The 57671-nt window shown below is 32.4% G+C and carries 54 protein-coding genes (2 of these 54 cut by a window edge); 45 read left to right on the top strand and 9 right to left on the bottom strand.

Going from position 1 to position 57671, the window contains the following annotated elements; genetic code table 11:
* On the top strand, positions 1 to 2814 hold the 3' portion of the coding sequence (locus tag HM981_RS15740) for a M1 family aminopeptidase (protein ID WP_179339761.1). The gene continues 768 nt to the left of window position 1, outside the view; the window shows 2814 of its 3582 coding nt (coding positions 769–3582); its start codon lies off the left edge, out of view; the stop codon is at positions 2812 to 2814.
* A 98-nt stretch (positions 2815 to 2912) separates the two neighbouring features.
* Here the strand turns inward: HM981_RS15740 and metK are convergent, their stop codons facing one another.
* The gene (metK, locus tag HM981_RS15735) at positions 2913 to 4202 is read right to left on the bottom strand and encodes a methionine adenosyltransferase (RefSeq protein ID WP_179339760.1); all 1290 of its coding nucleotides are present in this window, start codon (positions 4200 to 4202) and stop codon (positions 2913 to 2915) included.
* A 290-nt stretch (positions 4203 to 4492) separates the two neighbouring features.
* Here metK and HM981_RS15730 point away from each other — a divergent pair, with 290 nt between their 5' ends.
* The 10 genes from HM981_RS15730 (at position 4493) to HM981_RS15685 (ending at position 14158) form a co-directional block, all read left to right on the top strand.
* Positions 4493 to 4915: an RrF2 family transcriptional regulator gene (locus HM981_RS15730; RefSeq protein ID WP_179339759.1), complete on the top strand. Its 423-nt coding sequence runs from the start codon at positions 4493 to 4495 to the stop codon at positions 4913 to 4915.
* 111 nt (positions 4916 to 5026) lie between these two features.
* On the top strand, positions 5027 to 5647 hold the full coding sequence (locus HM981_RS15725) for a phosphoadenosine phosphosulfate reductase domain-containing protein (protein WP_179339758.1): 621 nt from the start codon (positions 5027 to 5029) through the stop codon (positions 5645 to 5647).
* Between the two features lie 9 nt (positions 5648 to 5656).
* Positions 5657 to 7750, top strand: coding sequence for a HEPN domain-containing protein (locus tag HM981_RS15720; RefSeq protein WP_179339757.1), 2094 nt, complete (start codon positions 5657 to 5659; stop codon positions 7748 to 7750).
* A 5-nt stretch (positions 7751 to 7755) separates the two neighbouring features.
* A complete protein-coding gene (gene cobA / locus HM981_RS15715) occupies positions 7756 to 8535 on the top strand; it encodes a uroporphyrinogen-III C-methyltransferase (protein WP_179339756.1) in 780 nt (259 codons plus the stop codon).
* A gap of 2 nt (positions 8536 to 8537) precedes the next feature.
* A complete protein-coding gene (locus HM981_RS15710; protein ID WP_179339755.1) occupies positions 8538 to 9116 on the top strand; it encodes a precorrin-2 dehydrogenase/sirohydrochlorin ferrochelatase family protein in 579 nt (192 codons plus the stop codon).
* Between the two features lie 3 nt (positions 9117 to 9119).
* On the top strand, positions 9120 to 10169 hold the full coding sequence (locus tag HM981_RS15705) for an NAD(P)/FAD-dependent oxidoreductase (protein ID WP_179339754.1): 1050 nt from the start codon (positions 9120 to 9122) through the stop codon (positions 10167 to 10169).
* A 469-nt stretch (positions 10170 to 10638) separates the two neighbouring features.
* A complete protein-coding gene (gene epsC / locus HM981_RS15700) occupies positions 10639 to 11376 on the top strand; it encodes a serine O-acetyltransferase EpsC (RefSeq protein ID WP_179339753.1) in 738 nt (245 codons plus the stop codon).
* A 4-nt stretch (positions 11377 to 11380) separates the two neighbouring features.
* A complete protein-coding gene (gene cysM / locus HM981_RS15695) occupies positions 11381 to 12265 on the top strand; it encodes a cysteine synthase CysM (protein ID WP_179339752.1) in 885 nt (294 codons plus the stop codon).
* 58 nt (positions 12266 to 12323) lie between these two features.
* The gene (locus HM981_RS15690; protein WP_179339751.1) at positions 12324 to 13418 is read left to right on the top strand and encodes an acyloxyacyl hydrolase; all 1095 of its coding nucleotides are present in this window, start codon (positions 12324 to 12326) and stop codon (positions 13416 to 13418) included.
* Positions 13415 to 14158, top strand: a complete 744-nt coding sequence (locus HM981_RS15685) for a head GIN domain-containing protein (RefSeq protein ID WP_179339750.1) — start codon at positions 13415 to 13417, stop codon at positions 14156 to 14158. The genes HM981_RS15690 and HM981_RS15685 overlap by 4 nt, the downstream gene beginning before the upstream one ends.
* 208 nt (positions 14159 to 14366) lie before the next feature.
* Here HM981_RS15685 and gldA read toward each other — a convergent pair whose 3' ends face one another.
* Positions 14367 to 15260: a gliding motility-associated ABC transporter ATP-binding subunit GldA gene (gene gldA, locus HM981_RS15680; RefSeq protein ID WP_179339749.1), complete on the bottom strand. Its 894-nt coding sequence runs from the start codon at positions 15258 to 15260 to the stop codon at positions 14367 to 14369.
* A gap of 317 nt (positions 15261 to 15577) precedes the next feature.
* Here gldA and HM981_RS15675 point away from each other — a divergent pair, with 317 nt between their 5' ends.
* The 14 genes from HM981_RS15675 (at position 15578) to rlmN (ending at position 31739) form a co-directional block, all read left to right on the top strand.
* Complete coding sequence (locus tag HM981_RS15675; RefSeq protein ID WP_179339836.1) at positions 15578 to 16405, top strand: prephenate dehydratase; 828 nt, start codon at positions 15578 to 15580, stop codon at positions 16403 to 16405.
* Positions 16402 to 17544 carry a pyridoxal phosphate-dependent aminotransferase gene (locus HM981_RS15670; protein WP_179339748.1) on the top strand — a complete coding sequence of 381 codons (1143 nt, stop codon included), beginning with the start codon at positions 16402 to 16404 and terminating at the stop codon, positions 17542 to 17544. The genes HM981_RS15675 and HM981_RS15670 overlap by 4 nt, the downstream gene beginning before the upstream one ends.
* Positions 17545 to 17549: 5 nt before the next feature.
* Positions 17550 to 18401, top strand: coding sequence for a prephenate dehydrogenase (locus tag HM981_RS15665; RefSeq protein ID WP_179339747.1), 852 nt, complete (start codon positions 17550 to 17552; stop codon positions 18399 to 18401).
* A gap of 18 nt (positions 18402 to 18419) precedes the next feature.
* Complete coding sequence (locus tag HM981_RS15660; protein WP_179339746.1) at positions 18420 to 19502, top strand: bifunctional 3-deoxy-7-phosphoheptulonate synthase/chorismate mutase type II; 1083 nt, start codon at positions 18420 to 18422, stop codon at positions 19500 to 19502.
* 146 nt (positions 19503 to 19648) lie between these two features.
* Complete coding sequence (locus HM981_RS15655) at positions 19649 to 20281, top strand: carboxypeptidase-like regulatory domain-containing protein (protein ID WP_179339745.1); 633 nt, start codon at positions 19649 to 19651, stop codon at positions 20279 to 20281.
* Positions 20282 to 20412: 131 nt separating this feature from the next.
* A complete protein-coding gene (locus HM981_RS15650) occupies positions 20413 to 22059 on the top strand; it encodes a hypothetical protein (protein WP_179339744.1) in 1647 nt (548 codons plus the stop codon).
* A gap of 87 nt (positions 22060 to 22146) precedes the next feature.
* Positions 22147 to 23100, top strand: coding sequence for a ribosome small subunit-dependent GTPase A (rsgA, locus tag HM981_RS15645; protein WP_179339835.1), 954 nt, complete (start codon positions 22147 to 22149; stop codon positions 23098 to 23100).
* A gap of 25 nt (positions 23101 to 23125) precedes the next feature.
* Positions 23126 to 23578: a D-aminoacyl-tRNA deacylase gene (gene dtd, locus HM981_RS15640; RefSeq protein ID WP_179339743.1), complete on the top strand. Its 453-nt coding sequence runs from the start codon at positions 23126 to 23128 to the stop codon at positions 23576 to 23578.
* A gap of 237 nt (positions 23579 to 23815) precedes the next feature.
* The gene (locus HM981_RS15635) at positions 23816 to 25735 is read left to right on the top strand and encodes a DUF3857 domain-containing protein (protein ID WP_179339742.1); all 1920 of its coding nucleotides are present in this window, start codon (positions 23816 to 23818) and stop codon (positions 25733 to 25735) included.
* A 22-nt stretch (positions 25736 to 25757) separates the two neighbouring features.
* Positions 25758 to 27773, top strand: coding sequence for a DUF3857 domain-containing protein (locus tag HM981_RS15630; protein ID WP_179339741.1), 2016 nt, complete (start codon positions 25758 to 25760; stop codon positions 27771 to 27773).
* Positions 27774 to 27775: 2 nt separating this feature from the next.
* The gene (locus HM981_RS15625) at positions 27776 to 28102 is read left to right on the top strand and encodes a nucleotide pyrophosphohydrolase (RefSeq protein WP_179339740.1); all 327 of its coding nucleotides are present in this window, start codon (positions 27776 to 27778) and stop codon (positions 28100 to 28102) included.
* Positions 28103 to 28135: 33 nt separating this feature from the next.
* Complete coding sequence (locus HM981_RS15620) at positions 28136 to 29362, top strand: 3-phosphoshikimate 1-carboxyvinyltransferase (RefSeq protein ID WP_179339739.1); 1227 nt, start codon at positions 28136 to 28138, stop codon at positions 29360 to 29362.
* A 197-nt stretch (positions 29363 to 29559) separates the two neighbouring features.
* Positions 29560 to 30609, top strand: coding sequence for a tRNA preQ1(34) S-adenosylmethionine ribosyltransferase-isomerase QueA (queA, locus tag HM981_RS15615; RefSeq protein WP_179339738.1), 1050 nt, complete (start codon positions 29560 to 29562; stop codon positions 30607 to 30609).
* Between the two features lie 89 nt (positions 30610 to 30698).
* The gene (gene rlmN, locus HM981_RS15610; RefSeq protein WP_179339737.1) at positions 30699 to 31739 is read left to right on the top strand and encodes a 23S rRNA (adenine(2503)-C(2))-methyltransferase RlmN; all 1041 of its coding nucleotides are present in this window, start codon (positions 30699 to 30701) and stop codon (positions 31737 to 31739) included.
* Positions 31740 to 31816: 77 nt separating this feature from the next.
* Here rlmN and HM981_RS15605 read toward each other — a convergent pair whose 3' ends face one another.
* On the bottom strand, positions 31817 to 33130 hold the full coding sequence (locus HM981_RS15605) for a T9SS type A sorting domain-containing protein (RefSeq protein ID WP_179339736.1): 1314 nt from the start codon (positions 33128 to 33130) through the stop codon (positions 31817 to 31819).
* Positions 33131 to 33734: 604 nt separating this feature from the next.
* Positions 33735 to 34550, bottom strand: a complete 816-nt coding sequence (locus HM981_RS15600; protein WP_179339735.1) for a T9SS type A sorting domain-containing protein — start codon at positions 34548 to 34550, stop codon at positions 33735 to 33737.
* Positions 34551 to 34763: 213 nt separating this feature from the next.
* Between HM981_RS15600 and HM981_RS15595 the strand changes: the two genes are divergently transcribed.
* The 6 genes from HM981_RS15595 (at position 34764) to HM981_RS15570 (ending at position 41228) form a co-directional block, all read left to right on the top strand.
* Complete coding sequence (locus HM981_RS15595) at positions 34764 to 34925, top strand: hypothetical protein (protein WP_179339734.1); 162 nt, start codon at positions 34764 to 34766, stop codon at positions 34923 to 34925.
* Complete coding sequence (locus HM981_RS15590; protein ID WP_179339733.1) at positions 34912 to 37512, top strand: alkaline phosphatase family protein; 2601 nt, start codon at positions 34912 to 34914, stop codon at positions 37510 to 37512. Before HM981_RS15595 ends, HM981_RS15590 begins: the two co-directional genes overlap by 14 nt.
* A 65-nt stretch (positions 37513 to 37577) precedes the next feature.
* A complete protein-coding gene (locus HM981_RS15585; protein ID WP_179339732.1) occupies positions 37578 to 38555 on the top strand; it encodes a polyprenyl synthetase family protein in 978 nt (325 codons plus the stop codon).
* A 134-nt stretch (positions 38556 to 38689) separates the two neighbouring features.
* Complete coding sequence (locus tag HM981_RS15580; RefSeq protein ID WP_179339731.1) at positions 38690 to 39253, top strand: RNA polymerase sigma factor; 564 nt, start codon at positions 38690 to 38692, stop codon at positions 39251 to 39253.
* Complete coding sequence (locus HM981_RS15575) at positions 39240 to 40034, top strand: hypothetical protein (protein ID WP_179339730.1); 795 nt, start codon at positions 39240 to 39242, stop codon at positions 40032 to 40034. The genes HM981_RS15580 and HM981_RS15575 overlap by 14 nt, the downstream gene beginning before the upstream one ends.
* Before the next feature lie 96 nt (positions 40035 to 40130).
* Complete coding sequence (locus HM981_RS15570) at positions 40131 to 41228, top strand: hypothetical protein (protein ID WP_179339729.1); 1098 nt, start codon at positions 40131 to 40133, stop codon at positions 41226 to 41228.
* A 94-nt stretch (positions 41229 to 41322) separates the two neighbouring features.
* On the opposite strand, the gene HM981_RS15565 is transcribed toward HM981_RS15570, so the two are convergent.
* On the bottom strand, positions 41323 to 42432 hold the full coding sequence (locus tag HM981_RS15565) for a DUF748 domain-containing protein (protein ID WP_179339728.1): 1110 nt from the start codon (positions 42430 to 42432) through the stop codon (positions 41323 to 41325).
* Between the two features lie 124 nt (positions 42433 to 42556).
* On the opposite strand from HM981_RS15565, the gene dnaG reads away from it, so the two are divergent.
* Entirely contained in the window at positions 42557 to 44548 is a 1992-nt protein-coding gene (dnaG, locus tag HM981_RS15560; protein WP_179339727.1) for a DNA primase, read from the top strand.
* Here the strand turns inward: dnaG and HM981_RS15555 are convergent.
* Positions 44545 to 45177, bottom strand: coding sequence for a response regulator (locus tag HM981_RS15555; RefSeq protein WP_179339726.1), 633 nt, complete (start codon positions 45175 to 45177; stop codon positions 44545 to 44547). The genes dnaG and HM981_RS15555 overlap by 4 nt on opposite strands.
* Before the next feature lie 136 nt (positions 45178 to 45313).
* Complete coding sequence (gene nadE / locus HM981_RS15550) at positions 45314 to 46102, bottom strand: NAD(+) synthase (protein ID WP_179339725.1); 789 nt, start codon at positions 46100 to 46102, stop codon at positions 45314 to 45316.
* 84 nt (positions 46103 to 46186) lie between these two features.
* Here nadE and gldB point away from each other — a divergent pair, with 84 nt between their 5' ends.
* Together gldB and gldC are read left to right on the top strand one after the other, a co-directional pair.
* Positions 46187 to 47149 (top strand): gliding motility lipoprotein GldB, encoded by a 963-nt coding sequence (gldB, locus tag HM981_RS15545; protein ID WP_179339724.1) that lies wholly within the window; start codon positions 46187 to 46189, stop codon positions 47147 to 47149.
* Positions 47149 to 47484: a gliding motility protein GldC gene (gene gldC, locus HM981_RS15540; protein ID WP_179339723.1), complete on the top strand. Its 336-nt coding sequence runs from the start codon at positions 47149 to 47151 to the stop codon at positions 47482 to 47484. The genes gldB and gldC overlap by 1 nt, the downstream gene beginning before the upstream one ends.
* Positions 47485 to 47497: 13 nt before the next feature.
* Here gldC and HM981_RS15535 read toward each other — a convergent pair whose 3' ends face one another.
* The gene (locus HM981_RS15535) at positions 47498 to 47995 is read right to left on the bottom strand and encodes a hypothetical protein (RefSeq protein WP_179339722.1); all 498 of its coding nucleotides are present in this window, start codon (positions 47993 to 47995) and stop codon (positions 47498 to 47500) included.
* Positions 47996 to 48198: 203 nt separating this feature from the next.
* Between HM981_RS15535 and HM981_RS15530 the strand changes: the two genes are divergently transcribed.
* Positions 48199 to 48822, top strand: coding sequence for a DUF4230 domain-containing protein (locus HM981_RS15530; RefSeq protein WP_179339721.1), 624 nt, complete (start codon positions 48199 to 48201; stop codon positions 48820 to 48822).
* Between the two features lie 3 nt (positions 48823 to 48825).
* Here the strand turns inward: HM981_RS15530 and HM981_RS15525 are convergent, their stop codons facing one another.
* Complete coding sequence (locus HM981_RS15525) at positions 48826 to 49134, bottom strand: rhodanese-like domain-containing protein (RefSeq protein WP_179339720.1); 309 nt, start codon at positions 49132 to 49134, stop codon at positions 48826 to 48828.
* A 113-nt stretch (positions 49135 to 49247) separates the two neighbouring features.
* On the opposite strand from HM981_RS15525, the gene HM981_RS15520 reads away from it, so the two are divergent.
* The 10 genes from HM981_RS15520 to HM981_RS15475 form a co-directional block, all read left to right on the top strand.
* Complete coding sequence (locus tag HM981_RS15520) at positions 49248 to 49823, top strand: TetR/AcrR family transcriptional regulator (RefSeq protein WP_179313347.1); 576 nt, start codon at positions 49248 to 49250, stop codon at positions 49821 to 49823.
* Positions 49824 to 49885: 62 nt separating this feature from the next.
* A complete protein-coding gene (locus tag HM981_RS15515; protein WP_179339719.1) occupies positions 49886 to 50959 on the top strand; it encodes a 2Fe-2S iron-sulfur cluster-binding protein in 1074 nt (357 codons plus the stop codon).
* 108 nt (positions 50960 to 51067) lie between these two features.
* Positions 51068 to 52024: a 1,2-phenylacetyl-CoA epoxidase subunit PaaA gene (gene paaA / locus HM981_RS15510; RefSeq protein WP_179339718.1), complete on the top strand. Its 957-nt coding sequence runs from the start codon at positions 51068 to 51070 to the stop codon at positions 52022 to 52024.
* 96 nt (positions 52025 to 52120) lie between these two features.
* The gene (gene paaB / locus HM981_RS15505; protein WP_173586540.1) at positions 52121 to 52411 is read left to right on the top strand and encodes a 1,2-phenylacetyl-CoA epoxidase subunit PaaB; all 291 of its coding nucleotides are present in this window, start codon (positions 52121 to 52123) and stop codon (positions 52409 to 52411) included.
* 171 nt (positions 52412 to 52582) lie between these two features.
* The gene (paaC, locus tag HM981_RS15500; RefSeq protein ID WP_179339717.1) at positions 52583 to 53335 is read left to right on the top strand and encodes a 1,2-phenylacetyl-CoA epoxidase subunit PaaC; all 753 of its coding nucleotides are present in this window, start codon (positions 52583 to 52585) and stop codon (positions 53333 to 53335) included.
* Positions 53336 to 53509: 174 nt separating this feature from the next.
* A complete protein-coding gene (paaD, locus tag HM981_RS15495) occupies positions 53510 to 54007 on the top strand; it encodes a 1,2-phenylacetyl-CoA epoxidase subunit PaaD (protein ID WP_179313342.1) in 498 nt (165 codons plus the stop codon).
* A 110-nt stretch (positions 54008 to 54117) separates the two neighbouring features.
* On the top strand, positions 54118 to 54900 hold the full coding sequence (locus tag HM981_RS15490) for an enoyl-CoA hydratase-related protein (RefSeq protein WP_179339716.1): 783 nt from the start codon (positions 54118 to 54120) through the stop codon (positions 54898 to 54900).
* Between the two features lie 39 nt (positions 54901 to 54939).
* Positions 54940 to 55875 carry a pyridoxal-phosphate dependent enzyme gene (locus HM981_RS15485; RefSeq protein ID WP_179339715.1) on the top strand — a complete coding sequence of 312 codons (936 nt, stop codon included), beginning with the start codon at positions 54940 to 54942 and terminating at the stop codon, positions 55873 to 55875.
* Between the two features lie 93 nt (positions 55876 to 55968).
* Positions 55969 to 57156 carry a 3-hydroxyacyl-CoA dehydrogenase NAD-binding domain-containing protein gene (locus HM981_RS15480; RefSeq protein WP_173586545.1) on the top strand — a complete coding sequence of 396 codons (1188 nt, stop codon included), beginning with the start codon at positions 55969 to 55971 and terminating at the stop codon, positions 57154 to 57156.
* 145 nt (positions 57157 to 57301) lie between these two features.
* Positions 57302 to 57671, top strand: partial view of a hotdog fold thioesterase gene (locus HM981_RS15475; protein WP_179339714.1) — the 5' portion only. It continues 35 nt past the right edge of the window; only the first 370 of its 405 coding nucleotides appear in the window; its start codon is at positions 57302 to 57304; its stop codon lies off the right edge, out of view.

Below are 57671 nucleotides of genomic sequence, written 5' to 3'. Positions count from 1 at the left end.
ATTTTAATGCTCTCTTATTTTAATTTTTCATTTAAGAAGAAGAATAAAAAAGTAAAGAAAGAAAAGGTGAAGATTACAAATACTGATACTGTATTTAAACTTCCCAAATTAAATCCAACATATAATACTTCAACGACTTGGATTCAGTTTAAAAGTTTTTTTTACACTAATTTTCTGAGTATTACCAAGAGTGTTACATTCAAAATATTGTTCCTTTTTTGTGTTATTATTTTGGTCGCAGACCTTAGTGGTGGATTTGAATATTTTGGACTTCAATCGTATCCATTAACATACAAGCTTATAGACTCTATAAAAGGTAGTACAAATATTTTTACGATTATAATTCTTATCTTTTTTAGTGGAGAATTGATTTGGCGCGATAGAGATTCTAAAATTAATGAAGTTGTAGATGCCACTGCGCACACTTCATTTGTTTCTATGGCTGCAAAAGCCTTATCATTAATTTGTATTACCACCATCCTAAATTTATTCTTTATTTTAATAGGTATTATCTATCAATTACTAAACGGATTTACGCGTATAGAATTAGATGTTTATTTGTTAGATTTATTTTATTCAAATTTAGCACTATATATCGTTTTTGCTGGTATTATGATTATGATACAAGTGCTTTCTAGCAACAAATATATTGGGTATTTCATTTCAATATTAGTGCTTTTAGTATGGGAAATAGTTCTTAGTATTTTAGATGTGTCTACAAATATGTTAAATATAGGAGGCGGAGGTTCTGTATTCTATTCAGATATGAATGGCTTTGGATCTGGACTAAAAAGTACGTTGTGGTTTAATTTGTATTGGATGTTAATTTCTGTACTAAGTTTGTTAATCGCAGGAGCATTATGGAATAGAGGTTCTAATAGTTCATTATGGAGTCGTTTTAAAACGGCAAATAAAGAAGTACCAAAGAGTTATAGAGGTTTCATAGCCTTAACATTTGTAGTTTGGCTTGGTGTTGCTGGTTTTGTCTATTATAATACTCAAGTATTAAATCCATATCGTTCTAGTGATACCACAGAACAATTAATGGTAGATTTTGAAAAGAAGTATAAAAAGTATGAAGATGCTGTGCATCCTAAAGTTACAGATGCTAAATATTTTATAGACATCTTTCCTAATAAAAGAGATATCCACGTAAAAGCGGATATAGAATTAACCAATGAGTCTAACCAAGCTATTGACTCGTTACACTTCTTTAATGGTGAAGGTTGGGATACTACATTGAATATTCCAAACGCAAAGCCAGTTTATAAAGATACTACGTATTTGTATACTATTTACAAACTGACACCTCCGCTGCAACCAGGAGAAAAGCTAATATTGAAACTCGAAAATAAATATATCACTAAAGGGTTTGAAAATGGAGGAGGATCCACCATGATAGTAAAAAATGGAACCTTTATTAATAATGGAGATATTTTACCAACTATGGGTTATAATGAAAGCTATGAAATTAGCGATCAAAATACACGTAAAAAGTATGGCTTAGAGCCTAAAAAGCGAACTCCAGAATTAACCTCTGAATTAAGTGAATTACATAACCGTAATTATATCAATAATGGTCAATCAGATTTTATTAATGTAGAAACTGTAATATCAACCATTAAAGAACAAACGGCGATTGCACCAGGTTCGCTAATTAAAAAATGGGAAGAGAACGGAAGAGACTATTATCATTATAAAACAGACACACCGTCTTTAAATTTCTATTCGTTTATGTCTGCGGATTATGAAGTTAAAAAACGCAAGTGGAACGACGTGGATATTGAAGTGTATTATGATGAAAAGCATCCTGAAAATGTAGACATGATGTTAGATGCTGTAGAGCGTTCATTGGTCTATTATACCGAGAATTTTGGGCCGTATTTCCATAAACAATGTCGTATTATAGAGTTTCCTCGATATGCATCTTTTGCTCAGGCATTTCCAGGAACCATGCCGTATTCTGAAGCTATTGGTTTCATTATAAATTTAGAAGATGAAACAGGGAATAACGTTGTAGATGCAGTTATTGCTCACGAAATGGCACACCAATGGTGGGCACATCAAGTTATTGGAGCAAATATGCAAGGTGGTACAATGATGAGTGAAAGTTTTTCTGAATATGCATCGTTAATGACTTTAAAAGGTATTACAGAGAACCCAATGAAGATGCGTGAGTTTTTGAAATACAATCACGATCGTTATTTAAGAGGGCGTAGTGGAGAACGTGAAAAAGAATTACCGCTATATAAAGTAGAAAACCAAGGCTATATCCATTACGGAAAAGGGAGTGTGATTTTGTATGCTCTTCAAGATTATATTGGAGAAGATAAAGTGAATTTGGCAATGAAAAACTTTTTAGAAGAATACCGCTATAAAAAACCACCGTATCCAACTTCTTTAGATTTTTTAAGACATTTAGAGCCGCAAGTTCCAGATTCTTTAAATTATGTTATTACAGATTGGTTTAAGGAAATTACGTTGTACGATAATCGTTTAAAAGAAGCCAACTACAAAGTGCTGGATAACGGTAAGTATGAAGTTACTTTAGAGATTGAGAGTTCTAAAATAAAATCGGATAGTTTAGGAAACGAAACTCAGACTTCAATAAACGATTGGATAGATGTAGGATTCTTTATGGATGATGCAGAGGAGCAACTTTACAGTCAAAAACGTATGAAGTTTAATAAAGAAAAATCGACGATTATAATGCAATTAGATTCGTTGCCAGCCAAAGCTGCCATTGATCCAAGACATATTTTAATAGATCGTGTTTATAAGGATAATATTAAAGGCATAAGTTTAGAAGAGTAAATAAGGTTTACTAGCTAAAATGAAAACACCCTAACTTAATTTTAAGTTAGGGTGTTTTTTATATGTTATAATGATCTAAGATCTAAACTATTTCAAAATTAAATCTCAAATGCTTCTTTTACTTTGTCAACATAATCCAACTTTTCCCAAGTAAACAATTCTACATCTAAGGTTACAGGTTCACCATTAGGTTGCTGAAATGTTTTAGTAACCGTTTCATTTTTTCTTCCCATGTGTCCATATGCTGCCGTTTCACTATATATTGGTTGACGTAGTTTTAAACGCTCTTCAATAAAAGCTGGTCGCATATCAAATAGTTTTTCAACTGTTTTAGCAATCTCACCATCGGTTAAATTAAAATGACAAGTGCCATAAGTATCAATGAAAATTCCCATTGGTTCTGCAACACCAATAGCATAAGATACTTGCACTAAAATTTGGTCACATAAACCTGCAGCTACTAAATTCTTAGCAATATGTCTTGTTGCGTAAGCCGCACTTCTATCTACTTTACTTGGATCTTTTCCAGAAAATGCTCCACCACCATGTGCTCCTTTTCCACCATACGTATCAACAATAATCTTACGACCAGTTAATCCTGTATCTCCATGAGGTCCACCAATCACAAATTTACCTGTTGGATTAATGTGGTATGTAATATCGTCATTAAATAAGTCCTGAATATGTTCTGGCAGCTTAGCAATAACTCTTGGTATTAATATTTCAACAATCTCTTTTCTGATTTTAGCTAACATTTCATCATCTGCAGCTGCAACATCAGCTTGAGATTGTGATTTAGGTGATACAAAATCATCATGCTGTGTAGATACTACGATAGAATCTATACGTTGTGGTGTGTTATCATCACTATATTCTATAGTTACCTGACTTTTAGAATCTGGTCTTAAATACGTTATGTCTTTATTTTCGCGACGTAATTCTGCTAATTCTCTTAAAATTCTATGCGATAAGTCTAAAGCTAAAGGCATAAAGTTTTCAGTTTCGTTAGTTGCATAACCAAACATCATACCTTGGTCACCTGCACCTTGCTCTTCTTTTGTAGCTCTATCTACACCACGGTTAATCTCTTCAGATTGCTCGTGTATGGCAGATAAAACTCCACAAGAATTACCATCAAACATATACGCACTTTTTGTGTAGCCTATTCTGTTTATAGTATCTCTTGCAATTTTTTGTACGTCTAAATAGGTGTTAGAGTTTACCTCACCAGCAAGAATAACTTGTCCTGTGGTTACTAAAGTTTCGCATGCTACTTTAGATTCTGGATCAAAAGCTAAAAAGTTATCAATTAAAGCATCACTAATTTGGTCTGCTACTTTGTCTGGGTGTCCTTCAGAAACACTTTCTGAAGTAAATAAATATGGCATAAGTCCTATGTTTAGGTTATATTAAATCAACGGAAAAATTTAGGATTGCTTGGTCGCTAGAGAAGTAGTAAACTTACTGCTTTAGCATTTTTTGTTTCGGCTGAATTAAATTCGGCGTCAGAGGTTGCAATCAGATCAAATTTTTCCTCTCAATTTTTGATGGTACAAAAGTAGAAAAATTATATGGAACGAAATTTTAATTCGCTTTTTTTATGAATTTATTTGGTTTTGTAATATTCTGAAATACGATTTAGCATTCAAAATTTATAAAAAAGTAATAGATTTACAATATGCTTTCAAAGAAAACAAAATACGGAATTAAAGCCTTGGTGCACTTGGCAAGACAGAACGATCGTGAACCTGTTCAAATTTCTACAATTTCAAAATCAGAGAATATTTCTCAAAAATTTCTGGAAAGTATACTACTGACTTTAAGAAAAAATGGAATGTTAGGTTCTAAAAAAGGTAAAGGTGGAGGATACTATTTACTTAAAGATCCCAAAGAAATTCCGATGACAACCGTTATGAGATTGTTAGAAGGTCCAATAGCAATGGTGCCTTGTGTGAGTTTAAATTTCTACGAAAAATGTGCCGATTGCCCAGATGAGAACATTTGTGCAGTTAATAAACTCATGCTAAAAGTTAGAGATAATACCTTAGAGATATTTAGAAACACAACATTAGCAGATTTGTCTGAATTAGCAGATTCTTAAAGTTTACGACTTAATTTTTTGAAAATTTTATGAAGTTGATTCAAATAAAATTTCTATGTTTGTATTATCCTATTAAATCTATAGGGTAATAGGATTAATAAAATTAGGCACATGATTGATATAGATATAGACGTTTGGAATAAAAAACTGAGAGATAAAACTCCTAATGAAATTGCAGAATGGGCTTTAGGTTTATCAGACAATAAAATTGTAACCACCAGTTTTGGAATATACTCTTCGGTGTTATTAAGTACAATGTCTAAACTAGATCATAATATAAAAGTAGTGTGGTGCGATACCTTATACAATCAGCCTACAACTTATGCTCATGCGTCTAGTTTAATAGAAAAATATAAACTTAATATTTTTAAATATCAGAGTTTATATACTAAAGAAGAAATTGATTCTACAATAGGTTTGCCAAGTTTGGAGGATGATAATCATGCTATTTTTTCAGAAGCCGTAAAATTAGAACCTTTTAGACGTGCCTTAAAAGAGCAAAATCCAGATGTGTGGTTTACAAATATTAGAGTAAGACAAACAGAATACAGAAGCGAGAAAGATATTTTAAGTTATAGTAAAGATGGTATTCTTAAAGTGAGTCCCTTTTACTATTGGAGTGATGCGGATTTAGATGGTTATATAGAAGAGCATCAATTAGCTAAAAACGGTTATTACTTCGATCCAATAAAAGCACTTCTCAATAGAGAATGTGGTATCCATTTTGAATAATTAGACGATATGCAGAGTTTTAGAACAGAAATAGAAAATCCAATAGTTGAAAAGGATATTATTGAATTAGCCAATAAGATTGAACTTTTTCATAATGGAAAATTAGACGAAGAAAAATTTAGAAGTCTACGTTTAGCACGAGGTGTTTATGGTCAACGCCAACAAGGAGTGCAAATGATTCGTATTAAATTACCTTATGGTAAAGTAATGAGTAATCAATTACGACGTATCTCTGAGGTTTCAGATGAATATTCTAGAGGTAGATTACATATTACAACACGTCAAGATATTCAAATTCATTATGTAGATCTAAATAGAACTCCAGAACTTTGGGCAGAATTAGAACGCGATGATGTTACACTACGTGAAGCTTGTGGTAATGTGGTTAGAAATGTAACAGCATCAGAAACTGCAGGTATAGACGTAAACGAACCTTTTGATGTGTCTCCATATGCAGATGCATTGTATAAATTCTTTTTACGTAATCCAATTTGTCAAGAAATGGGACGTAAATTCAAGGTTTCTTTTTCTTCAACAGATGAAGATACAGGCTTATCTTATCTACACGACTTGGGTTTTATAGCTAAAATAGAAAATGGAGTAAGAGGATTCAAAGTCATGGCAGCAGGAGGTTTAGGGTCTCAACCACGTCATGCAGAAATACTATATGAATTTTTGCCTTCAGATAAAATTATTCCAGTGATGGAAGGTGTTTTAAGAGTTTTTGATCGTTATGGGGAACGTAAAAGTCGAGCCAAAGCACGCATGAAATTCTTATTAAAAGATATAGGATTAGAAGCTTTTAAAATATTAATTGAAGAAGAACAAAATGCTATTGAATTAAAAACTGTGGCAATTGATGCAGACGCTTACGTAGCATCTGTTCCTGTATCAGTAGAAATTCCTAAGGTTGAAATAAATGATAAAGTGGCATTTAATTTATGGCAATCAACCAATCTAATTCCTCAAAAACAGGATGGCTTTGTAGCTATAGGAATTAAAGTGTTATTAGGTGATTTTTATACCGATAAAGCACGTTTATTAGCAGATTTAGTTGATAAATATGCAGCAGGGGAAATCCGATTAACCTTACGTCAAAATATTGTAATTCCTTTTGTGAAAGCAGAATTAGTGCCTTTTTTCTATCAAGAATTAGAGAAATTAGGATTTGTAGAAGCTGGTTATAATAAAGCCGTAGATATTACAGCGTGTCCAGGAACAGATACGTGTAACTTAGGTATTGCAAGTAGTACAGGTATTTCTGTAGAATTAGAAAAAGTAATTAAAGCCGAATATCCTCAGTACTTAAAAAATGAAGATCTTATAATTAAGATTAGTGGTTGCATGAATGCCTGTGGACAACACAATATGGCAAACATTGGATTTCAAGGAATGACCGTAAGAACACCAGACAAATTAGTGGCACCAGCATTACAAGTGTTATTAGGTGGAGGGAATTTAGGAAACGGAAATGGAGCATTTGCAGATAAAGTAGTAAAAGTACCAAGTAAAAGAGCTCCTGAAGCGTTACGAAGAGTTTTAGATGATTTTGAAGCCAATGCAAACGGAAAGCAGTTTGTGGAGTACTATAAAGAAAAAGGTGAAAAATATTTTTACGAACTCTTAAATGATTTACAAGATGTTTCCAATTTAACTCAAGATGATTTTATTGATTGGGGAGAAGAAGATAAATATGTAAAAGAGATTGGGATAGGAGAATGTGCAGGTGTTGTTATCGATTTAATTGCGACGTTATTTTTAGAAAGTGATGAGAAAATAGATAATGCTCAAGAAGCTTTTGATAACAAAGTATATTCTGGTGCTATTTATTATGCTTATCAATCTATGGTCAATTCAGCCAAAGCAACATTATTAGCAGAAAACAAGAAAACAAATACACATGCTAGTATTATTTCTCAATTCGATGAGTTTTTTGTAGCAACAGGAGACATTGAGTTAGGAAGTTCATTTGCAGATATCATTTATCAAATTAAAGTATTCTCGCCAACAGAAGACTTTGCTAAAAATTATATAAACGCGGCAAAACAATTTCTAAAAGGTGTGAGAACCTTCAGAGAAAAGCAAGTTGCAGTAAATATCTAATAGTTATGACACCAAGATTAACCATTGTCGGAGCAGGTCCAGGAGATGTAGATTTAATTACGATTAAAGCTATAAAAGCTATAAAATCTGCAGATGTTATTTTGTATGATGCCCTTGTAAATGCAGAGCTATTAGAATATGCATCTCCAAAAACAGAATTGATCTTTGTAGGGAAACGAAAAGGTTGTTATGCGTATCAGCAAAATCAAATTAACGAGTTAATTGTGCAACGTGCCTTGAGATATGGTCACGTGGTAAGACTCAAAGGTGGTGATCCATTTATATTTGGTCGTGGTGCAGAAGAATTAGAATATGCTAAAGAATATGCCATTGAAGTTGCAGTAGTTCCTGGTATTTCGTCTTCAGCTGCTGTACCTGCATATCAAGGGATTCCGTTAACAAAACGAAATGCTTCTGAAAGTTTTTGGGTAATTACAGGTACTACTAAATCACATAAAATTTCTAGTGACGTTGCCTTGGCAGCAAAATCTACAGCAACAGTTGTTATATTGATGGGAATGAGTAAGCTTTCAGAAATTGTTCAAATTTTTACGGAAGAAGGTAAGTCAGAAACAGCTATCGCCATCATTCAAAATGGAACCAGGTCTAATGAAAAAGTTGGGATTGGAAAAATATCTAATATTGAAGCTATTGTTAAGCAAGAACAACTTTCTAATCCTGCAATAATCATTATTGGTGAAGTTGTTAATCAACGTGTGAATCTTACCGATATTTATTCAAAAGCAGATTTAGCCTTGGTGAATTCTAGAAAAAAAAGTGCTTAATTATGGGAAGAAATAACTTATATCCTGTCTTTTTAAAAGCGAAAAATCTTAATGTTTTAATTGTTGGTGGCGGACTTGTCGCAGAAGAGAAATTGACTTTTTTATTAAAATCCAGTCCAGATGCTAACGTAACTATGGTATCTCCAATGTATAGAGAAGGTACTATAGAAATCGCCAAAATAGGAAATGTAAAACGTATTGACGATAGCTATAATAAAATGTATTTAAAAGGGCATCACATGGTGATTGCAACAACAGACTTACCAGAAGTAAATATTGAAGTTTACAACGATTGTAGGTTATTAGATAAGTTAGTAAATGTAGCAGATAATCCACCATATTGCGATTTTTATATGGGAGGTATTGTTACAAAAGGTAATGTTAAAGTGGCAATTTCTACTAACGGAAAATCACCAACTACAGCAAAACGATTACGTCAATTTTTTGAAGATGTAATTCCAGAAAATATTGATGATTTGGTAAAGAATCTCAATGAATATAGAAAAACAATAAAGGGAGACTTTGAGCAGAAAGTCGAAACATTAAACGAATTCACTAAAGGTTTAGTGGAAAAAAAATAGATTATGATTAAAACAGATATACTTATCATAGGAGCAGGACCAACAGGTCTATTCACCGTTTTTGAAGCAGGATTATTAAAATTAAAATGTCATTTAATTGATGCTTTACCACAAGCTGGTGGTCAATGTTCAGAATTATATCCTAAAAAACCTATTTATGATATTCCTGGTTTTCCAGAAATATTAGCAGGAGATTTAACATCTAATTTATTAGAACAAGGCAAGCAATTTCAACCTGGTTTTACATTAGGTGAACGTGCAGAAACAATAGAAAAACAAGATGATGGTAGTTTTATTGTAACTACAAATAAAGGCACGCAGCATCATGCACCAATAATTGCCATTGCTGGTGGTTTAGGAAGTTTTGAGCCAAGAAAACCAAAGTTAGAAGGTATTGAAAAGTATGAAGACAAAGGTCTTGCTTATTTTATAAAAGATCCAGAAGTTTATCGCGATAAAAAAGTTGTGATTGCAGGAGGAGGAGATTCTGCATTAGATTGGAGTATTTTCTTAGCAGATGTAGCTTCAGAAGTCACTTTGGTGCATAGAAGAAATGAATTTAGAGGAGCTTTAGATTCTGTAGAAAAAGTCCAAGAACTAAAATTACTTAATAAAATTAATCTAATTACTCCAGCCGAAATAACAGGGTTACATGGAGATAAACATTTAGAAGGAGTCTCTGTTACTAAAGATGGAATTACGGATGTTTTAGAGGCTGATGAGTTTATTCCGCTTTTTGGATTATCACCAAAATTAGGTCCAATTGGAGATTGGGGACTTGAGATTGAAAAGAATGCCATAAAAGTAGATACAGTAGATTACCAAACTAACATTCCAGGTATTTATGCTATTGGAGATGTTAATACATACGAGGGCAAACTAAAATTGATTCTTTGTGGATTTCATGAAGCAACATTAATGTGTCAATCGGCTTACAAAAGACTAAATCCAGGAAAGAAATTTGTCTTAAAATACACGACAGTAAGTGGAATTAATGGTTTTGATGGAACACGAAAAGAATCACCAAAAGCAGTTGTAAAAGCTATTGTTTAAGAGCGACTTTAACTTAACACTTCATAAGTGCGTTGTGGAGTCGTAATTTTGTTATTAAGGGTAACTTTTTCTTAGGGTTTAATTAACATTAGAATTTCATTTTAGTTAGATATTTGTACTTTAAATAAATACCAAAATTGAATTTTATTTTTTTGTAAAAGCCCCTTGAAATATGAAATTAATTGAAAAGCATAAAGCCGATTTTAGATTTTTAGTTCAGATTGTAGCACTAACTATAACGTCTTTAATTGTATCACTTTTTATATAAATTGAGCTTAATTTTTAATTTTAGAAGTAAAAGAAAAGTTAAGATAAGTTTAGAAGTATTCAAAATAGCATAACAATACTTATTTTTGTTTAATGTTGGTTATTCTGTAGCTAAGTTAGTCCCACAGAATAATAGGTTTCATTGCGTTCATAATTTGATCAATGAAATGATTTCAATACATTAAAAATATAAAATTGTCCTATGAATGTTTCATTACAAATTCCACTAAGATTTAAAGAACAAGTAGAAGATCTCGCTAGGGAATTGTTTTATTGTGTTTTAGAAACATCAACAAGTCAGAAACAACAATTAGATTCGATAAAAAAATCTTTTTTCAAAGTTTCTGAAGGCTTAGAATGCGGACTATGTGAGAACAAGTGGGATCTATTTGAAACAGAAATAAAAACCTTAGATCAACTTCTATATTTAGATGCAAAAGCAGCTTACGATACAGATCCTGCAGCAAAAAGCATAAAAGAAGTGTATTTGTCTTATCCTGGGTTTTATGCTATAACAATGTATCGTATTAGTCATATTTTATGGTCTCTAGATATTCCTATTTTACCAAGAATGATAAGTGAATACGCCCATAGCGTTACAGGTACAGATATTCATCCTGGAGCTACCATAGGAAGTGCATTTTTTATTGATCATGCCACAGGCGTTGTTATTGGTGAAACCTCAATTATTGGTAATAATGTAACCATATATCAAGGGGTAACGTTAGGAGGGATAAAAGTGGATAAGTCATTAAATAATATAAAAAGACATCCAACCATTTTAGATTATGTAACCATTTATGCTAATGCAACTATTCTCGGAGGAGATGTAGTTATTGGCGAAAATAGTGTCATAGGAGCTAATGTTTGGATTACACAATCCATTCCAAAGAATTCTGTGGTAACGTATAAATCAGATATTAAAATATCGAGTATATAAAGATATGAGCATACTAAACGAAATAGGTAATACACCACTTGTAGAAACTGTAAATCTAGTTACAAATCCTAACGTCAAACTTTTACTAAAGTTAGAAGGAAATAATCCTGGAGGAAGCGTTAAAGATAGACCAGCATTTAATATGATTTCTGAAGCTATAAAGCGCGGAGATATTGAAAAAGGTGGTCGTTTAGTTGAAGCCACGAGTGGTAACACAGGAATTGCTTTAGCGTATGTAGCACAAATGTTTGGGCTACAAATTTCATTGGTGATGCCGGAAACAGCAACTGAAGAACGCGTAAAAACGATGAAAGCTTATGGTGCTGAGGTTATTTTAACGTCTGCAGATAGAGGAATTGAAGGTTCAAGAGATGTTGCTTTTAATATGCGCGATCAAAAAAGATACACGTTATTAAATCAGTTTGAAAATAACGATAATTGGAAAGCACATTATAAAACTACAGGTCCAGAAATTTGGAGAGATACCAAAGGTGAGGTAACGCATTTTGTTTCTGCCATGGGAACCACAGGAACTATAATGGGAACATCTACATTTTTAAAAGAACAAAATAAGGACATTCAAATTATTGGTGCGCAACCTGCAGACGGTTCTCGTATTCCTGGAATTAGAAAATGGTCTACAGAGTACGTGCCTAGTATTTTTGATCCTTCAAAAGTTGATCAAGTAATAGAAGTTAGTCAGTTAGAAGCAACCAAAATGACGCAAAGATTAGCTAAAGAAGAAGGCATATTTGCTGGTATGAGCAGTGGAGGTTCTGTTGCAACAGCTTTAAAACTTATTGAAACGTTAGACAAAGGGATTGTTGTTGCAATTATTTGCGATAGAGGTGATCGCTATTTGTCGTCTACCTTATTTGATGCTTTATAAAGCATAATTTAAACTAAATAAACTTTATTATTATATTTTTGCCAGTAACCAATCATTTATGAAGTACTGGCTTACGAGTTTAATAACCTTAATTGGGTTGTTGTCTTTTTCACAAGAAGAGAAACCAACCAATTCTTATTTTGATTTAAATTATTTTGGAGGCAACATAGCACTTCATAATAATGATATTCTTCATTTAATTAAAGGGCATCCTGAAGGTTTTGTTTTCGGTTGGAATAAAAAAACGTTTGGAAACGAAACTTGGGAAGAGCGTTTTAATTATCCAGATTATGGTGCGTCTTTTATGTATCAAGATTTAAAAAATGAAGTCTTAGGGAATAGTTATGGGCTTTATGCGCATTACAATTTCTATTTCTTCAAGCGTAACGTTATGTTTCGTATTGCGCAAGGTTTAGCGTATAACACAAATCCTTATGATAAGTATACCAATCCAAAGAATATTGCTTTCGGATCAGATATATTGAGTTCTACTTATCTCATGCTTAATTATAAAAAAGACAGACTTTTTAATAATATAGGCTTTCAAACAGGCTTAACTTTAGTGCACTATTCTAATGCCAATGTTAAAGCGCCAAATACAAGCGTGAATACTATCGCTTTTAATGTAGGTTTAACTTATCAGTTAGATGTCGAAGATCAAGACTTTATTAAAACTGTTGATGACGAAAAATTCACAGAAAAAATAAAATATAATTTAGCCTTTAGATCAGGAATCAATCAAAGTGATATTATAGGAAGCGGTCAATTTCCATTCTACATTGTGTCTGCTTACGCAGATAAACGATTAAGTCATGTAAGTGCTATTCAATTTGGAGCAGATGTCTTTTTCTCTAACTTTTTAAAGGAATTAATATATTACAAATCGGTATCATTTCCTGAAGAAGATGTTACAGGAGATGAAGACTATAAACGTGCAGGACTTTTTGTTGGTCATGAGTTATTTATTAATAAAATGTCCGTAGAAACGCAATTGGGCTATTACGTCTATTATCCTTATGATTTTGAAGGACGAACGTATTTACGCATAGGCTTAAAACGCTATTTTGGAAAACAATTTTTTGGAGCCATTACTTTAAAATCACATGGTGCAAAGGCTGAAGCTGTAGAATTTGGAATCGGTGTAAGATTATGAGAAAATTAGTTTACATATTAAGTCTATTACTATTGGCTTGCAACAGCGAAGATGCTAACGATTGTTTTCAAACCTCAGGAAATAGTATATTACAAGAGGTTTCTGTGTCTAGTTTTGAGCGTATTATGGTTCACAGAGATATTGAATTAATAATTACGCAAGCACCAGATTATAAAGTCACTATTGAAACAGGGGAGAACTTAATTAATGATGTTGAGGTAGAAGTTATAGGAGATCAATTAGTTCTTGTAGATAATAATAACTGCAATTACGTAAGAGATTATGGCATTACTAAAATTTATGTTGAAGCACCTAATCTTAAAGAAATAAGAACATCATCTCAATATGAAATTTCTTCAAATGGTATTTTAAATTATAATACGTTAACCTTATTCTCCGAAGATTTTAATACAGAAAATGAATTTACAATAGGTGATTTTAGACTTTCTATTAATTCTGAAACTCTTAAAGTGATCTCAAATAATTTATCGTTTTATTACATTGATGGTGTTGTAGGAACATTAAATGTTGGTATCTATTCCGGATCAGGACGCTTTGAAGCTGAAAACTTAATTGCTCAGAACGTCATTATTTTTCATCGCGGAACTAACGATGTTATAGTAAACCCTCAGCAATCAATAACAGGAGAGTTAAGAGGGACTGGAGATTTAATTTTGGTTAACGAGCCACCAATAGTTGAGGTGGAACGTTTTTATACAGGTCAGTTAATTTTTAATTAATGGCTTAATTATTAAGTACTATTATTAGCAAGATAATAATGCAGATTACAACAAAGCCAACACGTTTATTCCAATCTTCCTTAAAAACGGTAGTGTAACTTTTTTTGCCTAAGTAAAAACACCAACGTACAGATGTACCTATAAATTTCGGTGAGGATTCAACGATTCCAGTAAAAAGAACGTCTACTATAAATTCGCCTATCATTTTTTAACTCGTCAACTCTCTAAATAAACTCTCTAAACTTGTGTTTTTTTGATTTAGTTGTAGAATTTTTAAATCATTATCGTGAGCAAAATCAAATACATGAGAACGCATATCTTCTTTAGTAGAAAAGGTGATTTCATAAACAAAACTATGTGTGTTTTTTACAGAACCTACTTTAGGTAGTCGTAATAAGAAGGCATCCTCAACGCGGTAATCAAACTCTACAATTACAATCTGTTCTTGGCCTTCACGTAAATCTTTTAAGTACTTGTCTGCAACAACTTCACCTTTATTTATAATAATTACACGATCGCACATGGCTTCAACTTCTTGCATGATATGTGTAGACAAAAAGACTGTTTTTTCTTTACCAATCGTTTTAATTAAATTTCTAATATCTACCAATTGGTTGGGATCTAGACCTGTTGTTGGTTCATCTAAAATTAAAACCTCAGGATTGTGTAACAACGCATTTGCCAAACCAACACGTTGTCTGTAACCTTTAGATAATTGACTTATTTTTTTGTGCGCTTCAGGTTGTAATCCTGTGAGTTCAATTACTTCTTCAATTCTAGATTTAGAAGTACCATAAACATTCGCATTAAAATTCAAATATTCTTTAACATACAAATCGGTATAAAGCGGATTGTGCTCAGGTAAATACCCAACACTACTTTGTACACGTTTTTTATCTGAAGTAACATTAAAACCATTAACATTGGCATTGCCTTCCGAGGCTTCAATATAAGTGGTTAAAATTTTCATCATTGTAGATTTTCCTGCACCATTAGGTCCAAGGAAACCCACGATCTCTGCATCATTTATCTTAAATGATACATTATTTAGAGCCTTTTGATCTTTGTATAGTTTTGTAATGTTTTGAACTTCAATGGACATAGAAAAAGAGATTTAGTCAAAAATAAGTAATTCCAAATATTGTACAGCAATTAATGATAATTCTTTAAAAGATTGAAATAATTTGTAAAAAAGCAATTCAACAATTTTGATTTGTAAAAATAATAATTACATTAGCAGTATAATTACAACAATGAACATATCTAGAGCATATTATAACTGGTTTTACTTCTTTTTTAGCTAAAGGAACGAGACTTAGTATGTTTTATTTAAAATATAATTTATAAAGTCTCGATTTAATCGAGGCTTTTTTTTTGTTTCAATTTTAAAAGTTGAAAATTAATAATAGAATGGATAATTTGAAAAAACCAATTGCCATACAAGGAATTAAAGGATCGTTTCATCACGAAGTCGCTCAGCGCTATTTTAGTGATCAAACGGAAGTTGTGGAATGTATGTCTTTTGATAGTACCGTTGAAAGTTTGCAAAAAGCAGATTCAGACTTTATTGTAATGGCATTAGAGAATTCTATAGCAGGTTCAATAATTCCTAATTATGCACTTATAGATACGCATAACTTGGCGATTATTGGTGAGTATTATTTAGACATACAGCATAATTTGTTGGTTTTAGAAGGTCAGTCTATTTCTAATATTACGGAAGTGCATTCGCATCCTATGGCATTATTACAATGTAAGGCATTTTTTAAGCAATACCCACACATTAAATTGGTAGAAGCTAAAGATACCGCAGATGTCGCTAAGCAAATTTCAGAGCAGAATATTAAAGGGATTGCTGCAATTGCAAGTAAAAATGCAGCAGAATTATATGGTCTAAATATTTTAGCAGAAAGTATTCAGACTATAAAACATAATGAAACGCGTTTTGTAATTGTAAAACGTGAAGATGATAATCTTAAAAAAGATGAGGTAAATAAAGCCTCTTTAAAATTCGAATTAGATCACAAGCGAGGAAGTTTAGCAGCGATTTTAAATGTGGTTAGCGATTGTAAACTTAACCTCACTAAAATACAATCTTTACCAAAAATTGAAACCCCTTGGAAATATGCGTTTTTCGTAGATGTTACATTTGGTTCTTATAAAGATTATGAAAAAGCAAAGTCTATAATAATGTTAATGGCAGAGAATTTAAAAGTATTGGGAGAATATAAAAATGCAAGACTATGATAGAAGTTGCAAAACGTTTACAGAATGTCGAAGAATACTATTTTTCTAAAAAATTGCGAGAAGTTGCGTTTTTAAAATCTCAAGGCAAACCAATTATTAGTTTAGCAATTGGTAGTCCAGATTTAGAGCCACCTTTTAAGGCATCTATGGCGCTTCAAGATAGTTTAATAGACGAAAAAGCACATCAATATCAAAGTTATCAAGGATTACCAGAGCTAAGAGAAGGTATTTCAAATTTCTATAAAGCAAACTATAAAGTTAATTTAAGTGCGCAAACGGAAGTGTTACCATTAATGGGAAGCAAGGAAGGCATTATGCACATTTCTATGGCTTTTTTAAATAAAGGAGATAAAGTATTAATTCCTAACCCTGGTTATCCTACATATGCAGCTGTAACAAAACTTTTAGAGGCAAAGCCGGTGTTATATGATTTAAAAGAAGACAAAAATTGGGAACCCGATTTTAATGCTTTAGAACGTTTAGATTTAAAGCGTGTAAAAATCATGTGGATCAATTATCCGCATATGCCAACAGGAGCAAATGCCACTAATAAGTTTTATGACAAGGTGATTGCCTTTGGAAAACGACATGATATATTAATTGTAAATGATAATCCTTATAGTTTTATTCTTAACGATAAGCCTATTAGTATTTTTAGATACAAGGATGCAAAAGATGTCTGTTTAGAACTAAATTCCTTAAGTAAAACGTTTAACATGTCTGGTTGGCGTGTAGGAATGTTAGTTGGTAATTACGATTTTATAAGTGCTGTGTTACGTGTAAAAAGTAATATGGATTCTGGTATGTTTTATGGCATTCAGAAAGGAGCGATTGAAGCCTTAAAATGTACAAATATGTGGTTTCAAAGTTTGAACAGTGTATATCATCAACGACGAGAATTAATATGGGAATTAGCAGATAGTCTTAATTGTACGTATGATAAAGATGCAACCGGATTATTTGTTTGGGCAAAATTACCACCACATATTAAATCTGAAGAATTTACGGATTTAGTTTTAAAAGAGCATTCTATATTTATAACTCCAGGAACAGTTTTTGGTAGTAATGGTGAGGGTTACGTGCGATTTTCGTTATGTGCCTCTCAAGAAGTAATTAAAGAAGCAATAGCTAGAGTATAATAGATATGAAAACTATTTTTATTATAGGAACAGGATTAATTGGAGGAAGCCTTGCTTTAGATATAAAGGCTTTGCATCCTAAATGTAAGGTTTTTGGTATTGATACAACTGAAGCACACTTAGATGAAGCTTTGCAATTAGGTGTTATTGATGAAAAAGCAAAACTTGAAGATTTAGACAAAGCAGATATGGTAATTTTGGCGATTCCTGTAGATGCAACATTAGTGGTTTTACCTAAAGTTTTAGATCTGGTTTCAGACAACACTATTGTATTTGATGTAGGTTCTACTAAAGTAGATATTTGTGATACGGTGAGAAATCATCCAAAACGAAGAAATTATTTGGCAGTGCATCCTATTGCAGGAACAGAACATTCTGGACCAAAAGCAGCAATTCTTAACTTGTATAAAGGCAAGACAAATATAATTTGTGAGGTAGAAGAAACAGCTTTTAAGCTCCAGGAAAAGGCATTAAAATTATTTTCGGATTTAGGCATGCGTATTCGTTATATGAATCCAAAAGCACACGATAAACACATCGCTTACGTATCACATTTATCACATATTAGTGCATTTATGTTGGGTAAAACAGTAATAGATAAAGAAAGAAATGAACGCGATATCTTTGATATGGCAGGTAGTGGATTTGCAAGTACAGTACGTTTGGCAAAAAGTTCACCAGCGATGTGGACACCAATTTTTAAGCAAAATAAAGCCAACGTTATAGAAACTTTAGATGAGTATATTAATAATCTAAAGCATTTTAAACAACTGATGGAAGAAGAAGATTTTGACGCTGTTTATAACGAAATGGAAAAAACAAATCATATAAAAGATATTTTAAACGGAATACAATAGTAATTAGATTAGTAGAAAATGGAAAACAAAAAAGAAATGAGAACATGGTTGGATGATATGAATCTAGATCATCCACTAGTAATAGCAGGACCATGTAGCGCAGAAACAGAAGAACAAGTATTAAGAATAGCTCACGAGCTTAAAGATACTGATGTTAATTACTTTAGAGCAGGTATTTGGAAACCAAGAACACGTCCAGGAAATTTTGAAGGCGTTGGTGCATTAGGTTTAAAATGGTTACAGAAAGTAAAAGCAGAAACAGGAATGAAAACTTGTACGGAAGTTGCAAATGCAGCGCACGTAAAATTAGCTTTAGAGTATGATGTAGATTTATTATGGATTGGAGCACGTTCTACCGTGAGTCCTTTTATAATGCAAGAAATTGCTGACGCATTAGCAGGAACTGATAAAATTGTATTGGTTAAAAATCCGGTAAATCCAGATTTATCATTATGGTTAGGTGGTATTGAAAGATTGCATACTGCTGGAATTAAAAATTTAGGTGCAATCCATAGAGGATTCTCTACATACGAGAAATCTAAATATAGAAATATTCCAGAATGGCAAATCGCTATTGAGTTTCAAAATAAATTTCCAGATTTACCTTTAATTAATGATCCTTCTCATATTACAGGAAATAGAGATATGATTTTTGATGTTTGTCAAACAGCACTAGATCTTAATTTTGATGGGTTAATGATAGAAACACATTTCGATCCTGAAAATGCTTGGAGTGACGCAGCTCAACAAGTTACGCCAGAATCTTTAGTTAGAATCATGGAAGATCTTAAAATAAGAAAAGAGACGGATTCTGAAGCAGAATATAACTCTGAACTTAATAACTTAAGAGCTCAGATTGATGTTGTAGACAACCAGATTCTTGATTTATTAGGGAAACGTATGAAGGTTGCTGATGGTATCGGAGGACTTAAAAAACAAAAGAACGTTGCTGTATTACAAAGTAAACGTTGGAATGAGATTTTAGGTAAAATGGTATTAGAAGGTGAAGAAAGAGGATTAAGTGAAGAATTTATTTTACGCATGTTTAAAGCGATTCATCAAGAATCAATTAATCATCAAGAAAAAATTATTAATCACTAGGATTACACTAAATAAAAAAGGCTCGCAATTTGCGAGCCTTTTTTATTTAGTGTGTTTACGCACTGATAAGTAGGAGTTACTCATTTTGGTTTTTTTGATATTGTGTTTCGTGATAAGTTTGGAATATTAACCAAAACCAATTACTCATGAAAAAAATGACTCTATTTACAGTTGCATTATGTTTAAGTTTTATCACAACTGCACAAATGTTAATAACTGGTATTGTAACCAATGATTCTATTCCTTTAGAATCAGCTAGCGTAATTATTAAAAACTCTACAACAGGAATTGCAACAAACACCAATGGTGAATTTAAAATTGAAGCCAAGAAAGGAGATACATTATCTGTTTCTTATTTGGGTTATGAAACCAAAGAATTAGTAGTAAATAAAAAAGAAAAATTTGAAATTAAACTTGAAGATGATAGTCACTTAGATGAAGTTGTTGTGGTTGCGTATAATAGCAGATATAGATGCTGTACTACAAGTTGTGGGATTTGTATAACGTCTCTAACATATTGGGAAACTGAACTAGAAAAAAACAAACTTTTCCCAAATCCATCATCAAACGGCATCTTTCAATTAAAGTTGACTGAAAATTATAATAAAGTAGAAGTTGTAATAGCGAATATATCTGGTCGTATAATTCAGAATTCGACCTATCAAAAATTTGGAGAAATAGGTAGTATTGATCTCTCTCAATTTTCAAAAGGAATTTATATTGTAAACATTATTGCAGATGGAAAACTAATGGAATCCATAAAAGCCATAAAGGGTTAAGGAAAAGGCTCGCAGTTTGCGAGCCTTTTTCAAGTTTAATATATAGACAAATTAAAATATTATGTTAAATTAATAAAGTTTTTTGAAATAAAAACACTTATAATTGTGTGCTTAACACTAAACCTACTAATATGTATAAAAATTACGTAACCCTTACTGTTTCTTTGTTCTTTACCATTTTCTCATTTTCTCAAATTCAAGTTGGAGATTTTACGTTTACTCATGGTACTGAAATAGAAGATAATTCTCAAAAAATTGTTAGAATAGCAGGAGAGGTTGATGGAAAAGTTTTTGCCCTCGCTAACAAGAAAAAAAAATATTTTATTAAAGTTTTTAAGTCGTCAGATATGTCGCTTATTTCTACAAACGAAATAGATCTTTCAGATTTTAAAGATCGGTCTATAGATTTTGAAGAGATTACACTAATTGGTAGTAAAGTTTATGTTTTTGGTAGTGTTTACGACAAAAAAGGAAAAACGGCTCATTTATTTGGTGTGGAAGTTTTACCTGATGGAAAACTATCTAATGATTTCGTGAAGATATTCTCTACTAAAGTAACTAAGAAAAGAGAACAAGGAGCATTTTACTTCAAGGATTCTCCAACTGGAGATAGATTTCTAATTATGCATGCAGCACTTTTTGATAAAGAAGAAGTCATTCAATACGAAATTAAATTATTAGACGAGAATTTAGATACAGCGATGTCTCATATTGAAAAGGTTCCTTTTGAAGATAGAAAAGATCTTGAGTTTACCATATCAGATTACGACGTTAGTGTTAATGACGATGTCTTCATAGTTATTAATGAAAGTTTTAGAGACCGAAAAACAAAAACGAATAATGAAAAATTTCAAGTCCATGCGTTTAAAAGTGCTAATGGATATGCTAAAGAAGTTATTGATATAAAATTTACAGATAAAGAAATTATTAATTGTGAAATGTTAGCCAATAAAGAAGGTAAGCTTCATTTGGTTGGTTTCTATTCTAGTGTAAGAAAGAATGGTAAAGCAAATAAAGAATTAAAAGGGATTTATGCAGCTGCAATTTCCGTTGCTAATAATGAAGTTGAACGACTTAATTTTAATGAGTTTGATTATGAAACTAAAGCTAAATTAATAGGGGAGCGTCGCGCTAAAAAAGGAAAAGATGTTAAGCCATTGTATGTAACACATAGTTTAATTGAAAAAAATGATGGTGGTTTAATTTTACTGTCAGAGTATCAATTAATAATCCAAGGACAATCTTCTGGTATTGGCCCATTGGCATTTACACCAGTTACATTTGTAAATAATGAAATTATTGTAACCTCATTAAATCCTGATGGCACAGTGGCTTGGTCTAACGTTATACCTAAAAAACAAAAGGCAAGTTATACAACTTTGTCTTTAGGTATTTTTGGCTTTTCAAATCAAGGAAACTTTTCTGTAAGTGCAGGTATTATGGTGCCATTAACTGTAATGGGAAAAGGACCTGAATATTTAAGTGCAATGCCTATTTACCATAATGATAAACTGACGGTTATTTTTAATGATAATCCTAAAAATTATGGTGTTACAGATATTGAAGATATCAAATGGTTAGGGAATTACAATAAAGCCGTTCCAGCAGCTATGACTTTTAATAAGGATGGAAGTTTTACGAGATTAGATCAAGAGAATGTTGAAAAATATCAACTAGTTTTGCGTCCAAGAGTATATTATAGAACATCTCCTTCTGAATATATTATTTATTCTTCAAGAAAAAGCAAGGATAAATTAGGTAGAATGAGTATCAAATAGTAGAAAAATTAAAGAACTTAAGAAAAAGGCTATCTAATAGATAGCCTTTTTTTGTTCCATTAAACAATAATGGTCATCTTTGTATTAATGACAGGAACAGTATATAAATCTACAGGCAGCTGGTACACAGTAAAAACCTTAAATGGCAAATTCTATGAATGTAGAATTAAGGGGCGTTTTAGGCTACAAGGCATTAAGAGCACTAATCCAATTGCTGTTGGTGACATAGTAGAATTTGAGTTAGAGGAAAAAAATAATACAAAAACAGGTATTATTAATCGTATTGAAGAACGAACAAATTATATCGTTCGTAAATCTGTTAATCTTTCTAAACAGACACATATTATCGCATCAAATATAGATCAAGTATTCTTGATGGTTACTATTGATAATCCGCCGACATTTACAACGTTTATAGATCGTTTTTTAGTGACTGCAGAGGCTTATTCTATTAAAACCGTTTTACTTTTTAACAAAGTAGACACCTATGATGATGAGACCTTGCTAGAGGTAAAGTATTTAGCAAGTATTTATCGTGCAATCGGTTACCAGTGTATTGGTATTTCTGCAACTACAGGAAAAAATATCGATAAAGTAAAAGATTTAATGCTTGGTAAAGTAAGCATGTTTGCTGGTCATTCTGGTGTTGGTAAATCTACTTTGGTAAATGCCATAGAGCCCTCTTTAGATTTAAAAACTAAAGCTATTTCAACGCAACACAGTCAAGGGCAACATACCACAACATTTGCAGAGATGTTCGATTTAAGTTTTGATGCAAAAATTATTGATACGCCAGGTATTAAAGGTTTTGGCGTGGTTGATATGGAGAAAGAAGAAATAGGTGATTATTTTCCTGAGTTTTTTGCATTAAAACAAGACTGTAAGTTTAATAATTGTATTCATTTAAACGAACCAAAGTGTGCTGTAAAAGATGCCTTAGAAGCTAATGAGGTGTCTTATTCAAGATATAAAAGTTACGTTCAGATTTTAGAAGGAGAAGATGAACATTATAGAACTGATAATTGGGACGAGGTTAAGTAGTTAGTCTTTAGTAGACAATTGAATTATGAAAATAGTCATACAAAGAGTTTCTGAAGCTTCAGTTGTTATAAATAATACAGAAGTAGCATCAATACAAAAAGGACTCCTTATTCTTGTAGGCATTGTTACTGAAGATTGCCAAGAAGACATTAACTGGCTATGTAATAAGATAATTAACCTTCGCATTTTTCCAGATGAAGAAGGCGTGATGAATACCTCTTTAAAAGCTTCGGAAGGAGATATTATTTTAGTAAGTCAGTTCACACTTCAGGCGAGTACAAAAAAAGGAAACCGACCAAGTTATATTAAAGTCGCAAAACCAGATATTGCAATTCCGTTGTATGAAGCATTTGTTCAAACGCTTCAAAATACATTAGGTAAACCAATACAAACAGGAGAATTTGGAGCAGATATGAAAGTGCATTTGGTAAATGATGGTCCTGTTACAATAATTATCGACTCTAAGAACAAAGAGTAACATCCAAAATCATACAATAACGGTTGCAATTCTAAATACTTCTTTATCTTTTGAGAAAGGAAATAGTTTTGTATTATTTGAAAATAATAATTGGTCAATTACAATCAGAAAAATTCGTTAAATATTGAAACGATCAGGTAGATTGTCGAATAGTCGCGATAGGTGGGAAATATATGTAAGAAATAGTTTGGTAATTTAAGTTTCCGTTATATATTGTAGACCAATCAAAACTATCTAATGCTCAAATCACTAACTGACAAGAGAAGCCTTTTTTCTTACTTTTTTTTCGTTTCAATTTTTTGCTTTTCTCAATCTCAAGATGTATATAATGCATTACTTGTTCCGCAAGAACTAATGGTAAATGTTAACGCAGTTGTAAGGCATGCGAGTAAACAAATCGTAATTAACGATTATGATGATATGGTCATTAGGACAAAACGAATTGTCACCGTATTTAATAAAGAAGGTGTTAGGCAAGCCAAGGCATACGCACATTATAGTGAAGATACAAAAATAAAAAAAATCGAAATTGAGATTTTTAACAGCCTAGGCGAAGAGATTAAAAAAATTAAAAAATCGGATTTCACCGACGAAAGTGCCGTAAGTGGTGGTACACTTTACTCTGATGATAGAGTAATGTATTATGATTATAAGCCTTTGAAATATCCATACACTATTGAGTTTCAATCTGAGGTTCATTATGAAAGCACGTCTTATCTACCGCATTGGATGCCAATAGATGGTTATTATTTGGCAGTTCAGTATTCAGAATTTAAAATTGAAAATAATTTAGGAGTAGATATAAAATTCAAAGAAGAAAATTTTGAAGGTTTAAGCATTGAAAAAGTATCCGATTATTATTACAAAGCTGAAAATTTATCCTCAATTGAGTATGAAGCATATAGTCCAAAATTATCATTTATAGCACCAAGGTTAAGTTTAGCTTTAGATAAATTTATGATTAGTGGTGTAGAAGGGAGAAATGGAGATTGGGGAAGCCAAGGGAAATGGATGTATGAAAAAATGCTAAAAGACAAATTAGTGTTACCCGAAAAAACAAAAAGACTAGTAGAGGCTTTAGTTAAAGATGTGGAAAGTCCTTTAGATAAAGCCAAGATAATATACAATTATGTACAGCAAAACACGAGGTACATCAGTGTTCAGGAAGGTATTGGAGGAATGCAACCGATAGATGCATTAACTGTAGATAGCGTTAAATACGGAGATTGTAAAGGACTTTCAAACTATACTAAAGCATTACTCGATCTTGTAGGAGTAGAATCTTATTATACAAGATTATTTGGTTCAAGTAATATTCAAGATGTAGATAAAAATTTTGTGTCTTTTCAAGGCCAAACAAATCATGTTATATTAGCATTACCTAATAATGATGATTATGTTTTTTTAGAGTGTACAAGTCAAACCAATCCATTTGGCTTTACCGCAGGTTTTACAGACGATAGAGATGTGCTTTTAATTAAGCCAGAAGGAGGTGAAATAGTTCATACAAAAGTGTATAAGGCAGATGATAGTGTACAGAAAACAACGGCATTCATTAACCTAGATAATGCAGGCGGATTTAATGCAGAGGTGAATATTGAAACAACAGGTTTTCAGTATAATTTACACGAAGGCATTGAAAATAAAACAGTTAGAAATCAGCGACTTTATTACAAAGAATATTGGAGTAATATCAATGGAGCTTTGATTGAAGATGTCATCATAAAAAATGATAAGGAGAATGTAATTTATAAAGAAAGTGTAAAGCTATCGTCTACAAATTATGCCTCAAAGAGTGGAAATAGACTCATATTTCAAGCGAATATGTTTAATAAGATGACTAATATACCACCTAGATATTCAGAAAGAAAGCTAGAGTTTAAAATAGACCGCGCATTCAAAGACGTGGATGAATTTATAATTGAAATTCCTCAAGGACTTAAAGTCGAAGCGATGAGTGAGGGAAAAGAACTTAATACCAAATTTGGCAGCTACACATTTAAATCGGAAGTTTTAGTAGATAATAAAATAAAATACACCAGAACTTATATACTAAATAAAGGGAATTATAAAAAAGACGACTATAATAGCTTCAGAGATTTTAAAAAGAAAATTGTAAAAGCAGACAAATCTAAAATAGTCTTAGTCTCTATTTAATAGTTAATATCAAATAATTTTCATGAAATATATATATATAATAGTAGTTTTTGTTCTAGGAATAAACAGTTTAAGTGCTCAAGATTTTAGATATGGAAAAGTATCTAAAGAAGAACTAGGTCAAAAAATACATCCAATTGATTCCTCTGCGAATGCGGCTGTATTGTATAGGGAAGAAAAAATTAATTTTATATATACGGATCATGATGGCTTTATGCAAGAACGAGAAGTGTATGAAAGAGTTAAAATCTACAATAAGGAAGGCTATAAATGGGCCACTAAAAAAGTTTATATTTATAAAGGTGGATCAGGTAAAACAGAGAAATTGTCTAATTTACAAGGAACAACCTATAATCTTTCTAATGGAAAAATAAATAAAGATAAACTTAGAAAAGAGGGCATATTTGAAGAAGAATATAATGAATATACAGGAGTAAGTACACTAACGATGCCAAATATCCAGGATGGTGCTGTGATTGAGTATTCTTATAAAATAATTTCTCCGTTTTTAGCGATTGATGATATTTATTTTCAATCATTCATTCCAACGGATAAATTAGAAGTTTTTATAGCTACACCACAATTTTACGCTTATAACAAACAAGTTAATATTAAAGCTCTGTATTTACCAAAGTTTAAAGACGGGAGGGCTAATAAAATTTACAATTCTACTAGTTCATCAAGATCAGGAGTTATAGTCACGAAGACCCAATTTAACACATCAAAGAGTGAATATTTTGACAATACAATTGCAGTCTCCGAGGAAAATATTCCTGCAGTAAAAGAGGAGTCTTACGCAGGTAATATTGATAATTATATCTCTAAAATGAGTTTTGAATTATCAGCAATACTCAATAAATATGGTTCAATTGAGAAAGCTTTTTCATCTTCATGGGATAAAGTATCTAAAACAATATACAGTTACAAATCTTTTGGTGGTCAATTTGAGAAAACTAATGTTTTTAAAGATGATCTGGTGTCAATATTAAAAGATGTGGATAATCCTCTTGAAACAACAGCTGTTATTTTTAACCATGTGAAATCTAAAGTAAAGTGGAACGGTAATAACGGATATACTTCTAATAATGGAATTCGAGAAGCATATAAAGAAGGTATAGGTAATGTTGGAGATATAAATCTTCTCTTAATATCAATGTTAAAGTCTCAAGGTATTAATGCAAACCCCGTTCTAGTTAGTACAAAGAATAATGGTATACCCATATTTCCTACGCGTAATGGTTTTAACTACGTTATCTGCGCAATTGAGCAAGATGACAATGTAATTTTATTAGATGCAACAGATCCTTACAGCTCGCCAAATGTTTTACCCGTAAGAGTTTTGAACTGGCAAGGGCGAATAGTAAGAGATAATGAAACTTCAGGATGGATTCCGCTTAGGCCAACAAAAATGACGAATGAAACAACATTCTTAAATGTAAAGTTAAATGAAGATTTATCAGCAGAAGGAAAAGTTAGAAAAAGTATAACCTCACATGCGGCACTTTTATACAGAAATGAATATGCTTCGATGACCACAGAAGATCATGTAAAAGAAATTGAAAAGGATAAGGAGGGTATTGAAATAAGTGAACTTGATGTTAATAATGCAAAAAAAATTATGAATCCTCTGCAGATAACTTATAACTTCCAATCATCTGATGCTATTGATGAGGTTGGAAGTCTACTATACTTTACGCCTTTATTTTTTCTTAAAGATACTGAAAGCCCTTTTAAGCTAGAAAAAAGAAATTATCCGATAGATTTTGTAATGCCTCAACAAGATAAATATTTAATAAATATAATGATACCTGAGAATTATAAAGTAGAGTCTATGCCAACAAGTGAAGTTGTTTCATTTAACGAGGGTGATATATCTTATAGTTATAAAGTAAATAATAATGGTCAATATATACAAATTAGTATAATTTTTCAATTAAAGAATTCGCTAATAGATCCATTAGATTATGTGGTCTTTAAAGGATTTTATGAAAAAATTATAGAAAAGCAATCTGAGCAAATAGTACTAACAAAAGCTTAAAAATGAATATTAAAAACGCACAAAAAGAAGTTGATAACTGGATTAATGAACATGGAGTTCGATATTTTAATGAGCTTACAAACATGGCACAACTAACTGAAGAGGTTGGTGAAGTAGCTCGTATTATTGCGAGACGTTATGGTGAGCAAAGCGAAAAGGAAAGCGATAAAGATAAAGATCTAGGAGAAGAATTATCTGATGTCATGTTTGTTGTATTATGTTTAGCAAACCAAACAGGTATAGATTTACAAGACGCTTTTGACAAAAAAATGGATAAAAAAGCAAAACGCGATCATAACAGGCATCATAATAATGAGAAATTAAAGTAGTTTTGTAACTTCATTTTATTTTAAAGATTCAATATGGACATTAGTATCCAAAAATCAAAGCTTCTTAATTTTCAAAAGGTTCAAATTACAGGATCAAAGAGTGAGTCTAATCGCCTTTTATTACTAAAGGCTTTATATCCTCATATAAGTATAGAAAATGTATCTAATTCAGACGATTCTGTACTAATGCAAAAAGCATTAGCTTCAAAAGAAGAGGTCATAGATATTCATCATGCTGGGACAGCCATGCGATTTTTAACGGCTTATTTTTCAATTCAAAAAAATAGAGAAACCATAATTACAGGATCGCCTCGTATGAAAGAGCGACCAATAAAAATATTAGTAGATGCTTTAAGAACATTAGGCGCTGATATTACGTATTTAGAAAATGATGGTTTTCCACCGCTTAAAGTTAAAGGTCAAGAATTTACTATAAGTAAAGTGACTTTAGAGGCCAATGTAAGTAGTCAGTATATTTCTGCATTATTGTTAATAGCTTCAAAATTAGAGAACGGCTTAGAGTTAACGTTAAAAGGGAAAATAACCTCTGTACCATATATTAATATGACATTAAGTTTGTTGAATAGTATTGGTATTGAAACAAGTTTTGTAGAAAATACCATTTCAGTTAAACCCAATACAGCCAGTTTAGAGGCTCAAACGCTAACTGTGGAATCCGATTGGTCTTCAGCGTCCTATTTTTATAGTGTAATAGCACTAAGCGACGTTGGTACAGAAATTACTATAGCATCTTATAAAGACAAAAGTTTACAAGGAGACTCTGTGTTAGCAGATATTTATGAAAAATTTGGTGTTACAACTACATTTTTTAATCAAGAGATTAAGCTTCAAAAAACAAAAGCTATCACTGCTGCGTCTTTAATTGAATTAGATTTAAGTAATGCACCAGATATTGCACAGACAATCGCAGTAACAGCATTTGGTTTAGGTTTAGAGTCTTATATGGTAGGCCTACATACCTTAAAAATAAAAGAAACAGACCGATTAGTAGCGCTTAAAACCGAACTTGAAAAGTTAGGCGCAGAAGTGGTTATAACAGATGCTTCATTACATTTAAAACCGTCTGTAGCTATTAAAAATAATATTACGATAGCAACTTATAACGATCATAGAATGGCAATGGCATTTGCACCATTGGCTTTAAAAGTGCCAATTAGTATAGAGAATGCAGATGTTGTGAGTAAATCGTATCCTCAATTTTGGGACGATTTTAAAGCTATTGGTTTCAATATTAAATAGAACATAAAGAGTATATTTAGATGGCCATTATAAAATTGTTTTCTTAGCTATTTATACAACATAAATGTCGAAACTTTGATTTTTATGTAACTAACATAGTGCTCTAAAGTCTTTTATTCAAAATAAACCTTGATTTACTTGACAAGGCCTATGTTGAGATTGTATATTTGCAGTTCGAAAAAAAATAAAAATCATACATGAAATTATCACATTTTAGTTTTGACCTTCCAGACGAATTATTAGCAGAACATCCTGCGGAACATAGAGACGAATCAAGATTGATGGTGCTAGATAGAGCAAAACAAACTATTGAGCACAAACAATTTAAAGATATCATCGATTATTTTGATGCCGGAGATGTGATGATTATGAATGATACAAAGGTGTTTCCTGCACGTTTGTTTGGTAACAAAGAAAAAACAGGAGCGCGTATCGAAGTGTTTTTGTTACGTGAGTTAAATCAAGAACAACGTCTTTGGGATGTTTTAGTAGATCCTGCTCGTAAAATAAGAATTGGTAATAAATTATACTTTGGAGACGATGAAACACTTGTTGCAGAAGTAATAGATAACACAACTTCTAGAGGTAGAACGTTACGTTTTCTTTATGATGGATCTTATAGCGACTTTAGAGCTAAATTAACGCAGCTTGGGGAAACTCCATTACCAAAATATATTAAAAGAGACGTAGAGCCAGAAGATGAAGAGCGCTACCAAACAATTTATGCTAAAAACGAAGGAGCAGTAGCGGCACCAACAGCAGGTATGCACTTTTCTAAACACTTATTAAAACGTTTAGAAATTAAAGGAATTAAGACAGCAGAGGTAACGTTGCATGTAGGTTTAGGTACATTTAATTCCGTTGAGGTAGAAGATTTGTCTAAGCACAAAATGGACAGTGAAGAAATTGTAATTAGCGAAAATGCTGCAGAAATTGTAAATGATGCTATCGAAAATAAAAAACGTGTGTGTGCAGTAGGTACAACATCAATGCGTACTATTGAAAGTTCAGTATCTTCAAACGGAAGATTAAATGATTTTGAAGGTTGGACCAACAAATTCATTTTTCCACCATACGATTTTAGTATCGCAAACTGCATGATTACTAATTTTCATACACCAAAATCTACGTTATTAATGATGACATCTGCATTTGCAGGTCATGATTTTATGAAGAAAGCATATGAAGAAGCTGTAAAAGAAAAATATAAATTTTATTCTTATGGTGATGCGATGTTAATCATCTAAGCACTTAAATATTAAAATAAAAAAGTCTCTTAATTGAGGCTTTTTTATTTTAATAGAAAACCAAATTCATTTAAGTACTTTTGCATACAATGGAAGTAAAAAAGAAAGATATAAGAGCTTTAACTAAAGATCAACTCAGAGATTTCTTTGTAAAGCAAGGAGATAAAGCGTTTAGAGGTAATCAGGTTTACGAATGGTTATGGCAAAAGGCAGCTTATAGTTTTGAGGATATGACTAACGTGTCTATAGAAACTAGGCAAATGTTAGAAGATAATTTTGTGATCAATCATATTAAAGTAGATCAGATGCAACGTAGCTCTGATGGTACTATAAAGAACGCTGTAAGACTTCATGACGATTTAATAGTAGAATCAGTACTTATACCAACTAAAACCAGAACCACAGCTTGTGTGTCTTCTCAGGTAGGTTGTAGTCTCGATTGTAGATTCTGTGCAACGTCACGATTAAAACGTATGCGAAATCTTAATCCGGATGAAATTTACGATCAAGTGGTTGCTATAGATAACGAAAGTAGATTATACCATAACAGACCTTTAAGTAATATTGTGTTTATGGGAATGGGAGAACCCTTAATGAACTATAACAACGTACTTAAAGCCATCGATAAAATTACGTCACCAGAAGGTTTAGGCATGTCTCCAAAACGTATTGTAGTGTCTACATCTGGTGTTCCAAAAATGATTAAAAAAATGGCAGACGATAACGTGAAGTTTAAGTTGGCTGTATCATTACATTCTGCTATAGACGAAATACGTACATCAATAATGCCATTTAATGCCACGTTTCCACTTACTGATTTAAGAGAAGCATTGCAATACTGGTATGCAGCTACAAAAAATAGAATAACCTATGAGTACGTGGTTTGGGATGGTATAAATGACGAGCGAAAAGATGCAGAGGCCTTAGTTGAGTTTTGCAAATTCGCACCAAGTAAAGTGAACCTTATAGAGTATAACCCAATTGATGATGGCGAATTTCAACAAGCCAGCTCAAAAGCTATAGATATGTATGTTTCTGTTCTCGAAGCCAATAATATTACTGTTACAGTAAGACGCAGTAGAGGAAAGGATATTGATGCCGCTTGTGGACAGTTGGCTAATAAAAGTTAAATCATTTTAATATTAAGACATAAAAAAAAGCGGCAATTGCCGCTTTTTTTTATGTCTTAATATTTATAATCAGAAGATTATTCTTTTGTTACTCTTAATGTTTGAGTTTTATCTCCAGAAGTAATCTTAACTAAATAAAGTCCTTTTGATAATTCAGACATGTCAATAGATGAATTAGTAATCTCATTTTTAGAGAAACTTGCAACGTTTTGACCTAATAAGTTAAATACGGTAACATTATCAATTTCTTGAGTTGATTCAATGTTTAATACATTAGAAGTTGGATTAGGGTAAACACTAAAAGTAGTTAATGCGTTTTGTTCAACACTAAGTAAGTCGTCACCTGTTGTAAATGACCATGTTGCACAACCTGTAGCAGTACCAAAACAATTTATAGGTGCAATTGACCAAGTGTAGTCCGTTGCAAGATCTAAACCTGTAATGTTAAGATCTGTAAGACTTGTAGTACCTAATACAACCCCATCAAAAGTAATTTCGTAAGAAGAAACTCCAGGTATTGCATCCCATGCAATATTAACAGAACCTGTACCACTACCATCATCTGATATTGCAGCTGCTAGTTCTCCATCTGCAGGTGTAATAAGGGTAGGGCAAGCTGGCGCAGCAGTTTCAGGGCAATCAATGGTGTTAAAACTCCATACAGCACTAGTTGTGGTTCCAAAACAGTTTATAGCATCGATTTTCCAATAATAAGTAGTATTAGCAACTCCTGCAAATGTGATCGTATTACCACTAGTAGCATCAGCTAAAGTACCAATTTCATTAGCAGCTGCTGTTGTACCTATAGATATTGTGTAGCTATCTGCAGGCTCACCTGTTAGGCTCTCATCCCATGCAAAAGCAGTACCACCTCCTACTAAAATAACGTCGGCACCATCAGCAGGTGTGGGGTTTGTTACAGCTTCAGGCGCTGTCGTTGCAGAACAGTTAGATTCTGTTAATACAAAATCAAAACCGAAATCACTCCAAAAGTCATCCCATAAAATATAATAAGTTTCACCGCTTTCAGCAAAAAATGATACTTCAGAAAGATAGTTTGTGCCACTTATATCATCTGCAAATGCATAACATGTTAATGCTGCACAGCTACCTGTAAAAATGCTAAGTCTAGTGTCATCACTATTTGTCAAACCATTATTTACAGATAAATCCGAAGATATTGTTACTGAGTAATTAGCAGTAGGTGTATAGCTGTACCATTCACCAACAGTTGCTAGACCTGTATAACAAGAACCGTCAGGGGTAGTTCCGTTTAAAGTTCCTACAGTTGTCGTACCTGCGCTCACAGCTACGGCTGTTGCACAAGTATCTTGAGCATAATTAAATTGAAAAGCTATTAAAGCTAATACTAGTAAAGTAATTTTTTTCATGTGTTTGTGTTTTTTTAGATTATAAGGCCTAAAGTTACAAATAATGTTGAGCAGTAAAAGTTAAAGTTCTTTAATAGCCATGTTAATATTTTAGCTAAGAGAATTTGTGATTGGCAAATATTTTAAATTAGAAATGAATTAGTGCAACAAATAATACTACCTATTGCTTATGATTTGGATCATTTTTGAACAGAATTTCCAATTCTCTATGGTAAGTGATGTAAGGCTTCTAATAAAATGATCTTTAGATCATGGAGCTCAGAAAGTGAGACCAATGTTTGTTCCTTTGATCATTAAATAATTATTAAAGGAGAGTTAAGTGAACAGGTTTTTAAAATTGCTAAGGTTCTTTAGCGTGATCATAAAGTAAACTTATGTCTACAATGAAGTGGTTTCTTATCTATATAAATGTAATATGGAAAAAGAAAATAGTTTTCTTATCACTAATTTTATAAAATTTACAGACTGAAGTAATTACCATTTTTAAATATTATATATTTTAAAAAATAATAGTGTTTTAATTGATGGACTAATGTTAAATGAAAAAAACGCTTAATTAGAAATTTAAGCGTTTTTTTTATTTTTAAAAAATTAAAGTTTTACTTTATAATACTATTTTTTTACGAATAACTGAATTTGTAAAAGTGTCTTCTAACTCTACGATATAAACTCCTTGTGAAAATCCATTTGCTTCAATTACATAGCTGCTATCATTGATTGAGCCATTTAATATAGATTTTCCAGAGATATCATATACATTATAATTTGTATTTTCAGGCAAATTATAAAGTTCTATTGAGTTATTTAAACTCACGATTCTAACTTTGTTTATAGCAAATTGATTAACATTCAAGGTTTGACCAGCTTGAATAGCTTCATCTGCAGTTGCATTGTAAGCATATTCTTTAACTGTAAAACTATCACCAGATGCGCTTACATCTAATTTAGCCCAACCGTAATGTGTGCTTCCACTAATTTGAAAACGTAAGCCCAGATATTTGTCAGTAGTACCACACCAATTACTACTGCCTGAACCAAGATAACAACTAGCAAAATTAAGTGTTCCTTGAGAGTAAAATGAGGATTGACCAGAGCTTATTATAGCACCGTTATCTAGTGCAAACGGATAGGTATATAGCGGTTGTGAGCCTAAAATTTGATTACCAACGATAGAGGAGTTATCGATTTGAACAAAATTATAAGCTCCTGAACTTAATGTACCAGCATCAATATTAAAGTCAGCATTACCATCATTGTCTAGGTCTAAACTATAGTCAATTAAGCCTCCACCTGAAAAATCAGGGTCAACATCTGTGTAAATAATTTGACCACTAACATCAGTTAATCCAGCAATAGCAAGAGATAAAGCTCCATAATTAGCAAGCTTTTTTGAGAAATTTTTAGAAGTAGTTTTTTTCATGGTAACAGTGATTTTAAGTGTTAAGTCTTGAAAATAATTAAAAAAAAATAAATTTTAGTAGATTGCTGTAGCTAAAATTCTTTTTAAGTTGTTTTTTTTAGTATACCTAATTAAAAAGGTTATTTTTTACGAATTTAATAATTGTTTTTTTTCAAAAATCTAAAAATTAGGTTTTAAATATTTTGTTTTGTTTTTTTATAAAAAAATACATGTATGGCTATAGATAACGATGAATCAGTTAAATCAGACAGTTTTAATGTAACAAAGAAAGGATCTTTAGGATTACTTGCTTTTGGTGATATAGGATTGCGCGAATGGAGAAAGGTCAAAAACAATGTAGAAAAATCAAAGGTAATTACTGATGAAGAAAGATAAAGTGCTGTTAATAGGTTGGGATGCCGCAGATTGGAAAATTATAGGGCCGCTTATGGCAAAAGGTCGTATGCCAGCATTAAAAAAAATAATAGATAGAGGTGTTTATGGTAATATGAGCACAATGAATCCTCCGTATTCTCCGATGCTTTGGAGTACTGTTGCTACTGGTAAAACACCAGATAAGCATGGAGTTCTAGGGTTTATTGAGGTTTCGCCTGATAGAAAAGGGATTAGGCCTGTTACAGTAAACTCAAGAAAATCGAGGGCGTTATGGAATATTTTTCATAATCAAGGTTTAAAAAGTAATGTGGTTGGCTGGTGGCCTAGTTTTCCCGCAGAGCCAATAAATGGTGTTGTAGTTTCAGATAAATTTCAAAAAGTAAATAAAGATCCTAGTAAGAAGAGTCCTATTGTAAAAGGGACTATTCATCCATGGGATTTGGTAAAGGATATGCATGACTTAAGGCTGTTTCCTCATGAAGTGACAGAGGCTCATATTTTACCATTTATTCCTAGGGCAGCTGAGATAGATCAAGATAAAGAGCAAAGTTTATTTAGTTTTGCTAAGATGTTGGCAGAAAACACTTCGGTACATGCTGCAGCAACAAATCTTATGCGAACTACAGAATGGGATTTTATGGCCGTTTATTATGATTTGATTGATCATTTTTGTCACGCTTTTATGAAATACCACCCACCAAAATTAAACCACATAGCACAAAATAAGTTTGAAATTTATAAGGATACTATATATGGAGCTTATATGTATCAAGATATGATGTTAGAAAGAATGGTGGATTTAGCAGGTGAAGACACAACAATTGTTGTAATGTCTGATCATGGTTATGAATCTGGGAATAAACGAATTCTAAAAATGCCTAAATATCCAGCCGCTCCAGCTTTAGAGCATCGTAAATTTGGAATGTTTGTGGCTGCTGGTCCTAATATTAAGAAAAATGAAAAAGTATTTGGTTTAAGCTTAATCGATGTGGCTCCAACCATTTTACACATGTATGGTTTGCCTGTTGGAAAAGATATGGACGGTAAAGTTGCCTTAGATATATTTAAGAATCCTAAAAAGGTAAATTATATTGATAGTTGGGAGGATGTAAAAGGAGATTTTGGAGAACATGAGTCAGATTTAAGCGATTTGTTAGATGATGAAGAAGCTATGCAACAATTAATTGATTTGGGCTATATCGAAAAACCTGATGATAATATTGAAGTAGCTGTACTTAAGACTAGTTGCGATTTAAAACATAATTTAGCTAGAGTGTTTTTAGGTAAAAAAGATTACCCTGAGTCTAAGAGAATACTTTTAGAATTAGTTAATTATCCATACCCTACTTATGATGAAAAAGCATTTGAAGGTAAGAATAAAGACTTGTTGAAAACTCAAGGTTTTAAAATTGGAGATCCTGTTGTGGATACAATTCCATATTATATGGATTTGCTTTCTATAGCACTTTCAGAACATGATTATGATGTTGCAGAAGTCTATCTTAATAATTTACGAAATTTTGATAAAAAATTCGAACTAAATACTTCTGTGTCTGAAGCCAAAATTTTATTAGGAAAAGGCAAAGTACACCTTGCTCTAAAGTGCTTGGAGGACGCCAAAAATAAAAAGCCAAATTCATTAGTTTGGTATCAGATAGGTAAAATATATAAAAGATTAAGTCAATTTGAAAATGCTAAAGCTGCTTTTGAGTCAGCATTAGAATTTGAGATTGATAATGCAAAATCACATCAAGCCCTAGCAGATATTTTAATCAATCTAAATGATTATGAAGAAGCAGCGGATCATGCCTTAACAGCAATAGAATTGGTTAAGTATTTTCCGGCAGCACATTACACGTTGGGGCAGGCTTTAGAGAAATTAGGGGATTTAGAAAATGCTAAAAAAGCCTATGAAACTGCTTCCAAGTTAAAACCAAAGGACCATCAAAGAGCGGAACAAGCCATTGAAAATATTAATGAAAAACTTGGTGAACCTATAAGTTTAAATGATAAAGCAGAATATAAATATAGAAAAGATCAAATAGTAATTGTTTCTGGTCTACCGCGTTCTGGTACGTCTGTAATGATGCAAATGCTTAATAATGGAGGTATAGATGTCTTAACCGATGGAAATAGAAAATCTGATGAATCAAACCCTAAAGGGTATTTTGAGTATGATCCTGTAATGGCTTTACATAAAGATAATTCTTGGTTGGGAATGGCGCAGAATAAAACTGTAAAGGTAGTGGCGCCATTACTAAAATTTTTAGATCCTAAATATAGGTATAAGGTTATTTTTATGAATAGAGATTTAACCGAAGTTGTGAAATCTCAGCAAAAAATGGTTGGTAAAAATTCTGACATACTACCTGTTAAACTTTTTGAATCGTATAACAAACATTTAAATCAAGTAGAGGTTTGGAAAGATAATGAACCAGGTGTAGAGCTTATTTATGTAGATTATAAAGAGGTGCTCTTTAATACAGATCAGGTTTTAGATAAAGTGACATCTTTTATAGGTGTAGATTTAGATAAGTCTGAAATGATCAAAAGCATAGACAAAACATTATATAGAAACAAATCCTAAATTTAAGTTGTAAAATAGTTTATCAAAAGCATTTTTAGTACGTTTGTTTATATGCATTTTTTCTTTTGAAAATAACCGAACAGATAAAACAACCAATTGCCTACGAGATGGATCTTTTTGAACAAAAGTTTCAACTCTCTATGGCTAGTAAGGTAGCGCTTCTCAATCGAATTACTCATTATATAGTAAACCGAAAAGGAAAGCAGATGCGACCAATGTTTGTGTTTTTGGTTGCTAAAATGATGAATAATGGTGAGGTTAGTGAACGGACTTATAGAGGTGCTTCGGTAATAGAGCTAATTCACACGGCAACTTTGGTTCATGATGATGTGGTGGACGATAGTAACCGAAGACGAGGATTCTTCTCTATTAATGCTCTTTGGAAAAATAAAATCGCTGTTCTAATAGGCGATTTTCTTCTATCTAAAGGTTTGTTACTTTCTATAGATAATAATGATTTCGATTTACTAAAAATTATCTCTGTCGCAGTGAGAGAAATGAGCGAGGGAGAACTACTGCAAATAGAAAAAGCCAGACAGCTAGATATTACAGAAGATATATACCACGAGATAATTAGGCAGAAAACAGCGACTTTAATTGCTGCTTGTTGTAGTTTGGGTGCTGCATCTGTAAAGCCAAATTCGCCAGAAGTAGAAACCATGCGAAAATTTGGCGAGTTAATAGGTATGGCATTTCAGATTAAAGATGATTTGTTTGATTATGGAAAAGAAGCTATTGGCAAACCAACAGGCATAGATATAAAGGAGCAAAAAATGACCTTACCTTTAATATATGTCCTAAATAACTGTACCAAGAAAGAGAAAAAATGGTTAATTAATTCGGTTAAGAATCATAATAAGGATAAGAAACGCGTCAATGAGGTTATTGCTTTTGTAAAAGCTAATGGTGGTTTAGATTACGCTGTTTCTAAAATGAAAGCTTTTCAAGAAGAAGCCTTAGCTATATTGGCAAATTATCCCGAGTCACCATACAAAGCATCTCTAAAGCTTATGGTAGATTACGTAATTGAAAGAAAAAAATAAATTTCAATACACTTAAAATCAAATAGTTAAAAATTATTTTAATTATTTTTCATTTCCCAAGCAACCCTTTACTACAAAATTGCGTCTTTATAAATAGAAAGGCATCTGAACGTCATCAGAATTTAAACCAAACCATGAAAGTTATTCAACTTCATAAAAATGAAACAAAACTCATAGAGCGCGCTGCGAATAAAAATCGTGAAGCACAGCATATAATGTACGAGTTACATGCGCCAAAAATGTTGAGTGTTTGTAGATACTATATTAAAGATGCATATCAAGCAGAAGAAGTCATGTTGAATGGTTTTTTCAAAGTGTTTAAATATTTGAAGACCTATAAACATGAAGGCAGCTTTGAAGGTTGGATAAGACGAATCATGGTACGAGAATCCATTTCATATTTAAGGCAAAAAAAGAAAATTGAATTTGCTGTTGAAGATGATTATTTGGATCAAGGCTCATCAAACAATATTAATACAAACATTGAAGTTGCAGAAATACAAGAACTCATCGATAGTTTGCCAGAAGGTTACCGAATGGTCTTTGTAATGTATGCGATAGAAGGATATAAGCATAATGAGATTGCCGAATTATTAAAAATTTCAGAAGGCACTTCTAAATCACAATTGTTTAAAGCCCGACAAATGCTTCAAAAGAAATTAAAAGAATTAAATAACAACAGTTATGGCACCAATTAAGTTTGAAGAAAATATAAAAGACAAGCTAGAGAAACGCACATTGACGCCTTCATCAGAAAGTTGGTCTAAGCTATCTGACCGATTAGATGCAGAAGACAATAAAACTAAAAAACCAATTTATTGGTGGTTGAGTATTGCTGCAGGATTAATAATTATGATTGCGATATCAGTGCAATTTTTTAATACAGACGAATCAGAAAACACACTTCCTCAGGTGGTTGAAGAGAACGTAATAGAAGAACAATTAAATGATAAAAATTTAGAGTTCAACCAAAAAGAGTCTATCGAAGTGGTAAATGAAGACAATAGTGTTATAGAGGAGGAGTTGAAAAAAGAGACATTACCAAAGACAAAAGCATCTAAAATAATAGATTATAAAAAAGTAATTAATAAAAAGTCTGAGCCTAAAACGCAATTGGCAGAACAAGGGAAATCCGTTGATGAAACGATTACTATTAATAAAGAAGAAGCGCTTAATAATGAAGTAGAAAATCTTTTGCAAGAAGCTAAATTGAAAACAGCAGTTGCAGAAGCTATAACAAACATAAAATTAAAAGAACCGTCAGTTTCAGATCAAGAAATAGATTCTTTATTAAAAATAGCGAGTAAAGAACTTTTTAAGCAAAACTTAGAGATTGAATCTTTAAGAACAGTAGATGCAAATAGTTTATTAATGAGTGTAGAAGACGAAATGGGTCAGTCTTTTAGAAGTAAAGTCTTTGAAGCTCTAAAGGATAGTTACGGAACGGTAAAAACGGCAGTTGCAAATAGAAATAACTAAGGTCTTTATTTAATACTAAGTAGAGTCAAAGGGTAGATAGAAGAATCAAAATTAAAATAAATCATCAATAATCAATAAATCAAAAAACGAACAGTTATGAATAACATTACAAGATTAGTAGTTTGCTTAGTGATAGCGCTAACATTTACAACAGCACAAGGACAAGAAACAAAGGTTGATAGTACTCAATCATCAGTAAATCAATTAAAAATTAAAGCACTTAATGAGCTCAAAACAAATATTGAGAACGAAGAACGTGAATCATTAAAATATGAAATAGAAGCGATTAATCAACGTTTAGACAAAGGGAGTATAACTGCAGGAGAAGCAGAAACTTTAAAAAAAGAAGCAGCGAAAAACAGAGCTTTAAATATTGAAAACCGTTTGGCTATCGTAGATAATAAAATTGCGCTTTTAGGACGTAATGAAGATGGTTATAATACAGAAGATGGCGATGGAGATGGGTTTGTACTTCGAATAGGAGCTGGAGAAGACGAGAAAGAGAGCTTTGTTTATTTTGGTGAAAAATCCAATGATAAGCCAAGAAAATACGACAGACGTACAACAACAAACGTTGTTTTTGCATTAGGATTTAATAATGCTTTAATTGATGGTGAAAGCTTAGAAGATTCACCATACAAAATAGGAAGTTCAGATTTCTATGAATTAGGTTATGCTTGGAAAACTAGAATTTTTGAAGACAGTAACTTTTGGAGATTAAAGTATGGTTTCTCTTTTCAGTGGAATAAATTTGAAATGAAAGACAACAATTTTTTAGTAAATACAGATGGTGATATTTCAGTACAGGAATTCTCTTCAAATTTAGACCAAGCAAAGTTTAGAACTACAAATTTAGTATTTCCCATGCACATAGAATTTGGGCCTTCTAAAAAGATTGAAAAAGACAACTACTTTAGATATTCAACTTACAAGCAATTAAAATTTGGTTTAGGTGGTTATGTAGGTCTTAATTTGGGTAGCATTCAAAAATTAAAGTATAAAGAAGGAGGAGATAAAATTAAAACGAAGCAACGTGGTGGTTATGAAGTTAGCGAATTTGTATATGGCTTAAGTGGTTATGTTGCTTTAGGAGAAATTGCGTTGTACGTAAAGTATGATCTTAATCCATTGTTTAAGAACCAGGTAGTAGATCAGAATAATATCTCAGTAGGTATACGTTTTGATATGGACTAAACCAATTTATTTTTGAGTGTCTAAAAAGTCTTAATCTGTTATGATTAAGGCTTTTTTTTGTAAGCTATAATAGTTTTTTTAACTTTTATTCTTTCTAATTTTTCTCATTGAAAGCATCTTTAAATTCAATGTCATCATCAACGGTTCCTTTGTAGGCTTTTATCCATGCATTACCAAAAATATTAATAACACTTGGAAGCACACTTGCTTCTAGGTTATTTAAATCTCCTTCTAAAGGAATTTTAGTTGCAAATGTATCTGTAGATTGATTTTTTAAAATAAATTTAAAGAACCCAACGAAGCCTTCCCATAATACACCTAGAAAGCCGTCTTCTTTTCCAATGAGTTTAGAGTTGGTGATTAAAGGTTTCATATAGCCTTTCATAAAGCCATCTGCAATTGCTAGCTCGCTAAACAATTCAAATGTGCCAGATTCAAAATCTATACCTGCATAATGTCTGGTAAAAGGGTTTAGAGCTGTTATATCTGCTTTTTCTAGTCCAAACTCTATATTCATATCAGGGATTTCTTTAATAAGGTTCACATTACCATTTAATGTCATTTTTCCATTACCAATTGAGATGGCAGATGCATATATAGGTGAAGGGAGTGTTCTATCTTTAGCAGAAACATTACGGAGGTTTTTAGCTATTAGCTCTAGTTTTTCAAAATGTAAATCAATATTAGGATCTGCTTGTAATTCTACAAAGGCAATTTTTCCGTTATGAATTTCAAAATTGTTAATATCAATGGGAACTAAATCTGTTAAGGCTTTACTCCAGTCATCTGCATCTGCAGTATTGCCTTCCGTATTTTGGTCTTCCATTACGTAAATGATCTCTGGATTTTCCATAATAATCTCACTTACAATTTCTCCATTAAAAATAGATTTCCACTCTATAGAAATATCAGTTTTTGGAAAATTTAAAAATGGCACCTGAGTTTTTGCATTAACTTTATTAAGATATACACCTTCTATAACATAAGCTCCACGATATAAGGCTATATCTATATCTTCAACTTCACCAAAATAACCAGGTAAATCTGCTAATATTTTATTGACTTCAGATTTAACATAGTATGGTAAATATAATCGTGCACCGATTAATATGATGATGATAATTATAGGTATAGTATAGCGTTTTTTCTTATAGATTTTTCTTTTAGAAGCAGTAGTGTCTGTATCTGAATTTTGTTTTTTCATAATGTAAAATTAAGTAATAGTGTAATTTAAAAATTCTATTTGGAGATTGTTTAACATTTGTGATATAACAGTTTCTTTAATAATTGTTTTGTCTTAAATTTACAAACTTGCTAAAACTCTAAATTTGATTTCACAAAATTCCATTGCCCAAGTATTTGAAACCGCTCGTGTAGAAGAGGTTATTGGAGATTTTGTGCAGTTAAAAAAAGCAGGTACAAACTATAAAGGTTTAAGTCCTTTTAGTGAAGAACGCTCTCCGAGTTTTGTAGTATCTCCAGTGAAACAAATTTGGAAAGATTTTTCAAGTGGAAAAGGCGGAAATGCTGTGACATTCTTAATGGAGCACGAGCATTTTACGTACCCTGAGGCTATAAAATATTTGGCTAAAAAGTACAATATTGAAATAGAAGAAACCGAGCGTACAGATCAAGAAAAAGCACAAGCAGATACTCGAGAGAGTTTGTATTTGGTTAGTGAATATGCAAGTAGTTACTTTCAGAACGTTTTGCATAAAACCAATCAAGGAAAAGCAATAGGTTTAAGTTATTTTAAAGAGCGAGGATTTACAGACGAAACTATTAAGAAATTTAATCTTGGGTATTCTTTAGATGAGTGGCAAGGTTTTACAGATGATGCTTTAGGAAAAGGATATCAAATTAATTTTTTAGAACAAAGTGGTCTAACGATTGTAAAAGGCGAAAAACGATTCGATCGTTTTAAAGGTCGTGTTATGTTTCCTATTCATAGTATGAGTGGGAGAGTTCTTGGTTTTGGAGGTCGTATTTTAACTAACGATAAGAAAGCGGCTAAATATTTAAACTCACCAGAAAGCGAAATCTATTATAAAAGTAAGGTTTTGTATGGTTTATATAATGCCAAGCAAAGTATTGCGAAAGAAGATAATTGTTATTTAGTAGAAGGTTATACAGATGTTATTCAGTTTCATCAAACAGGAATTACCAATGTGGTTTCTTCTTCTGGTACTGCTTTATCTCCAGATCAAATCCGATTAATTAATAGATTAACCAATAACATTACGGTTCTTTTTGATGGTGATGCTGCAGGTGTGCGAGCTTCCATTCGTGGTATAGATTTAATACTAGAACAAGGAGTAAATGTTAAGGTATGTACATTTCCTGATGGTGAAGATCCTGATAGTTTTTCTAAGTCAAATACTTTAGAAGAACTTACCGAATATCTTAACGAAAACGCAAAGGATTTTATTCAGTTTAAAGCCTCTTTATTGGTTAAGGAGGCGAATAATGATCCCATTAAAAAAGCAGAAACTATTCGTGATATTGTAAATAGTATTGCTAAGATTCCAGATCAAATAAAACGTGAAATCTATATCCAAGAATGTGCGCGTATTATGGATATTAGCGAAAGTGTTCTTTTTACAACCTTAGCACAAATTAATAATAAACAGACTCAGGATAATAATAAACCCAAGTCTTATATTTCATCTAATTCTTCTGATCCAAATGAACCTCCATTTGAAGTTTTTAGGAATGAAGAATCGAGTCGTAAGCCAAAAGTTGATGTTCAATTTGAACTAGAAAAGAAGATCATTGAAATATTAATGCTTTATGGAGACAAAACAGAGCAGTTTGATGATTTATTGCTTCAGGTAGATGAAGCTTCAGGTGATTTAATTGCAAAACCTACAGTAGTAGAAACACGTGTTTTTGAAAAAATATACTTGGATCTTCAAGATGATGAAATGCAGTTTACCAATCCACAATTTCAAGCACTTTATTATGCGATTATGGATAAGCTAAATCAAGAGGTGACGTTTTCTACAAAAAACTTTATTAATCAACTAGATCAAGAGACTGCAAGTACTGTAACAAGTATTCTAATGGAAGATGAGCGTTATAATCTTCACGATTGGGAGCGTAATCTTATTATACCTAAAGAAAAAGACCATTCCGTTTCGCAATTGGTAAGTCAGACTATTTTAACCTTGCGTTGTCATTTAATTGATAAGAAAGTTGGGGAATATAAAAATGAAACCTTAAATGAGAATGCAGATTTGCGCTCAATAATGGAAGATGTTAAAGAATATGTAGGTCTTAAAATGCTACTATCCCGAAAACTGGGCAAAGTAATAGGCTAGTGTGTAAGATTATGGTGCTTAGCTTGATGAATTAAGTCTACAATATTTGTAACATTAAGCTTCTTAAATAAACGGGCTTTGTATGTACTCACTGTTTTTTCATTGATATCTAACTCTTCCGCTATTTCCTTGTTTTTACGACCAATAGAAAGTAGTTTTAAGACTTCAACTTCTCTAGTTGAAAGTTTTTTAAACATACGACTTCTACTTTTTCGTGTATCTTCATAGTGAAAATGTTTGTCCATTTTTTCACTAAGAGAAGTGCCACCTGTGCTTATTTTTCTTACTGCAGCTTCAATTTCACTAGGGCTAGCTTTTTTGTTTAAATAACCAGATGCTCCTGCTTTAATAGTGCTTATGGCATAGATCTCTTCAGGTTGATGACTAAACATTAAGACTTGAACAGATTTATTTTCTTTTTTAATTGCTCTAAGTGCTGTAATACCATTAAGCTCTGGTAAATCGATTTCAGAAATTATAACATCGACTTCATTTCGTCTTATAAATTCAAATATTTCAATTCCACTTCCTAAAGCACCAATAACTTTTAAATCTTCTTTGCTATTTAAAAATAGCTCTAATCCGGTTCTAACTATGGGGTGACTATCTACAATAAGAATTCGTATCATGATAATTATATTTTGGTTTCTAGTTAGGGTTAATAATTATTTAATATCTATTCTTATTAAATAATGTGAAGATTTGTTTCGTAAAAATAGTTAAAAATTAAATTAATTAACGGATTTAAGTAGTGAAATGCAAAGATTATTTTAAATTATTGGGAATTTCGCAAACTGGTATTGGGTTCATTTTGTGTTTGTTAGATGAGTTGTAGCGTAAGTAGATATTGAATGCTTCGCGTTCTCGTCCTTCAAAATCATCAGGAGTTTTTCCGTTCTCTTCCATCTGCATTGCCCATTCTAATTCAGGATAAGTAGCACCTATCTGATCTTCGTCACTACGTGTGTCGCCAAATAAACCATCACTAGGAGCAGCTTTCATTATAGATTCTGGTACTTTTAAGCTGTCGCCAATTTCATAAACTTCAGATTTTAATAAATCAGCAATTGGGCTTAAATCTACACCTCCGTCACCATATTTAGTATAAAAACCGACTCCAAAATCTTCAACTTTATTTCCTGTTCCTGCAACTAAGTAACCTAAAAGGCCTGCGTGATAATATAAAGTGGTCATGCGTAAACGTGCTCTCGTATTAGCTAAAGCCATATCAACCGTAGCTTGGTTGCCCTCTAAACTTACCTCAGTTTTAAATTCTTCAAAGACAGGAGTTAAATCTACACGAGCATCTTTTACATTAGGAAAGCGCGCTTTTAATTGCGCAATATGTTCTTGGGCTCTAGTGACGTGACTAGCGGCTTGATGAATTGGCATTTCAATACATAAAAGCTCTAATCCTGTTTTAGCACACAGTGTTGAGGTTACAGCAGAATCTATACCTCCTGAAATTCCAATAACAAAACCATTAACGTTGGCTTTTATGGCATAGTCTTTTAGCCATTTTACAATATGATCTACTACCTTTTCAGTTTGCATAATTTTTTAATTTTTTAACAAAGAAGCGTACCTTTGCACAACAAAAATAATGCAATCGTGTTAAGATTAAAAATGTTTTACCAAATGCAGCTTAAATATTACATCATATTTATATTAGGGTTGATGCTTGTGTCTTGTGATAAGGACTCTAAAGTGGAACAAGAAATTGCCGCAATTAACATAGATTTTAATGTTGAGCGTTTTGATAAGGCATTTTTAGAGGCTAAACCAAACGATTTGTCACAGTTAAAAGGAGCATATCCTTTTTTGTTTTCTAAACATGTACCAGATTCTATTTGGATTCATAGAATAAATGATACGTTGCAAAATGAGCTGCTACAGGAAGTGCAAAAGGTGTTTCCAAATTTTAAAACATCAGAAGAAGAATTAAAAGGCTTATTTCAACATTTAAAATACTACGATAAAACATTTAAGGCACCTAGAGTTATTACGTTAACAAATGACGTTGCTTACAGAGATAAGACTATCGTAAATGATTCGCTAGTGCTTATTGCTTTAGATAATTACCTGGGAGCTAGTCATGAATTTTATCAGAATATACCAATGTACATTGGTGCTAACATGACCAAAAATCAAATTGTAGTAGATGTAACCAATGGTTATGCAAACAAATACATATTTCAAACCAATAGAAGAACGTTATTAAATGAAATGATTTATTTCGGGAAGTTACTTTATTTTAAAGATGTAATGATTCCGTTTAAATCAGCTGCAGAAAGAATTGGTTACACAGAAAACCAAATAAAATGGGCTGAAGCTAATGAAAGTGAGATTTGGAGTTATTTTATTGAAAAAGAATTATTGTACAGTACAGATCCTAAATTACCAAATCGGTTTATAGCAGATGCTCCGTTCTCTAAATTTTATCTTGAATTAGATAATGAGTCTCCAGGGCGTTTAGGTCAGTACTTAGGTTGGCAAATTGTAAAAGCCTATGCCGAAACTACAGGTGAAGATGTTTTAAAAATTATGCAAACGGAACCTGACGTTATATTTACAAAAGCAAATTTTAAACCCAAAAAGTAATGACTAAAGTTATAAAATCTAAAATAGTATTAAACGTTGAATTGGACGAAAATAGAGTGCCAGAAAAATTAAATTGGTCTGCACAAGATGGAGGAGTAGATGGCGAAGAAGCTAAAGCTATATTGCTATCGGTTTGGGATAGTAAGAAGCAAGAGACGTTAAAAATTGATTTATGGACAAAGGATATGCCTGTGGATGAGATGAAACTTTTCTTTCATCAAACTTTAGTGACTATGAGCGATTCTTTTTTAAGAGCAACTCAAGACGAAAAAATGACAGAAACAATGAAAGATTTTTGTGATTATTTCGCTGAGAAACTAGAGCTTAAAAAATAGTTTACATGCAGAATTAATTACCTTTTGTTTTTGTGCGATGCTTTTTTACTGGTGTGCGTGTTAGTAGATAAGCAATACTTTGATTTGGAGCGCTTTTTATAATGTTTAGCTCTTCATCTAGCATCATACCTTTTCCTTCAGCAATATCGTTATTAGTGAAAGGGAGCGTTGCGTTTTTTTGTTCTTTTTGATAATTGCGTCGCATTAAACCTAAGATGATAGTTTTATCTGATAGTTTTGCTTCTACAACAAATTTACCTTCCGGAATGTTTGCCAACGAAATTTTAGATGTAAAACCGTTAACAGTGATTATGTTTTCATAGTCTTCGTTAAAAATATCAATCTGTAATATTTTGGTTTCACTGTTTAGAATTAAGCTATCCTTGGCGGTGTTTAAATTGTGCTTAAGTTCTTTTGCTTTTGGGTTGGTGTTTTTTAATAAGATAAATTCCTGACTATAAATATTTAAGGCAGAGAGTAGGACAATAAGTGTGAAGATATTTTTTATCATAACATATATATTTAAAATTTGAGGGCTATAATCAAAAAATTATTACTTCAAGTTAATACAGTATATGATTAACTAATTATTTCTAAGATAGAATGCGTTTTTTTAAGATGATACACGTTGGAATACGATATAAAGCAAAAAAACAAGATTTAAAAGCATGTGAATTTGGCTACTTTAATATCTAATTTTTACTAAATTAGCTTATGAGAAAAATCTTATTTGGTGTTATAATCACTTTAGTTGTACTATTCACTTTTAGATATTGTGATGATAAACAAGAAGATAAAATTGTACTTAAAGAGAGTACAGCTTTAATTCAAGAACAAATAAAAAACGTTGGTAAACTCGTTGTTACCGAAGGGCATTTTAGTGAAGTGTTTACTTACAAGAACTCTAAAGGTGTTTTTGGGGATTTAATTTCAGCCGAAAAGAAAGCCGTAGTTATCGTCAATGCAGATGTAACTATAGGGTACGATTTAAGTAAAATTGAATATCAAATAGATGAAGAAACAAAAACACTTAAAATCTTAAGCATTCCGAAAGAAGAAATTAAAATTAGTCCAGATTTTGAATATTATGATATGCAAGCAGATTACCTCAATCCATTTGAAGCCAAAGATTACAATAATATAAAAGAAACCGTAAAAAAGTCGCTAATGAAAAAAGTTGAAGCATCAGAGTTAAAGTCTAATGCACAAAACCGATTGATTAGCGAATTATCAAAATTCTTTATGTTGACCAATTCTCTTGGTTGGACTTTAGAATATAACCAAAGTCCAATTTCAGAATTAAGTGAACTTAATAATCTAAAAAATATATTGAATTAAAATTTAGCCCAATTTTCGTTGTAAGCTTGCCATTCCGCCACCATTTATGGCATCAATTCCATTAGATTTTAAAATACTTGCAGCATTTGCAGAGCGCATGCCACTAGCACAATGGGCAATTACAGGTTTGTTTAGTCTTTTAATCTCGTTAATTCTATTTCCTAGTTCTTGAACCGGAATGTGAATCGCATTTTTTATATGTCCACCTTGGTATTCACTAGGTGTTCTAACATCTAAAATAACAGCCCCTTTTTCTAGGTATTCAGCAACGTTGTTAGTCGATTTTCCAAATAAAGCATCAAATATTCCCATTGTATTTATTTTTGAACAAATTTCCGAAAAGTTTATAAAACCATTCGTAACCAAAGTTACATTATAATTGTGTTCTACTTAAAAATCTTGTAAATTTAGTGTTTTACCTCACTATGAAACCAGAGACACGTCAACAAGAAATTATTAGAGTAGCTGCTAAACTCTTCAAAGAAAAAGGTTACAGTGCGGTCACCATGCGAGATTTGGCAACTGCCATGGATATAAAAGCGGCAAGCCTTTACAATCATATCAATTCTAAACAAGATATATTAGAAAGTATTATCATTTCTATTGCAGAACAATTTACAGAAGGCATGTCTTCTGTAAGAGAAAGCAATGCTACTTGCATCGAAAAGTTAAAAGAAATTATAGCGTTGCATGTAGAAGTATCTAGTACTAATATTTACGGTATGGCAGCTTTAAATCACGATTGGATGCATCTAGAAGCTCGATTAAACTACTACAAAAAGTTGCGTAGCGATTACGAAAATGATTTCAGAAATATTCTTATTGAAGGTATAAAAGCTGGTGAAATTTCAGACATAAAACCAGATGTAATGATGTTTTCAATCTTAACAACCTTACGTTCGCTTTATTTATGGATTCCTAAAAAAGAAGCAATTCACCTTAATGAACTTACCAATGACCTCAACGAAATTCTCATAAAAGGTGTCATAAAACAGATTTAAATTTATTTACTAACTTTGTCAAGCAAACTAACAAGTGTTAGTTTAGTGTTTTAAAAATACATATGGCACAGTTTTATAAGCTTAAAATTCAAGATATATATAAGGAAACCGAAGATACTTCGGTTATAACCTTTTATGTTCCTATAGAATTACATAATACATTCAAATTTCGTCAAGGTCAGCATTTAACTCTAAAAGCAGACATTAACGGAGAAGATGTACGTCGTTCGTATTCACTTTGCTCAAGTCCATTAGATAGTCAATGGAAAGTTGCTGTAAAGCTCATTCCTGGTGGGAAATTCTCAACTTATATAAACGAAACGCTAAAAACGGGTGACCAATTAGAAGTGATGGCACCAAGCGGAACATTCGGAGTAGAAGTCAACGCGTCAAAGCCCAAAAACTACTTGTTTTTCGCAGCAGGAAGTGGAATTACACCAGTCCTCTCAATGGTTAAAGCACATTTGCAAGCAGAGCCAAATTCGACATGTAAATTATTTTATGTCAATAAAACCGCAAAATCCATTATCTTTAAGGAAGAACTAGAGCAACTTAGGAATACTTATTTCGGACGATTCGAAATTTATTATTTCTTAACCAAAGAACGTAGAGATATTGAGTTATTAAACGGAAGATTCGATGATGAAAAGATGAAGATTCTTACCAATACATTTATTGATATTCCAGATACAAGTGAAGTATTTCTTTGCGGACCAGAAAAAATGGTAAACTACGTAAGCGAGTATTTAATAAATAAAGGATTACCAAAAGAGCTCGTGCATTCAGAGTTGTTTGTAACCGGACTTTCAGATGAAGACATTAAGCGAGCAGAACGTCTAGCAAAACAAAATGTAGAAGGAACTGAAGTGGTAATCGTCGATGGCGGAAAAGAATTCACCTTCACCATGACTAAAGAATACGATAATATCCTCGACGCAGCCTTAGGCGCAGGAGCCGATTTACCATTCGCCTGTAAAGGAGGTGTTTGTAGCACCTGTAAATGTGAAGTGAAAGAAGGCGCAGTCGAAATGAAAATAAATTACGCGTTAAGCGATAAAGAAGTCTCACAAAACCTAGTCTTAAGCTGCCAAGCAGTACCAACAACAGAAAAGGTAATTGTAGATTTCGATGTGTAAATAAGACTTGTCATTCCTGCGTAGGCAGGAATCCATAATATTTTGAAAAAGAAAAGTTAGAGTTCAACAAGCTAAAGGCCAACAGCCAATAGCTAAAAGCTTAAAATCATGAGTGAAGAACAAATAAAAAATCTAGAAGCACAATTCGAAGCACGTATCGCAAGAGACGAGAAAATCGAACCTAAAGACTGGATGCCAGAAAAATATCGTAAAACGCATATTAGGCAAATGTCACAACACGCACATTCCGAAATTGTAGGGATGCTTCCAGAAGGCAATTGGATAACTCGTGCACCTTCTTTGCGACGAAAAGTAGCACTTTTAGCAAAAGTGCAAGATGAAGCTGGTCACGGTTTATATCTCTATTCTGCATGTGAAACCTTAGGGGTTTCTCGCGATGAGTTATATGAACAATTGCATTCAGGAAAAGCGAAGTATTCTTCCATTTTTAATTATCCAACAGTAACTTGGGCAGATATGGGAGCTGTAGGCTGGCTAGTGGACGGAGCTGCAATTATCAATCAAGTACCATTGTGTAATACATCTTATGGTCCTTATGCAAGAGCCATGGTTCGTGTGTGTAAAGAAGAAAGTTTTCATCAACGTCAAGGTTTTGAAATCATGATGAAGTTGGCAAACGGAACACCAGAACAAAAAGAATTAGCGCAAGATGCTTTAAACCGTTGGTGGTGGCCAAGTTTAATGATGTTAGGTCCTACAGATGCCGAATCTATTCATACAGAACAATCCATGAAATGGAAATTAAAGCGTAAGTCTAACGACGATTTACGTCAGCAATTTATAGATCAAACGGTTCCTCAAGCCGAATTAATCGGACTTACAATTCCTGATCCAGATTTAAAATGGAACGAGGAACGCCAAAGCTATGATTTCGGTGAAATTAATTGGGACGAGTTCTGGCAAGTCGTAAAAGGTCATGGACCAATGAATAAAGAACGCATGAAAGCTAGAGTTGGTGCATGGGAAGAAGGAGAATGGGTTAGAGATGCTGCAATGGCACATGCTGAAAAGAAGCAAGCAAGAAAACAAAAACAAGCAATTTAAATTTCATCGTCAATTCGAGTGATTTTCTGTCAGTTTATGAGCAGTCGAAATCAAAGAAAATTATATCGAGAATAAGATGAAACAAAACATATAATTATGTCTGATAAAAAAAACTGGCCACTTTGGGAAATCTTTGTAAGAAGTAAAAATGGATTAGAACATCGTCATTTTGGAAGTCTTCATGCAGCAGATGCAGAAATGGCATTAGAAAATGCAAGAGATGTGTACACAAGACGAAATGAAGGTGTAAGTATTTGGGTGGTAGAATCTAAAAATATTACAGCATCAAACCCAGAACATAATGGCGAAATGTTTGAGCCTGCTCAAGATAAAGTCTATCGTCACCCAACATTTTATGATTTACCGGACGAGGTAAAACATATGTAATAATTGTCATTCCTGCGAAGGCAGGAATCTCATTAAGAGAATCTAAATCTCATTCAGAACAAAGGAAGAATCTTATTATTAATAAGTACGTCACTTCGAGTGATTCCGATTTTTTATTGGAATTATATCGAGAAGTAATTAAATAGATACCCATTTTTATGGGCACTTAAAATGAAACAAAACCTATACAACTATATATTAGGAATCGCAGACAACAGTCTGATCCTAGGACAAAGACTAGGAGAGCTCACAGGACATGGACCAAGCCTAGAAACAGATATCGCTTGCACCAATATCTCATTAGATTTATTCGGACAAGTACGAAGCTATTTTCAATACGCAGCAAAAATTGCAGGAGATAACAGAACTGAAGATGATATAGCAATGCTTCGTAAAGAACGAGAATATGTAAATGTATTGTTGGTAGAACAACCCAATAGAGATTTTGCGTATACCATGGCACGTCAGTTCTTATTTGATGTATATCATTTATTGTTTTTACAGAAATTAGAAAAAAGTAAAGATTTAACTTTATCTGCTATTGCAACAAAATCAATTAAAGAAGTGAGTTATCATGAACGTTTTTCAGGAGACTGGATAAAACGTTTAGGAGATGGTACAGAGGAAAGTAAAACAAAAATGCAAGATGCTATTGATGGTTTGTGGACCTATACTGATGAGTTATTTCATCAAACCGAAGCAGATAAAGCAATGGTTGCAGAAGGAATTGGTGTTGATGTAACAAAACTTAAAGAGACCTATTATAAAAAAGTAAATGAAATTTTAGAAGAAGCAACACTTGAAATTCCAGAATCTAAGTGGTTTCAAAAAGGAGGAAAAGATGGCATTCACACCGAACATTTAGGGTATTTATTAGCAGAGCTTCAATATATGCAACGTGCTTATCCTAATATGGAATGGTAACACAAATTCCTGAGAAGACAGATAAACCTTTAGGTTCAGCAAAGCTAATCTCATAATCGAAAAAGTAAAAGTTAGTCGGTTAAACATGACGTCACTTCGAGTGATTCCGATTTTTTTATCGGAATGGTATCGAGAAGTAATAAAGCAAAATTCCCGTTTTCACGGGAAATGAATATGACAACAGAACAAAACATAGACCAAATCTTAATTCCAATTCTGGAACAAGTTTCAGATCCTGAAATCCCAGTATTATCTATCATGGATATGGGAGTGGTACGTACTGCAGTCATAGAAAATAATATTGTAAAAGTAGAAATTACACCAACGTATAGTGGTTGTCCAGCGATGGATGTTATTGGAGACGATATTAAAGCCGCATTAAAAGTGGCAGGATACGATTCAGAAATAGAATTAATTCTTGCACCAGCTTGGACCACCGATTGGATTACACCAAGAGGAAGAAAAGCATTAGAAGATTATGGTATAGCAGCACCTTTAAACGCAGAAGCAGATAAAGATGTATTGCTTAATGATAAAAGGATAGTGAAGTGTACCAATTGTGGTTCACAAAACACAAGATTAGTAAGTCAGTTTGGTTCCACAGCATGCAAAGCACAATTTCAGTGTGACGATTGCCAAGAGCCATTTGATTACTTCAAGTGCTTAAAATAGAAATTCGATGTCAGTTCGAGTGAAATTGCTTTTTAACAATTTAGTATCGAGAACATATAAAATTTTTGTCATTCCTGCGAAGGCAGGAATCCACAATAAAAGAAAAACATATGAATAAAAGCATACTTTTAAAAATAGAAAATAAAATAGCATACATCACGCTAAACAGACCAGAAGTATTCAACAGTTTTAACCGTGAAATGGCATTTTTGCTTCACGATACTTTAGATGCTTGTGAAACAAATGATGAGGTTAGAGCAATTGTTCTTACTGGAAATGGAAAAGCATTTTGTGCAGGACAAGATTTAAAAGAAGTGACGGATCCAGATTTAAATCCTGGATTCAAAAAAATATTAGAAGAGCATTATAATCCAATAATTACTAGAATTAGAAATATTAAAAAACCAGTAATTGCAGCTGTAAACGGAGTTGCAGCAGGAGCAGGAGCAAATATTGCTTTAGCTTGTGATATTGTTGTTGCACATGAAAAAGTAAGTTTCATTCAAGCGTTTAGTTTAATAGGTCTGGTTCCAGATAGTGCCGGAACATTCTTTTTACCAAGATTAATCGGATTTCAAAAAGCATTAGCATTAGCCATGTTAGGCGATAAAATTTCAGCAGAAGAAGCAGAGAAAATGGGAATGATTTATAAAATGATTCCATTAGAAAGTTTTGAAGAAGATGTCAATAAGTTAGCTTTGAAACTGGCAAACATGCCTACAAAAGCATTGGGTATGATTAAAGAATTATTCAATAAATCGATGACCAATGATTTAGAATCTCAATTAGCGTTTGAGTCTAAGTTACAAATTGAAGCAGCACAAACTGAAGATTACAAGGAAGGAGTTGCTGCATTTATAGAAAAACGTCAACCAAATTTTAAAGGAAACTAAAGTTTTGTCATTCCTGCGAAGGCAGGAATCTATTATAGGATGAATAAACAAACACTCATAGAAGCGCACAACCGAATAAAACCTTTTATTCACCAAACACCAGTGCTAACCTCAGAATTGCTAAATAAAGAGGCAGGCTGTAATCTATTTTTCAAATGTGAGAACTTTCAAAAAATGGGAGCCTTTAAAATGCGAGGAGCAGCAAATGCAATTCTTTCACTTTCTGATGCGGAAAGAGAACGTGGTGTGGTAACACATTCCTCAGGTAATTTTGCCCAAGCAGTTTCATTAGCAGCTCAAAAGTTAAATGTGAAGGCATACATTGTAATGCCAGAAAATGCACCACAAGTCAAAAAAGATGCAGTTAAAACTTATGAGGGTGAAATCATAGAATGTGAATCGACACCTCAAGCAAGAGAAGCAACAGCTAATAAAGTTAAAGAGGAAAAGGGAACATCATTTTTACACCCATCTAATCAAGATGAGGTTATTTATGGTAATAGTACAGCAGCAATTGAATTATTAGAAGAGCAACCAGATTTAGATATTATCCTAGCACCTGTTGGTGGAGGAGGTCTTATTGCAGGAACTGCTTTGGCAACACATTATTTCTCTGAAAAATGTAATGTAATTGGTGCCGAGCCTAAAGCTGTTGATGATGCATATCGATCATTAATTTCGGGTCAAATAGAAACGAATCTAAGTTTTAATACCATTGCAGATGGACTTCGAACAAATTTAGGCGATCGTAATTTTCCAATTATTCAAAAACATGTAGAGAAAATAATATGTGTAGAGGAAGAGGAAATTATCAATGCCATGCAGTTGATTTGGGAACGTATGAAGATTATTGTAGAACCATCAAGTGCAGTAGCTTTTGCAGCTGTATTAAATAACAAAGAAGAATTTGCAACTAAAAACATCGGAATTATTATTTCTGGTGGTAATGTAGATGTGAAAAATCTGCCATTTTAGATAACTGTCACCCTGAGCACAGTCGAAGGGTATCAATAAAAAAAATAATTTGTCATTCCTGCGTAGGCAGGAATCCACAATAAAAGTAAAAACATGAACATAGGAATTATAGGTTCAGGAACCATGGGAAGCGGCATCGCACAAGTAGCAGCAACTTCTGGTTGTCAAGTAAAATTGTACGACACCAATCAAGGAGCTTTAGATAAAGCAAAAGCTTCATTAGAAAAAATATTGAATCGTTTAATTGAAAAAGGAAGAATAGATACTGCTGAAAAAAAGAGAATAGAATCTAATATTTCTTATGTAGATACATTAATAGATTTAGCAGATTCTAATCTAACTATCGAAGCGATTATTGAAAACCTAGATATCAAGAAAAAAGTATTTTCAGAATTAGAAACTTATGTGTCTGACGATTGTATTATTGCATCAAATACGTCAAGTTTATCAATAGCATCAATTGCAGCATCACTTAATAAACCAGAGCGTTGTGTAGGTATTCACTTTTTCAATCCAGCACCTTTAATGAAGTTGGTTGAGGTCATTCCAGCCATTCAAACATCTAAAGCAGTACTTGAAAAAGCGATTCAAACAATTTCCGATTGGAAAAAAATAGTAGCAGTTGCCAAAGACACGCCAGGGTTTATAGTCAACAGAGTCGCAAGACCATTTTATGGTGAAGCCTTAAGAATATACGAAGAAGGGTTAGCAGACTTTGCAACCATTGATCATAGTCTAAAATCTTTAGGTGATTTCAGAATGGGACCATTTGAATTAATGGATTTCATAGGAAACGATGTTAATTACACCGTAACCGAAACCGTATTTACCGCCTTCTATTTCGACCCAAGATATAAGCCTTCATTTACTCAAAAACGTTTTGCTGAAGCAGGTTACTTAGGACGTAAATCTGGAAAAGGTTTTTATGATTATGATAAAAGCGGCAAAATAATTGAGGCAAATCACGCAAACACAAAGACTTTTGAAACTTATGAAGACGAAGAGTCTTTGAAAAATCAAATTTTTAATCGTGTTTTAGTTATGCTAATCAACGAAGCCGCAGATGCCTTATTTTTAAACATCGCATCGGCAGAAGATATAGATATTGCCATGACAAAAGGAGTTAATTATCCAAAAGGATTATTAGCCTGGGCAGACGAAAAAGGAATCGATTGGTGTGTGCAAAAAATGGACGAATTATATAACGAATATCACGAAGATAGATACCGTTGTAGTCCATTATTACGTAACATGAATAAAGAAAATAAAACGTTTTTTTAATATAACGTCAGTTCGAGTGAAATTGCTTTTTCTGCAATTTTGTATGAATAATATAATTACAACGATTTGTCATTCCGCACTTGATGCGGAATCCACAATAAAAGATAATAATTAAATAAGATTCCCATTTTCGTGGGAGGTGAACATGAAACCAGAACAAATCCCACATAAAATGCTATCCCAAGACGCCTACAGCACGTGGCTAGGAATAGAAATTCTAGAATGTGAAATCGGACGATGCAAAGTAGCGATGACCATTAGAAAGGAAATGCTAAACAGCATGAATAAAGCGCATGGAGGAATTAGTTATTCTTTAGCAGATACAGCTTTCGGATTTGCAGCAAACACGCATGGTAAATATGCAGTTTCTATAGAAACCAGTATTAATCATATTGAAGCATTAGAAGAAGGCGATTATATTACCGCAGAATCTGTTATTGAAAATGTAAAAAACAGATTAGGATTTAATATTATTGAAGTAAAACGAGGAGAAGAATTAGTAGCACTTTTTAAAG

It is taken from the genome of Winogradskyella ludwigii (assembly GCF_013403985.1).
Lineage (GTDB): Bacteria > Bacteroidota > Bacteroidia > Flavobacteriales > Flavobacteriaceae > Winogradskyella > Winogradskyella ludwigii.
Note: the sequence above shows the minus strand (reverse complement) of the source record. Positions and strands in the feature narration are given on the sequence as shown.

Bases quoted from the DNA above. Each gene is read 5' to 3' on its own strand.
- HM981_RS15620 (WP_179339739.1), top strand. From the start codon at position 28,136: ATGGACATTAGTATCCAAAAATCAAAGCTTCTTAATTTTCAAAAGGTT.
- queA (WP_179339738.1), top strand. From the start codon at position 29,560: ATGAAATTATCACATTTTAGTTTTGACCTTCCAGACGAATTATTAGCA.
- paaC (WP_179339717.1), top strand. From the start codon at position 52,583: ATGAAACAAAACCTATACAACTATATATTAGGAATCGCAGACAACAGT.
- gldB (WP_179339724.1), top strand. From the start codon at position 46,187: ATGCAGCTTAAATATTACATCATATTTATATTAGGGTTGATGCTTGTG.
- HM981_RS15730 (WP_179339759.1), top strand. From the start codon at position 4,493: ATGCTTTCAAAGAAAACAAAATACGGAATTAAAGCCTTGGTGCACTTG.
- metK (WP_179339760.1), bottom strand. From the start codon at position 4,202: ATGCCATATTTATTTACTTCAGAAAGTGTTTCTGAAGGACACCCAGAC.
- rlmN (WP_179339737.1), top strand. From the start codon at position 30,699: ATGGAAGTAAAAAAGAAAGATATAAGAGCTTTAACTAAAGATCAACTC.
- HM981_RS15595 (WP_179339734.1), top strand. From the start codon at position 34,764: ATGGCTATAGATAACGATGAATCAGTTAAATCAGACAGTTTTAATGTA.
- HM981_RS15725 (WP_179339758.1), top strand. From the start codon at position 5,027: ATGATTGATATAGATATAGACGTTTGGAATAAAAAACTGAGAGATAAA.
- nadE (WP_179339725.1), bottom strand. From the start codon at position 46,102: ATGCAAACTGAAAAGGTAGTAGATCATATTGTAAAATGGCTAAAAGAC.
- HM981_RS15685 (WP_179339750.1), top strand. From the start codon at position 13,415: ATGAGAAAATTAGTTTACATATTAAGTCTATTACTATTGGCTTGCAAC.
- cobA (WP_179339756.1), top strand. From the start codon at position 7,756: ATGACACCAAGATTAACCATTGTCGGAGCAGGTCCAGGAGATGTAGAT.
- HM981_RS15485 (WP_179339715.1), top strand. From the start codon at position 54,940: ATGAATAAACAAACACTCATAGAAGCGCACAACCGAATAAAACCTTTT.
- epsC (WP_179339753.1), top strand. From the start codon at position 10,639: ATGAATGTTTCATTACAAATTCCACTAAGATTTAAAGAACAAGTAGAA.
- gldA (WP_179339749.1), bottom strand. From the start codon at position 15,260: ATGTCCATTGAAGTTCAAAACATTACAAAACTATACAAAGATCAAAAG.
- HM981_RS15570 (WP_179339729.1), top strand. From the start codon at position 40,131: ATGAATAACATTACAAGATTAGTAGTTTGCTTAGTGATAGCGCTAACA.
- HM981_RS15665 (WP_179339747.1), top strand. From the start codon at position 17,550: ATGAAAACTATTTTTATTATAGGAACAGGATTAATTGGAGGAAGCCTT.
- cysM (WP_179339752.1), top strand. From the start codon at position 11,381: ATGAGCATACTAAACGAAATAGGTAATACACCACTTGTAGAAACTGTA.
- HM981_RS15520 (WP_179313347.1), top strand. From the start codon at position 49,248: ATGAAACCAGAGACACGTCAACAAGAAATTATTAGAGTAGCTGCTAAA.
- HM981_RS15670 (WP_179339748.1), top strand. From the start codon at position 16,402: ATGATAGAAGTTGCAAAACGTTTACAGAATGTCGAAGAATACTATTTT.
- paaA (WP_179339718.1), top strand. From the start codon at position 51,068: ATGAGTGAAGAACAAATAAAAAATCTAGAAGCACAATTCGAAGCACGT.
- HM981_RS15535 (WP_179339722.1), bottom strand. From the start codon at position 47,995: ATGATAAAAAATATCTTCACACTTATTGTCCTACTCTCTGCCTTAAAT.
- HM981_RS15660 (WP_179339746.1), top strand. From the start codon at position 18,420: ATGGAAAACAAAAAAGAAATGAGAACATGGTTGGATGATATGAATCTA.
- HM981_RS15580 (WP_179339731.1), top strand. From the start codon at position 38,690: ATGAAAGTTATTCAACTTCATAAAAATGAAACAAAACTCATAGAGCGC.
- gldC (WP_179339723.1), top strand. From the start codon at position 47,149: ATGACTAAAGTTATAAAATCTAAAATAGTATTAAACGTTGAATTGGAC.
- HM981_RS15565 (WP_179339728.1), bottom strand. From the start codon at position 42,432: ATGAAAAAACAAAATTCAGATACAGACACTACTGCTTCTAAAAGAAAA.
- rsgA (WP_179339835.1), top strand. From the start codon at position 22,147: ATGACAGGAACAGTATATAAATCTACAGGCAGCTGGTACACAGTAAAA.
- HM981_RS15515 (WP_179339719.1), top strand. From the start codon at position 49,886: ATGGCACAGTTTTATAAGCTTAAAATTCAAGATATATATAAGGAAACC.
- HM981_RS15710 (WP_179339755.1), top strand. From the start codon at position 8,538: ATGGGAAGAAATAACTTATATCCTGTCTTTTTAAAAGCGAAAAATCTT.
- HM981_RS15625 (WP_179339740.1), top strand. From the start codon at position 27,776: ATGAATATTAAAAACGCACAAAAAGAAGTTGATAACTGGATTAATGAA.
- HM981_RS15590 (WP_179339733.1), top strand. From the start codon at position 34,912: ATGAAGAAAGATAAAGTGCTGTTAATAGGTTGGGATGCCGCAGATTGG.
- HM981_RS15655 (WP_179339745.1), top strand. From the start codon at position 19,649: ATGAAAAAAATGACTCTATTTACAGTTGCATTATGTTTAAGTTTTATC.
- paaD (WP_179313342.1), top strand. From the start codon at position 53,510: ATGACAACAGAACAAAACATAGACCAAATCTTAATTCCAATTCTGGAA.
- HM981_RS15575 (WP_179339730.1), top strand. From the start codon at position 39,240: ATGGCACCAATTAAGTTTGAAGAAAATATAAAAGACAAGCTAGAGAAA.
- HM981_RS15530 (WP_179339721.1), top strand. From the start codon at position 48,199: ATGAGAAAAATCTTATTTGGTGTTATAATCACTTTAGTTGTACTATTC.
- HM981_RS15605 (WP_179339736.1), bottom strand. From the start codon at position 33,130: ATGAAAAAAATTACTTTACTAGTATTAGCTTTAATAGCTTTTCAATTT.
- HM981_RS15650 (WP_179339744.1), top strand. From the start codon at position 20,413: ATGTATAAAAATTACGTAACCCTTACTGTTTCTTTGTTCTTTACCATT.
- HM981_RS15630 (WP_179339741.1), top strand. From the start codon at position 25,758: ATGAAATATATATATATAATAGTAGTTTTTGTTCTAGGAATAAACAGT.
- HM981_RS15720 (WP_179339757.1), top strand. From the start codon at position 5,657: ATGCAGAGTTTTAGAACAGAAATAGAAAATCCAATAGTTGAAAAGGAT.
- HM981_RS15690 (WP_179339751.1), top strand. From the start codon at position 12,324: ATGAAGTACTGGCTTACGAGTTTAATAACCTTAATTGGGTTGTTGTCT.
- HM981_RS15525 (WP_179339720.1), bottom strand. From the start codon at position 49,134: ATGGGAATATTTGATGCTTTATTTGGAAAATCGACTAACAACGTTGCT.
- HM981_RS15480 (WP_173586545.1), top strand. From the start codon at position 55,969: ATGAACATAGGAATTATAGGTTCAGGAACCATGGGAAGCGGCATCGCA.
- HM981_RS15490 (WP_179339716.1), top strand. From the start codon at position 54,118: ATGAATAAAAGCATACTTTTAAAAATAGAAAATAAAATAGCATACATC.
- dtd (WP_179339743.1), top strand. From the start codon at position 23,126: ATGAAAATAGTCATACAAAGAGTTTCTGAAGCTTCAGTTGTTATAAAT.
- HM981_RS15600 (WP_179339735.1), bottom strand. From the start codon at position 34,550: ATGAAAAAAACTACTTCTAAAAATTTCTCAAAAAAGCTTGCTAATTAT.
- HM981_RS15635 (WP_179339742.1), top strand. From the start codon at position 23,816: ATGCTCAAATCACTAACTGACAAGAGAAGCCTTTTTTCTTACTTTTTT.
- paaB (WP_173586540.1), top strand. From the start codon at position 52,121: ATGTCTGATAAAAAAAACTGGCCACTTTGGGAAATCTTTGTAAGAAGT.
- HM981_RS15555 (WP_179339726.1), bottom strand. From the start codon at position 45,177: ATGATACGAATTCTTATTGTAGATAGTCACCCCATAGTTAGAACCGGA.
- HM981_RS15705 (WP_179339754.1), top strand. From the start codon at position 9,120: ATGATTAAAACAGATATACTTATCATAGGAGCAGGACCAACAGGTCTA.